Here is a 57671-nt window from a genome sequence, read left to right on the forward strand (position 1 = left end):
TTTGAGGGTGAGGCTGAAGATGCTTTCGCGAGCAGGCTCGCTCCCACTGGGGGCAGTGGTTGGCATGAGGAAGTGGGATGTATGCAAATTCCTTGTGGGAGCGAGCCTGCTCGCGAATGGGAGCAACTCGGTTTTTGAGGGTGAGGCTGAAGATGCTTTCGCGAGCAGGCTCGCTCCCACATGGGGGGCGGTTTTTTGCCAGGTAAAGAGGTAGGGGAGAGCTAGATGAGGATCATCAACATCATCGGGATTTGCACCCTGGCCATGGCCGGGGCGGTGCTGACGCTGAGTGAGATTGCGCTGGCGCAAGCCGGCGCGAGTCAGAAGTTGAACCGCGACGGCGTGGCGGTGGATTTCGATCTCAAGCCATTGGCCGCCGACGGTAATCTGCGTGAAGGCGAGTTTGCCGACGTGCAGTTCCGCGTCACCGACAGCGCATCGGGCCAGCCGTTGTCCGGTGTTGCACCGGGGGCGTGGATCGATGCGCAGGCGCTGGCCGCCGATCAGGCCCAGGGCCGCGACAAGAGTTGCAAATCGCGGGTCGGAGTGTATCTCAAATCGAACATCGGCGCGCGGCCACTACTGGACCTCAACAGCTATTTCCTGCTGGTGATGAACCGCGATGCCAGTGTGGCGGTGGTCGATCCTTCGGTATCGGTCGGCGGGATCACCAGCACCCTGGCGCGCATCGAACTCAAGCAATCGCCGATGGATTGGGTCACGCCCAAAGACAACAAACGTGTGTTCATTTCGATGCCAGCGGCGGGCGAAGTGGCGGTGATCGACAGCGAACAATTCAAGGTCATCGACTCGATCAACGCCGGCAGCCAACCGGTGCGCGTGGCGTTGCAACCGGATGAGCGCCTGTTGTGGGTCGGCAACAATGCCGCCAAACCCGACGAATCCGGCGTCACCGTGATCGATGCGCAAAGCCTGAAACCGCTCAAGCATCTGGCGACCGGCCTCGGTCACCACGAAATAACCTTCAGCAAGGACAGCCGTTTTGCCTTTGTCAGCAACCGCGACGACGGCACCCTGAGCGTGGTCGATGTCGCCAGCCTGAGCATCGTCGAGCAAATCAAGACCGGCTCCGGCCCGCTGTCGGTCGCGTACTCGCCATTGTCCGGCGCGGTGTATGTGGCCGATGGCAAGGACGGCACGGTGACTGTGGTCGACAGTGCCAGCCACCGCGTGCGCCGCGTGATCAAATTGCAGCAAGGCCTCGGCCCGATGGGCTTCAGCGCCGACGGGCGTTTCGGTGTGGTGCTCAACACCGTGGAAAACCGTGCGACGGTGATTGATGCCTCCACCGATGCAGCGATCCATGACCTGGACGTGTCCGCCGAACCCTACCAAGTGGTGTTCACCAAGGCCTACGCCTACGTGCGCGGACTGGCCTCGCCAAAAGTCACCATGATCAACCTGGCCTCCCTCGGTGAGGGCCGCCAGCCGATCAGCCAAGGCTTCGAAGCCGGCCCGCAACCGCCGCGCATGGCCGGGGACTTGCCGCTCGCCTCAAGCCTTGCAGTGTCGCGCGATGACAACGCGGTGTTTGTGGTCAACCCGGTGGACAACACCACCTATTTCTACGCCGAAGGCATGAACGCGCCGATGTCCGGTTATCCCAATCGCGGGCAGATCGCCCGTGCCGCCATGGTCATCGACCGCAGCCTGCGCGAGGTCTCGCCGGGGCTGTACAGCGCGCGAGTGAAACTGCCGGCGACGGGGCGTTTCGACGTGGCATTCCTGATCAATCAACCGAACATCATCCATTGCTTCACCGCGCAGATCGAACCAGACGGTGCGCCGGAAAAACATGTCGGCGCGCCAAAGGTCGAGTTCCTTCTGGACAAGACCGCCGTAGCGCTCAACGACCCTTACGTGGTGCGTTTTCGCATCGTCCAGGGCAAGCAGAAAATCCAGCGCAGCGGCGTCAAGGATGTGCAGTTGCGCTACTTCCTCGCGCCGACTTCACACCCCCGCGAAGTGGCCGCGCAGGAAGTCGCCGATGGCGTGTACGAAGCGCCGGTGACCCTCGACCGCAGCGGCGCCTGGTATCTGCATGTGCGCGCCGCATCGCTCGGTGCCGGGTTCGATGACAAAACATTTGCCAGTGTTCGGGTAACCCCCGGCCAGAATCAGTGAAGAGGACATCGCCATGAAACACATCACTTCCCGTGGCTTGCTCAGCCTGTGTCTGCTGGCCGTCAGCGTCCAGCAAGTCCAGGCGCATTCGGCGGATGAACACGCCGGCCACACCGCGCCCGCCCGCAACACGCAGGAACACGCCCAGGTGAAATTCGCCAACGTGCCACTGCTTGATCAGAACGGCAAAACCGTGCGTCTGGAGCAAGATCTGGTGCAGGACAAAATCGTCGTCATCAGCTTCATCTACACCAGCTGCACCACGGTCTGCCCGGTGGTCTCATCGATTATGGGCAAGGTGCAGAAACAGCTCGGCGCACGGGTTGGCAACGAAGTGCAGTTGGTGTCGATCAGCATCGATCCGCAACGCGACGACCCCAAGCGCTTACAGGATTACGCCCGCGCGTTCCAGAAAGGCCCGGGCTGGAGCTGGCTGACCGGTTCGCCACAATCGATCAATGAAACCCTCAAGGGTTTGGGCAGTTTCAGCGGCGACCTGAAGAACCATCAGCCGCTGATCCTCGTCGGCGACGGCAACAGCCGTCACTGGATGCGCTACTACGGCTTCACCGACCCGACAGTGCTGGCCAAGGAAGTCGAGAAACTCAGCGGCCAGCGCACTCATGCCAAACACACCGCCATCGCCATGGAGCAACAGCCATGAGAATGCTCGACTGGATCTCTCTGACCGTGTGTTTCTGGGTGTTCAGCAATGTCGCGTTCGCCCACGAGGAGCATGCAACCGAGCCACCAGCCGCAGTTGCCGCCGCACCCGCCAAGGGTACCCACGACGCGCAAGCCTGGTTCACCGATACGCCGCTGCAAAATCAGCACGGCGAAACCCTGCGCTTTTACAGTGATGCACTGCAAAACCGCGTGGTGCTGCTCAACGTGATTTTCACCAGTTGCAACGACGCCTGCCCTTTGATCACGCGCAAGCTCAAGGAAGTCCGCGAGCTGCTCGGGGACAAGGCCGACGACATCACCTTCATTTCCCTTACCAGTGATCCGCTGCGCGACACGCCGGCGGTGCTCAAGGCTTACACCTTGAAGCAGGGTTCCGATGACCCTCATTGGCTTTTTCTCACCGGCGACAAGGCGCAGATGGACCTGGTGCTGAGCCGTATCGGCCAGATCGTGCCGACGCCTGAGCAACATTCCACACAGTTGATCGTCGGCGATGTCGCCAACAAACGCTGGAGCAAGATTCGCCCCGATGCTCCGGCCGCCGCCATTGCCCAGCGCCTGCAGTTGCTGACAATGCCCGTGGCCGGTCGCTGAGCCCGCGCCATGAACAGCGCCCATGTCCTCGCCCTGATCCTGCTTGCGAGCGTCAGCCTCGGCGTGGCGGCATTGCCGCTGACGCCGGAGGAGGCGGCCGGCAAGCGCCTGTACCGTGAAGGCCTGTCGGCCAGCGGTGAAGCGATCATGGCGCGGGTCGGCGCGGCGGATATGTTGCTGCCGGCCACCAGTCTGCCGTGCGCCAATTGTCATGGCGCCGATGGCCTCGGCCGGCCCGAAGGCGGAGTGCGTCCGCCTGAGTTGAGTTGGTCGCGGCTGACCAGCACTTACGGCCAGCAACAGGTCAACGGCCGCAACTATCCGGCCTACAACGATGCAAGCCTTGCGACAGTCATTCAGCAGGGCCGCGACCCCGGCAACAACCGCCTCGACCCGAGCATGCCGCGCTTTGTGCTGTCGATGAAGGATCAGCGCAATCTCACTGCCTACCTCAAACGCCTTGCCGATGAACGCGACCCCGGCCTCGATGCCGAGACCTTGCATCTGGGCACTTTGCTGCCCAGCCAGGGGCCCTTGGCCGAGGAGGGCGCGACGGTCGCAGCGGTGCTCAACGGCAGTGTGGCGCGGATCAATGAGGCTGGCGGGATTCATGGCCGGCAATTGCGCCTGACCATCGCCGATCCTGGCGTTGATCGCGCCAGCGCCGAACAAGCGCTTAAACGGCTGATCGACGATGAACAAGTGTTCGCTCTGATCGCGCCGATGGCCCCGGCATTGGGCAGCGAACTGGCCCTGCGGCTGGAACAGGCTGGCGTGCCGCTGATCGGCACGTTGTCGTTGCTCGGAGCGGTGCAGGCCAGCCCACAAATTTTCGAGCCGTTGCCGGGCTTGCGTGAACAGCTGATCGCTCTGGCCGATTACGCGACCGCCAGCCTGCGCGTGTTGCAAGGGCCGACACTCATCGCTTATCCCGACGACCCTGCGCAGGCGCAGACAGCCAAAGTGCTTGGCGAGTATCTGCACAGGAACGGCTGGCAGAACGTCCAGATTCAGACCTACGACCCGACAGGTGACAGGTTGCCGCTGGGCTCGCGCTCGGTGTTCTACCTGGGCAGCGGCGGCGGCTTCAGCCATTTGGCGGCGGGTTTGCAGCGTGCCGGGCAGGTGCCGTATCTGTTCGCGGCGTCGAGCCAGGTGGCCGGGGATCTGCTGCAAGTGCCGGAAGGATTTTCACGGCGGGTGTTTCTCGCCTATCCCTTCGTTCCCAGCGACTGGACCCAGACCGGACGCATGGCCCTGACGCTGCTGCGCGAGCATCAAGGCCTCGGCGCCCAGCATGCGGTGCTGCAAGTCGGTGCTTATGCCTCGATGTTGCTGCTCGGCGAAGGCATGAAGCAGGCCGGCCGTGACGCCAGCCGCGAGAAACTGGTGGCAGCGCTGGAAGGCCTGCACGACTTCGACACCGGCCTGACCCCGCGCATCAGTTTCGGCCCCGGACGACGTCTGGGCTTGAGCGGCGCACATGTGGTCACCGTGGATCTGCCCGATCAGCGTTTCTATCTGGTTGCACCCTACAAACCGATTGTCGCCAGCCCCTGAATGGAGGCTCTGCTCATGAAGCTCAAGATGCTGTTATTAGTGCTGACATGCTGGTTGCCGATGGCGTTCGCCAGTAATGGCCCGGCGGCTGCGCGGGTCAATGGCGAAGAGATTTCCGAGTTTCGTCTTGAGCGATTTTTTGCCGAATACCTCGAGGATCAGGGCCGCGCGGTGGCGAGCATTCGCAGCCCCAGGGCCTATAAACAGCTGCGTCACGCCGCACTCGATGCGCTGATCGACAAGGAACTGCTTTGGCAGGAATCGCGCAAGCGCGGCCTGACAATCGATGACCAAAGGGTGCAGCAGCAAGTCGAGCAAACCCGCCAGGCCATCGGCGGTAACGAGCGATTCGTGCGGCGCTTGCAGGATGCCGGTTTCGATGAAGCCTCGTTCACCGAGTACACCCGCCGTGAGCTGGCCGCGCAGCAAATGTTCGCCCAACTGATCCGCGCCAACACTTTGCAGCCGCGGCACCTGCTGGTTCGGGTCGAGCCGCAAGCGGATGCCGCCACGGATGCGGCGGCGCGTCTACGCTTGATGAAGATGCGCGCTTCCATCATTGATGGCGCGATCTTCGCCAGTGATGCGGTACGTTCGCCATTCGGCTGGCATTTGATCTATGTGGCGAACCACTTGGAGGTGGGCGATGTCCCAGATTTGCAGGGACTTGATTCGGCTCGGGCGCAGCTCGCCCGGCAGCAACAGGCCCAGGCTCGTCGCCAGGTGCTCGCGCAATTACGGGCGCAGAACAGGATTGAACGAATTGACGACGATTGAAGGTTCCCCCCCAATAGTGGGGAATGGCTTCGATGCCCATTCAGGTGCTTCTCCGTTTCTGGGGAACGGGGTACCGGGACGAGCGGGCATTGTCATTAAATTCAAGGACATGAAGACTTAAATTTACCGGCACTCAGCCTGGCATGAACTGTGCGTTAGCCATTGTAAGGCGCACTTCAGCGGGTTCAGTTTTCGGACTTGCAGGTTTCAAGGAGTCGACCTTGGTTAACAAAGTACTGGTTGTCGAAGACGAACAGCTGCTTGCACAGAACCTGCAGGATTATCTGTCGGCGCAAGGGCTGGATGTCCGGATTGCACATGACGGCGCGACGGGTATCGGCCTGGCCGAGACGTTCGCTCCCCAAGTGTTGGTGTTCGATTACCGCTTGCCCGATATGGAAGGCTTTGAGGTGCTCGACGCGGTCCGCCAGAACAGGACGTGCCATTTTGTGCTGATAACGGGTCACCCGACCGCTGAAGTCTGTGAGCGGGCGCGGCAACTGGACGTCAGCCACATCCTGTTCAAACCGTTTCCATTGGCGGAACTGGCCCGAGCTGTCTGCGACCTTCTGGGCATCCAGCGCGAAGCGAAACCCGGTGCGAGCCCTTCGGAGGGCTTCGTCGAACGACGCCAGAGCAGGACCGAGAGCTTCCCGTTGCAGTTGTACGATGGCAGTTGGGTGCTGGCGGATCGCCGAAGAAACAGGTTGGCGACCCTGGCACCGGACGACGATCAAATGCTCACCGGGGAGTAATGGCGCGATAGACGTTCCGGCACTCGCCGCAATTGCCTCCCGCGCCGTCAGGGCCTCAAGCCCCGGGTGTTGGAGAGCAAGCCATGGATCGTCTGTCCGTTGTCGTCGAACCGCAGGTTGTGCAAAGCGTTGCATCCAGTTTTTCAAGTGAACAACTGTCCCAGGCCCGGACGCGGGCCGCCGGTTCCGGCGAACGGGTGCTGGATGCGCTCGGCGTGCTCTGCGAACTGGCGCCAATGCCGTTCATTGCTTGCCTCGGCGCGACCCTGCATTACCCGGTGCTCGACACCGACAGCCTGTTTGCCGCGACACCGGTATTTGACCGGGTCACCCTCGCACAATGCCTCAAGCGTGAATTCATCCTGCTGCGCCACAACGACGAAGTCATCGGTGTGTTCGCCGACCCCTTTGACCCCGCGCGGCTGGCCTGGATTGACGACTGCCTGCACGGCGCGCCGCTGTATCTGGTGCACGCCGACGACCTCAAGGCCTATCTGGCCCGTCATGAAGAAAGCTTCCACGCCGTCGAATCGCTGAACGCCCAGGGCGACACCCATAACGAAATCGACACCCTGCAAAGCCTGTCCCTGACCAGCATCAGCGAAGACGCCAGCAGCGTGGTGAAACTGGTCAACTCGACCCTCTACGACGCGCTGAAAATGCACGCCAGTGACATCCATCTCGGCACCACCGGCCACGGTCTGGTGATCAAATACCGCATCGACGGCGTGCTCAACAACATCAGTAAGGTTCAGGGTGCCGAGTTCGCCGAGCAGGTGATCTCGCGGGTCAAAGTCATGGCCGAACTGGATATTGGCGAGAAGCGCGTACCGCAGGACGGCCGTTTCAAGATCGGCATCAGTGGCCGGCAGATCGACTTTCGCGTGTCGATCATGCCGAGCATCTTTGGCGAAGACGCGGTGTTGCGGGTGCTCGACAAACAGGATCTGGCCGACAAGGTCTGCGGCGTGCAATTGCAGGCGCTGGGCTTTGAAGACGAAACGCTGCGCCAGCTCCGTCGTCTCGCCGCCGAACCCTACGGCATGGTGCTGGTGACCGGCCCCACCGGCAGCGGCAAGACCACCACGCTGTACGCGATGATCACCGAGATCAACCACGGTGTGGACAAGATCATCACCATCGAAGACCCGGTCGAATACCAGTTGCCCGGCGTCCTGCAGATTCCGGTCAACGAGAAAAAAGGCCTGACCTTCGCCCGTGGTCTGCGCTCGATCCTGCGTCACGACCCCGACAAGATCATGGTCGGTGAAATCCGCGACCCGGACACCGCACAGATTGCCGTGCAATCGGCACTCACCGGTCACCTGGTGTTCACCACCATCCACGCCAACAACGTGTTCGACGTGATTGGCCGCTTCACCCAAATGGAAATCGACCCCTACAGCCTGGTCTCGGCGCTCAACGCGATTCTCGCGCAACGCCTGATTCGACTGGTGTGCGCCAGTTGCAGCACGCCGGTCAACCCCAGCGATGAAGAACTGCGCGCTTCTGGCCTTGATCCACAAAAAGTCGATCACTACCACTTCGTCCACGGCAAAGGCTGCGGCCACTGCCGGGGCAGCGGTTACCGCGGGCGCACGGCGATTGCCGAGCTGCTGCACCTGGACGACGAACTGCGCCAGATGATCGTCGAGCGCCAACCGATTACCAAAATCAAAGCCCTGGCGTGTGCCCGTGGTTTGCGCCTGTTGCGCGAATCGGCGCTGGAGCTGGTGGAGCAAGGTCGGACCACGCTGGAGGAGATCAATCGTGTCACTTTTATCGCGTGATCAATTTGTCGCCGTGCTCGGCGCCAGCGGTGTCGGCCTGGGGCAGCGGCGGGGCAGCGACACCCTGTGGCTGGGCAGCGTCGGCTACATCGACGAAGGCTTCCAGAGCTACGCGGTGGCGCTGGATACTCTGGACCGTCTGCTCGGTGAGCATGCCCGCGCCGGTGCCGAGTTGAGCGTGGTGATTTCCAGCCACTTCTGCCGGTTCTGTCTGGTGCCGTGGAGCGCGCATATCAGCAGCCCTGAGGAACTGCGCGGCTTCGCACAACTGTGTTTCGAAGACCTGTTCGGCGCGCCGACGCAAACCTGGGGGTTAGTGCTGTCCGCCGAACCGGCAGGGTGCGACCGCATCGCCAGCGCCTTGCCGCAAGACTTGCTTGATCGCCTGCGGGCCTTGGTCAGCGGTCGGCGTCTGCGCCTGCATTCGGTGCAGCCGTATCTGATGACGGCGTTCAATCGTTTCGACAAAAGCCTTGAGGCTGGCGACTTTTTGTTCGTCGTCGCCGAACCGCAACGCAGCGTCCTGCTGCTGGCGCGGGAAGGGCGCTGGGCCGGCGTGCGTTCGGTGGGCGGCAGCGACAGCGACGCAGCGCTCAATGCCTTGATCGGCCGCGAACGGCAATTGCAGGCGTCGACCAGCGAACGCGTCTTCAACGTTTATCTGCATGCACCGGCGCGCCTTGATGCGCAGCCGCAAGTGGCGGGCGTGCAATTGCGCACCCTTGAAGACAACTCGATGACCGTGCGTGACGGCTTGTACGTCATGTCCCGGGCGGTGGCCTGACATGCGCGCCCTGAATCTCGACTTTCAGCCACGCCCACGTTCCGGCCCGTTGGGCTGGAGCCTGCTCGGCGGCGGTGTGTTGTTGGCGCTGCTGTGTCTGGGCGTGCAACAGCATCTCGATGCACAAGCCGAACTGCAGCAGGGGCACCTGCAAACCACCCAGCGCCAGCTCACCGGCGACAGCGTCGCCAAGACCAGTCTCAGCCCGGCTGAAACCCGCGAGCAAGCACAGAATCTCGCTGAAATGCGCAAGGTTTCGCAGCAGTTGCGCCGCCCTTGGGAGCGTCTGTTTGCGATGCTCGAAAGCATGCCGCGCGACGACATTGCCTTGCTGACCCTGACCCCGGATGCACGCAAGGGGCAAGTGCGGATCAGCGCTGAAGCGCGTGATCTGCCGGCGATGCTGGATTTCCACAAGCGCCTGGAGGCCAGTGACGAGCTGTCCGACGTGTCGTTGCTCAGCCATGAAATCGTCGTCAAGTCGCCGGAACAACCGGTGCAGTTCAACCTGTCGGCGACTTGGGAGATTGGCGATGCGAATCCCTAGACTGATCGTTCACGAGTATCTGCAAGGCCTCGGCCTGCCGGGCCTGGCCGGGCTGGCGCTGGTATTGATCGCATTGGCCTGGGCACTGGGCGGCTTGCTGCCGGGCTGGCAATCGTTGCAGCACCTCAGCCAACAGACGCAGGAAGCCAGTGCCTACCTGGCCAAGGTCGAGGACGGCAGCATCGCGCCGCCGGTGGTGCCGCAACGCCAACTCGATGATTTTCGCAACAAACTGCCGGCGCAGCCCCAGGCCACCGTGGCCATCGACCGCATCTACGCCCTTGCGGCGCAAGAACACATCACCCTGGCGCGCGGTGAGTACGCCCTCGGCATCGATCCGAAAACCCATCTGGCGCGTTATCAGATCCTCTTGCCGGTGCGCGGCAGTTACCCGCAACTGCGCCGCTTCCTGCATGCCTTGCTCGGCCAGTTGCCGGCGGTGGTGGTGGAAGACGTCGAGTTTCAACGCAAGAAGATTGGCGACACCGACCTCAACGGCCGGATCCGTATGACCCTTTATCTGTCGAGGTCGTGATGAATACCAAGCGCGTGACGGGTTGGGTGGCGTTCTTCGGCGTGACGGCCGCGCTGGCCTGGTTGCCGGAATATTTCTCGCCGAGCGACGACGCGGATTCGACTGATATTGCCATGGCCACCCCAGCGAAAACCGCCGCCCGTGGCGCCTTGCCGGCCAGCACCACAAAGGCCAAAACAGCGGCCATCAAAGACCTCACCCCAGCGGGCGATCTGTTCGCCGGGAAATCGTGGAAGGCCGCGCCAACCCTGGCCACGGTCACCGAAACAGCCGTCAACCTTACACCCGTGGTGCAAGCCCCGAGCCTGCCACCGGTGCCGTTTCAGTTCGTTGGCAAGCTGCATGACCGCAGCGACCTGCAGGTGTTTTTGCAGAACGGCGAAAAAATCTACGTCGTGCGCAACGGGGATGTGATCGACGACACCTGGAAGATCACCGGCATTTCCGATCTGGAACTGAGTCTGGTCTACCTGCCTTTGCATTTGTCGCAGACCTTGTCTGTGGGGAGTACGCAATGAACCGATCCCGTTTGCTGATGAGCCTTGGCCTGTGTGCGGGGCTGACCGCGTGCAGCTCCGCGCAAGTGGCCAACAAGGAAGCCGCCGACTTGATTGATCAGGGGCAGTACGAAGCGGGTCTGGCTCGGGTCGAGGAAGGCTTGCGCGAGAACCCGCGGGATACCGAACTGCACCTGCTGCTCAACAGCGGCCGAGCCAAGGCAATCACCGCACTGCTGACCTCGGGCGACACCGACCGCTCACGCCGCGATTTCGTCTCGGCCCGCACGGCTTACAGCCGCGTGCTGACCATCGAGCCGAACAACCGCCGCGCCCAGGATGCGCTGCGTCAGCTCGAGTACCTGCGCAGCATGGACGAGAAGCTCGAACTGGCCCGGGGTGACCTGCGTCGCGGCGACATCTACGGCGCCGACCGCCAGGTCAAACAGATCCTCGAACTCGACCCGAAAAACGACGGCGCGCTGGAGCTGCAAGGCAACATTCGTCTGGTGCAGAGCCGCAACGTGATTGCCTATCCGCAACTGCGCACCAAGCTCGACCGGCCGGTGACCCTGGAATTTCGCGACGCCAACCTCAAGACCATTTTCGAAGTGCTGTCGCAGGTCGCCGGGCTGAATTTCATCTTCGACAAAGACCTGCGTCCCGACATGAAAGCCACAATCTTCGTGCGTGACGTGCGCATCGAAGACGCGGTGACGTTGCTGCTGCAACAAAACCAGTTGCACCAGAAAGTGGTCAACGAAAACACCTTGCTGATCTACCCGGACTCGCCGCAGAAAGTGAAGGATTACCAGGAACTGGTAATGCGCACCTTCTACCTGACCAGCATTGACGCCAACACCGCGCTGAACATGGTCAAGACCATGCTCAAGACCCGCGACGTGTTCATCGACGAACGCCTCAACACCCTGACCATGCGCGATAGCGAAGATGCCGTGCGCATGGCCGAAAAGCTTCTGCAATCACAAGACCAGTCCAACCCCGAAGTGGTGCTCGAAGTGGAGGTGATGGAAGTCGCCACCCAGCGCATTCTCGACCTTGGCCTGCAATGGCCCAACACTTTCGGTGTGGTCAACAGCGACGGCTCGGCGGTGACCTTGCTCGATCAGCTCAAGGGCATCAACTCCAGCCGCATCAGCATCTCGCCATCGCCGCAAGCCAAGATCAACGCGCAGGACAACGACATCAATACCCTGGCAAGCCCGGTGATCCGCGTCAGCAACCGTGAGCAGGCGCGTATCCACATCGGTCAGCGCGTGCCGATCATCAGCGCCACCTCGGTACCCTCGACTCAGGGCCCGGTGATCACCGAAAGCGTCACTTATCTGGATGTCGGTCTCAAGCTTGAAGTACAGCCAACCGTGCACCTGAATAACGAAGTGGCGATCAAGATTGCCCTCGAAGTGAGTAACGCCACGCCGCTGGAACCGACCCGCCAGGGCACGATTCCGGTGCAGGTCGACACCCGCAACGCGCAGACCACGCTGCGACTGCACGACGGCGAAACTCAGATCCTCGCGGGGCTGATGCGCAACGACCACGGCGCGACCGGCAACAAAATTCCGGGTCTGGGTGATATTCCGGGGCTGGGCCGTTTGTTCGGCAGCAACAAGGACACCGTCGGCAAGTCGGAACTGGTGCTATCGATCACCCCACGGATCGTGCGCAACCTGCCATACCAGAGCCCGTCGGACATGGAGTTCTCCACCGGCACCGAAACCAGCATGCACATTCAGGCCCCTGATCGTTCGCAGAGCTACGTGATGCCGTCGCCTGCCGGACAGCCGCGTGCAGTCGGTGAGTCGGCCGTGGCCACCACCCGTGTCACCGTCGAGAAGCCTTGATCATGAACGCCTCCCAGCGCGGTTTCACCCTGATCGAAGTCGTGGTGACGCTGGCCCTGATTGGCTTGCTGGCGAGCATGGCCGCGCCGCTGACCGAGACCCTGGTGCGGCGTGGCAAGGAGCAGGAATTGCGCACCGCGCTGTATCAGATTCGCGACGGTATCGACGCCTACAAACGCGCATTCGATGCCGGTTACATCGAGAAGTCGCTGAACAGCAGCGGCTACCCGCCGAACCTGAAAGTACTGGTCGAAGGCGTGCGCGATGTGCGCAGTGCCAAAGGCGCCAAGTTCTACTTTCTGCGCCGTATCCCGAGTGATCCGCTGGTGCCGGCCAAACGTGATGACGAAGGGGGTTGGGGCATACGTGCCTACAACAGTTCGGCTCAAAATCCGCGCGATGGCGAGGACGTTTTCGACGTCTATTCCCACGCCCGCGGCAAGGGCCTCAACGGCATCGCCTACCGCGAGTGGTGAACCTCATGCGCCGCGAAAAAGGTTTTACCTTGCTGGAGCTGATGGTGGTGATGGCGATTATCGCCACGCTGATGACCATTGCGCTGCCGCGCTACTTCAACAGCCTTGAAGCGTCGAAGGAAACCACGCTGCGCCAAAGCCTGTCGGCGATGCGCGAAGCGCTGGATCACTTCTATGGCGACACCGGTCGCTATCCCGACTCCATCGAGCAATTGATCGAACAACGTTACTTGCGTAACGCACCACTGGATCCGATCACCGAGCGCAAAGACCAGTGGGTGCTGATCGCGCCACCGGACGGTGTGGCGGGCGGCGTGGCCGACATCAAGAGCGGTGCTACCGGGAGGGCGCGTGATGGCAGCCAGTATTCCGAGTGGTAAACACGCGCAGCAGGGCGGATTCACCTACCTGGGCGTGCTGTTTCTGATCGTCGTGATGGGCATGGGCCTGGCGAGTGCCGGCGAATTGTGGTCGACCGCTTCGCGCCGCGATCGCGAGAAGCAATTGCTCTGGGTCGGCACCCAGTACGCCCAGGCGCTGCGCAGCTACTACCGCAGTTCGCCGGGACTGGCGCAGTACCCCAAAGAGCTTGCTGACCTGCTCGACGATCAGCGTTTTCCCGAAGCCCGGCATCATCTGCGTCAGCTCTATCCGGACCCGATCGGCCAGGGCGAATGGGCATTGCAACGCGGTTTTGACGGGCGCATCACCGGTCTCAACAGCCCTTCGACCGAGGTGCCGATGAAGCAATCGGGCTTCCCCACGCAGTGGTCGGATTTCGAAGGCATGCAGCGTTATTCGGACTGGCAGTTCGTCGCTGAAAAAGCCTTCCTCGACGGCACCAGTGGCCCGGCCAAGGGACAGTCGAACCTGCCGCAGGCGTTGCAGCCATGACTCGTCAATGGTGGTACGCGCTGGCCCTCACCGTGGTGGCGTGCTGCGCCCAGGGAAGTGAAGAAGACGAATTGATGGGCTTCATCGTCGACGACACGATCTCGCACATCGGCCACGACTTTTATTACTCGTTCAGTGAACGCCTGCGCGACACCAGCCCGATGGATTTCAACCTGGTGGTGCGCGAGCGCCCCGACGCGCGCTGGGGCAGCCTGGTGACCGTGGAATATCAGCAACGCCTGGTGTATCGGCGCTTCCTGCCACCGAACACCGTGGAACTGAAGGAGGAGGCCTATGCGGCCGCCGACTGGGTTCGACGCCAGGTTGTCCAGCGCAAGCTGGAGGCACTGTTGCAGGACACCACCGACCTTGAGAAGGACGAATTATGAAAACCACAACGTTCTCACGGCGCAGCGGATTCTGGATCTCGGGGTTGTTGGTCGGCCTTGCCAGCGTTGCCGCCGCTCAGGCCACCGAGCTTGTCTACACGCCGGTCAATCCGTCGTTCGGCGGCAATCCGCTCAACGGCACCTGGCTGCTCAACAACGCCCAGGCACAAAACGATTACGACGATCCGGACCTCAAGAGCCGTTCGAGCGTGGCCGGCACTTCGGCGCTGGAGCGCTTCACCAGTCAATTGCAATCGCGACTGCTAGGGCAGTTGCTGGACAACATCTCCACCGGCAACACGGGGAGCCTGTCCACTGACTCTTTTATCGTCAACGTCATCGACGACTCCGGGGCACTGAGCATTGAAGTGACCGATCGAGTGACCGGTGAAATTTCGGAAATTCAGGTGAACGGCCTCAACCCATGACGGGATGACGGTTCCGGGGAGTGCTGGACATGAAAAAAATAATCGCGCTAGGGCTGATGTTGGCGACATTGCAAGGGTGCAGTCTGCGCGAGCCGATGTCGGCCGAGCAGGACACCGAAACCCCGACCCTGACACCACGGGCGTCAACCTACTATGACTTGCTGAAGATGCCGCGGCCCAAGGGTCGCTTGATGGCGGTGGTGTACGGTTTCCGTGATCAGACCGGGCAGTACAAGCCGACGCCTGCCAGTTCTTTTTCCACCAGCGTGACTCAGGGGGCGGCGTCGATGTTGATGGACGCGATGCAGGCCAGTGGCTGGTTTGTGGTGCTGGAGCGTGAAGGGCTGCAGAACCTGCTGACTGAACGCAAGATCATTCGCGCGTCGCAGAAGAAGCCCAATACCCCGGTGAATATTCAGGGTGAGCTGCCACCGTTGCAGGCGGCGAACATGATGCTTGAGGGCGGGATCATCGCTTATGACACGAACGTGCGTAGCGGTGGGGAAGGGGCGCGGTATCTGGGGATCGATATTTCCCGGGAGTATCGGGTGGATCAGGTGACCGTGAATCTGCGCGCGGTGGATGTGCGTAGCGGGCAGGTGTTGTCGAATGTGATGACCAGCAAGACGATTTATTCGGTGGCGCGCAGTGCCGGGGTGTTCAAGTTTATCGAGTTCAAGAAGTTGCTTGAGGCCGAGGTGGGTTACACGACTAACGAGCCGGCGCAGCTTTGTGTGTTGTCGGCGATTGAGGCGGCTGTGGGGCATATGGTGGCCCAGGGGATTGAGCGGCGGTTGTGGCAGGTGGCGGGAGATAGTTCTTCGCCTTCGCAGGATGATGTTTTGAATCGGTATTTGAGTCAGAACAAGGTTGATCCGGAGGCTGAGGCCGAGTGAACGTGGCGGCCTTTGGGCCGACCAGGTTCTTGCAGAGGTTGGCGGGGCAATGTCCCCAAAACCTGTGGGAGCTGGCTTGCCAGCGATGGCGGCCTTATAGCCGACCAATCTCTGGCAGATGTACCCAGTTCCAACTGTGGGAGCGAGCCTGCTCGCGAAGGCTTTTTGTCAGGTGGTGGGGTTCTTTCTGACTGAGTACATATCCATTCCTGCGGCAACGGCTGCCCAGGGTTTCGCCCTTACGGCGACTCACTTTTTTTACAAACGCCTAAAAAAGTAAGCAAAAAAACGCTTGCCCCAACGTTCGGCCCGCTCGCTGGGGCTCGGGGTTCCTTCGTTCCGGGATCCATCCGGGCGCATCGTCTCCGGTTTGCTTCGCTGCACCTCCTCTCGATGTGTTTGGCTTCGCCAAACGGTCGCTGCGCTCCCACCCCCCGGATAAATCCCTCCACTCAGCCTGCCGACGGGGCCGGTGGATCAAGATCAAAAGCTGCAGCCGAGCTAACGCTCATCCTGTTGAGTGGTGAGGAGCGGTAGCGGTGTGCGTTCTGTTTTTGTTTTTCTGTGGGAGCTGGCTTGCCAGCGATGGCGGCCTCAGAGCCGACCAATTTCTTTGGGTTGTACGCATCCCTGTAGGAGCTGCCGCAGGCTGCGATCTTTTGATCTTGCTTTTGAAAAATCAAAAGATCGCAGCCTGCGGCAGCTCCTGCCTTTGCGTATTTCAATTCTGGATGTTTAACGGTGTTTCGAATTCGCGGAAGCTTCCCACAATGTTTTCAGGTTGTCCGTCGGACGTACGGTCTCTAGCCTGTGTTCGTCGCTGCCAAATCAGCGACCGGGATTGGAAACCCCGACGTGAACCGAGCGCATTAGCGCTTTTCATGACGTATGCTTGCGCACCTTTATTGTGTGCACTCCGTTATGGCGGCTGTGCGCGGGAGACCTTCGGGTCAACCGGGTTCTCCGTTCCCCGGGTTTCCAGCCTGCGTACAGCTGCCACCTATTCGTTCGGAAACCGGATGGGCCAGCTCCACTTCAGGATCGGAGATTGACCATGAAAAAACCAACACCCAACCCGCCAGAATCCGAAGCCACCCCCGACACCACTTCCCCCTACGCCTCAGTCGACAGCAAAAAACTCCACGAAGCCGCCGACCGTGCCCTCGATTTCTACCTCAATCCCACCGCCCACATCATGTCCAGCGCCAACGAGCCGGAACCCATGTACCTCGCCAATCCCAGGTACAACACCGAATCCCTGCTCGCCAACGCCAGCGAAACCCTCGGCTCGGCCAGTGAAATGCTCAACAACTTCGCCGCCTCGCTGCCGCCCTCACACCGCAAGACCGCGCTCGGTATCGCACAAGTCGTGATGCTGGGTGAACTGGCGGTGAATCAAGCGCTGGATCACGTCGAGTTGAAGGATGGCTAATTAGATCGTTCCCACGCTCCACTTGGGAATGCAGCTCCTGAGGCTCTGCGTCAAATTCGCAATTTGGAACGTGGAGCGTCCCGAGAGGCATTCCCACGCAGAGCGTGGGAACGATCAAAAAACCGTACCTCCAAGGGAAGCAAGGTTTCTTGTGTTGAGACGAGGATGCGATCTTAACCGGGGTCGCGTCGAGGGTACTCCTGACGCGCATACAAGATGCTCACAATCTCAATTTGCTCCGCCACTTGATAAACGACGAGATAGTTCGGGCTTACCACAATCTCTCGAGTGCCGGGAGAGCGGCCTTTGCGATACAGGTGTGGATGCCAACAAAGCGCAGACGTAGTTTTTACGACGGACTTGTGAAGTGCAGTCGCCGCTACAAAATTTCGCTCGCCAATGTACTTCAGGATTTTCGAGAGTTCGACCCGGGCCTTGGGTCGCCACTTAATCTGCATCAGCGCTTTTGCGCATTGATTCCATCAAGGCATTCATTTCCTCTATCACTTGCTCATGGGGAATACTCGGACGCGGATCATCGAGAGAGGCCTGTACTTCGGCCCGAAACCAACGGTCATAACTCGCAGCCTGCTCCTCGGGATCAAGATCCGAAACAACCGGGCACAGTGGGTCGATCAAGGGCGGGTCGATCATAGAACCTCCGGGTTTGGTACCTCGAAGTCTATTCGTTAATGGTATCGCTGTCGTCGCTGTCTGGATGAATTGCATGTAGGCCAAGCTCCATGAGGATCAAGTTGTCCCGGCAAATCCTAGAGCCTGCAATTCCGACGGCCAACCGCCAGAACTTGTCAGAAAACTCCCCGAATTTCTGAAAACGTTCCGTTTTCCGTAGGACGCAACTCAAACGTCAGCGCAAAAAAACCGCGACCCCCTTCACCAGAGAATCGCGGCTCATCAACACCCAACCCCTACTGCTGCAACACACTCGCCTGGTTAGCCGACCCAAACTGCTGAATATTCGCCGTTTGCGTTACGCCACTCTGATCGACATTGGCAATGTTGCCCATCCCGCCTTGCGTTACATACGCCACGTTCATGGTGTCAGCCTGTTTGACCGTGATCATGTTGTCGCTGCCATACAGCTGCGCGGTGTACGCCTGGTTGCCGGTCCCGGACTGATCGAATTCTGCACTGTTGCCAGTGCCGTTCGACGAGCCCTGGATCAGGTTGGTGGTGCCGCGCTGATCGGAGATCAGGATGTTGTCGCTGCCGTTCTGATCAAAATACAGCTCGTTATAGGAATCAGCCTGTTTGACCGTAGTTTTGTTGCCAGTGCCTGTCTGGCTGGTGGTCATGATCTGGCCGACGCCATCCTGGGTGAAGTTGGCGATGTTGCCAGTGCCGGCCTGGGTGACGGTGGCGCGCTGGTTGCTGCCGAATTGGCCGCCGGATTGCGGGCCTTTCCAGTTGCTGGCGTAGACCTTGTTGTCGTTGCCCACGGAGGTGGCATTGAGCACGTGGCTGTCGCCGTTCTGGTAGGTGAAGTGCACGTTGCCGTTGCCGACTTGATACAGCGCCAGGGTCGAGTTGACTGACTCGAACTGGTCGGCATAGATCGCGTTGGTGTTGCCGATCTGGGTGACGGCGGCGTTGTTGTTTTCGCCGAAGCTTTGGTCGACCACGGTTTCGTTGCTGTCGCCGTATTGGTTGATGGTGGCTTGGCTGGCCAGTTGCGAGTCTTGCCAGACTTCGCTGCCGTTCATGTTGCCCAACTGGTTGACGGTGATGTTGCCGCCAGTGCCGTTGCGCTGGTCGGCGTAGACGTAGTTACTTTCGCCGGCCTGGTTGATGCCGATCTGCCCGCCGTTGTGGAGGACCTGCTCGGCGGTGCCGTAGTTGGCTGTGCCGTATTGGGTGATCACCGAACTGTTGCCACTGCCTTCATAGAGTTGTTCGATGTTGGCTTCGTTGCTGTCGCCGAACTGCAAGGTTTTGCCTTCGCTGCCGTTCTGCGAGTCCTGATAGACGAACGAGAAGTTGCCGGTGCCTTGCTGCTGTTGCAGCGCCTGGTTGCCGGCGCCGAAGCCGAGCGACTGGCTGGCGTGGCTGGTGTTGAACGCGCCGACCTGTTGCTGGTTGATCACACTGTTGTTTTCGAACAGTTGCTCGGCGTAACCGGCGTTGTAGTCACCGGCCGCGTCCTGAGTGATAACACTGGTGGCGGTGTCTTGCACGGCAGCAGCGTCGTTGCCCTGACCGAGTTGGGTCTGGGTAGCGCTGCTGAACGGGGCACCGGTCTGCTTCACATCGGCGATGTTGGCGGTACCGGACTGGTTTTGAGTGGAGAGGCTGTCGTCGGCCATGGCCTGGGCACTGATCATGACCAGGATCGCGGCGGTGAGGGGCGTCAATTTGAACATGATGGAATCTCCAAAGGGTTGCAGTGCTTTAGCGGTATTGCTTGACCGAGACGCTCATGCCGTTGCCTGACTGGGTCACGGCGCTTTGCAGCCCCGCGCCCGCCTGCTCGATGCTGGCGTCGTTGTTGTTGCCGTTTTGCGAAATCTGCGCGCGGTTGTGGTTGCCGTTTTGCGTGATTGAGGCGGCATTGCCGTAACCGTTCTGAGTGATCAAAGCCATCAGGTCGCTGCCTTGTTGCAGGATGTACGCCTCCTGATTGCTGCCCGATTGCACGATCCGCCCGAGCAGCGATTGACCGTTCTGTTGCAGCAGGGCGACGTTGGCCTGGCCGATCTGCTCGATCAGGGCTTGCTGGCCCACGGGGGGGGGCAGTTCGCCGAGGTCGATGCTGGTGGGCGCGAGGTCATCGTTCTCCATTAGATCGTCGGCGCGTACACCCGCACTGGCGCACAAGGCGAGCAGGCAAAGCAGGGCGGCGGTCGGCGTGTTCATGGCGTTGTCCTGTGTGGATGTGGCCGAGCTTTTGCCCCACCCACCCGAAAGTGGGTGGGGCGCATGCCGGTATTAACGGAGCTAGAGCGTGTTCACCGAGACCGTGCGCACGGTGCCCTGGGATGAACGGATGGTCGCCGTCGGGTTAGCCGATGGCACTATCAACGTGTTGGCCAGCGTCAGCCGCCAGCGTCCGGTCACCGGTACCGTGGTCGTGCCCAGCGTTACCAGCCCGGTCGGGGTGGTGACCTGCACGGTGATGGTGTTGCCGGTGGTAACCGATGAGGTGCCGGTGAAGTCCCAGTTGAAGCGACCACCGGACCGCGCCTGCACCGTCGATGCGGTGACCGCGAAGGTCTCTGTCGCTGGTCGTGGCGACACTTGCACGGTGACGGTCGCCGGGGTCGACAGGGCGCCGAAGCTGTCCCGGGCGATGTAGGTGAACGTCGTGGTGAAGGCTGTGGTCACGGTGGCCGGTGGGGTGTAGTTGATCACCGTGCCGTCGGTGTTGACCGTGCCGCGGCCGACAGCCGGTTGGGTCAGGCTGTTGACCGCAAGCGGTACGTTGCCTTCCGGATCGGTGTCGTTGGCCAGCACGTTGATCGGGATCGCTACGCCCAGTGTGGCGACGCTGTCGGCGACGGCGGTCGGTGCCTGGTTTGGCGCGACGGTAATCGTCACGGTCGCCGGGTTGGCCGAAGCCAGGCCTTTGGCGTCCTGCGCTTTGTAGGTGAAGGTTGTGGTCAGTGGCACGTTCACCACGGCTGGCGGGGTGTAGACCACGGCGGCAGAACCGCTGAGGGCGACGGTGCCTTGGCCTGCGGCGGGTTGGGTCAACGCGGTGATACCCAGTGGTGTGTCGCCGTCAGGATCGCTGTCGTTGGTCAACAGGCTGAGGGTAATCGGCACGCCGAAGGTGGTGCTGCCGGTGTCGGCGTTGGTGATCGGCGCCTGGTTTTCACCGGTGTCCGGCGCGGTACCGACGACAACAACCGCCTCGCTATCGCTGCCGCCGGCGGCGGATTTTACCGTCACGGTAGCCGGTGGCTGAGTCAGGTCGGCGACGGTGATCCGTTGCAGGGTGCCGGTTTTCGACAGGCGTCCGTAACCCTGGGCAACCATGTCTGGCACCGCGACTTCATCGGTCGAAGTGGCTTCGATCAGCAGGCTGTGGTTGGCCCAGTTGTAGCGCGCGGTCTGTATTTTCACCACGTCGGTGAGCTTGGCCGATACGGCGGTTGGACGTGTGGTGCCGGTCGGGTTGGTCGCGGTCACGACGATGACTGGCGGCACAGTCCCGCTGCCCAGACGTTGGCCGAAGAACAGTCCATTGTTGTCGCCCAGCATATCGGTCTGGCACGGTGTCTGCGGTGGGCCGGGCAGCAGCGCAACGCTTTCGCGAAAACACAGGGTCGAACTGTTATCCGCCTTGGCGAATACTTCGGCACGCACGCCAGCGGCGGTGCGGCGATAGGTGGCGCGGTCGATTTCGACCTGGGTTTGCTGGCGGTTGTCGAGCACCTTGCCAGACAGGCTGAACACACTGGACTGGATGGTCCCGGCCGGCCCGGTGATGCGCACGAAGTTGGTGTTGAACGGGCTGCCGGTCACCGCTTCATTGAGGTTCGGGTCGCCGACGTAGGTTTCGGTGGCGCCGGTGTCCGGGTTGACCTCGGTGTAAGGGCCGTTGACGCTGCGCAGGAACGGCCCGATCGCGCCGGTGAGTGCACCGCTGAAGTTGCCCGGCGCACCAATGCCGATGTCACGGGTGATGTTGATCGCACGTCGACCGGGTGTGGTGACGTTGACCGTTTCCACGCCATACGGGTGGGTGATGGTGTAGGTACCGGCGCTGGGCACCGAGACCCGAATGCGGATCCGCGCGAAGCTTGCCTGATCACCGTCAATCGGATTCTCCGAGGCAAACGCCGCTTCTATCCCGGCAACGTACGCTTCCAGTTCATAGCCGCTGTTGCCGATCTGCGGGATCGTCGTTTCCGCCAGGAACCAGAATGCTTCCGGCGGCCAGTTGTCAGGGAAAATCATCGGCTGGGCGTCGTCGTAGATGCCCGCCTCGGCCAGCAGAATGCACATGTAGGCCGGTGGGACGCTGGCCGGCACCCTCGAACTGGCGGCGCGCGACTGACAGAGTTCCATCGACAGTTGATTGTTGTCCTGATACCACATCGGGAATTTCCCGGTGGCGAAGGTGTAGGGGCCGGGATCGACGGCGGCGAGTTGCGCGTAGGCACTGCCGGTCAGCGAGAGAGTCAGCCCGAGCGCGTTGAGCGCGAAGCGTGGCCACTTGTTCATGATGCCTCCTGATACGGATCTGGGCATGTGAGCGTTCATTGCACGATGACCACTTCTTCGGTATCGCTGCCGCCGTTGGACGACGTCACCAAAACCTTGGCCGGTGGTATCGGCGAGATCCCGGTGGCCAGGGTTTTCACCGCGCCGTCGCCGCCCAGCGCACCGATGGCGGCGCCACTGCCGGAGGAGGCGGTGAGTACGGGGGGCGAGGTTTCGTCACTGGTCGAGGCCACCACGGTCAGTTGCCCGGAGCTCAGGCTGTACTGGGCGCTCTGGATAATCACCAGATCGGTCAGGACCATCGGCAGGGTGGTCGGCGTGCTGCTGGCGATCGCCAGATGGTTGTCGGCGGTCACTTGCAACGTGGTCGGCAAGGTCGGGTTGACCGAGGACTGCGCGTACCAACTGCCGGTGCTGTTGGCTTCGGTCATGTTCAGCACTGGGGTGCTGCTGGTGATTGCTGCGGTGCCGGGCGCAGGCGGCGCGAGGACGAACACGTCTTGCTGGGCCACAGGCGTGCTTTCACCGGCCTTGCGCGAGTAGGTGCTGCGCTGCGTGATCATTGGCGTTGGTCGCACGACGGTCGACAACTTGCCGGAGACCGCAAACGTGGTCGTGCGCAAATCCAGACCGTTAGGGCCTTCGATCCGTACGTAGTTGGTGTTGAACGGACTGCCGGTGACCGGCTCGCTGAGGTTCGGGTCGCCAATGAATTGTTCGGCGGCGCCGGTCAGCGGATTGGTCTCGGTGTACGGCCCGTTGACGCTGCGCAGGAACGGCCCGATGTCACCCTTGAGGGCGCCGTCGTAGGTTTGAGGGGTGCCGATGCCGATGTCGCGGGTCATGTTGATCGCGCGCCGGCCGGGTGTGTCGATGTTGAACACTTCGACGCCGTAGGGGTGGGTGATCACGTAGGTGCCGGCGGTCGGCACATCGACCCGAATGCGCACGCGCGCGAAGCTGACCTGATCGCCTTCGACCGGCTCTTCGGCGGCAAACGCGGCTTCGATGGCGCTCACGTAACCGAGGTCGATCCCGCGTGCCGCATCGACCAGTGCAGTTTCGCCAGTGAACCAGAACGCTTCATCGGGGAAGTTGGTGGGGAAAACGATTGGCTGCGCGTCGTCGAACACACCGGGGGTCGGCAGCAGCGAGCACATGTACGAAGGCGCGCCAGGTGCGCTGGGCACTCGCGAGCTAAGCGCTTTGGACAGGCACAAATCGAGCGTGCGACCGTGGGAGTCCTGGTACCAACTGGCGAAACCACCGTTGGCCGGGGTGTAGGGGCCGGGGTCAACAGCAAACAACGCGGCCTGGGCGATGCCCTGAGCCAAGGCGCTCACGACCAGGACGGTCGCGGTTTTGGACAGTAAAGGGTGCATGAGTTAAGCCCTCTATCAAAGTACCTGCCCCTTGGGGGTGGGTCAGTTGCAGAGGGCCTGTACACCTTCCATGCCAAAGTCTGGCGAATTGGTTTGAAAGGCCCGGATTAGAGGGGTCTTTCAATAAGCGGTCGGGCGATACAGCATTCGGGGGATAGGGCGTCAGTCCCCAGCATTGGGGCCGGTGGGGCACCCCTGTAGGAGCTGCCGAAGGCTGCGATCTTTTGATTGTGAAGATCAAAGGATCGCAGCCTCGTTTCACTCGACAGCTCCTACAGAAGGTTTTTGGTTGATCGGGAAATTGAGGCCCCCCCGCATTCGGGCAAACACCCAACCGTGGGCTATAACCCTATAGGGAAGTTTCGGGAAGTCGCGCCATGAACATGCAGTCGAAATCACTTCCAGTCGATGAGAGCAGCCTGCGGCCAGGCCCGCGAACGAAGCCGTTCAATCTGTTGCGCTGGTTTTCGTTGATCAGCATGGCGGTGATCGGCACGGTCGCCGTGGCGCTCGGTGCGGTGTCGACACGATTTGTGATTGAGGAAAGCGTGCAGCGCGATGCGTTGCTCACGGCGCAGTTTATTCAGGCCATCGCTTCGGCCGAGGTACGCCACGTTTCGATTCCCAATGTGCGGACCATGGGCGAGCTGCTTGATCCGCTACAGGACAAGGATTTTCCCGACGTCAACCCGCAAGCGCGGGCTGATGCGCGAGGCGAGTTTCTTGATCACATCGAGCATTTGCCTGACGTGATCCTCGCCAATATCTACTCGCTCGACCGGCGAGTGATCTGGTCAACCAACCCCGAGCTGATCGGCACCAGCATTCACGTCGACGAAGACCTCGATCGGGCCTTCAATGAAAAGATTCCGGTGTCGGCCAGCTATCACGGCGTCGAAGAGGACCGCGCCGAGCAGAAATTCGTCGTGCCGCCGCAATACATCTTCATCGAGAACTACATCCCGTTGTTCGACGCCGAAGGCAAGAACGTCACGGCGATGGTCGAGATCTACAAGGAACCCAAAGACCTGATCGCGCGCATGGAGCGCGGCATGGTCCTGATCTGGCTGGCCACGGCCCTTGGCGGCGGACTGATTTACCTGGGCTTGTACTGGATTGTGCGGCGCGCGGCGATATTGTTGGCGGCGCAGCAAAAGCAACTGATTGCCAACGAAACATTTGTTGCGCTGGGCGAGATGTCCTCGGCAGTGGCGCACAGTCTGCGAAACCCCTTGGCGACCATCCGCTCAAGTGCCGAGCTGGCGCTGGAGTTCGATGCCGGGCCGGCGGAGAAAAACATCAAGGACATCATCGGCCAGGTTGACCGCATGTCGAAATGGGTGAGGGAGCTGCTGCAATCCCTGCGGCCACTCAACGATGATCCGGAGCCGGTAAACCTGGTGGCGGCCCTGCATGAAAGTCTGGTCGCCTTCGAGCAACAGATTGCCAAAAACCAGGTACAGGTGGCGTTTCGTCCGCAGAACACGCCGATGGTCCTCAGCCAGCCGGTGCAACTGACGCAGATCCTCAATAGCCTGCTGGCCAATGCCCTGGAAGCGATGGACAAGGGCGGCACGTTGACCATCAGCCTTGAGCCGGTCGACAACCGCAGCGTCAGCGTGGTGCTCAGCGACACGGGCAAAGGCATGAGCGAAGAGCAACGGACCATGGCCTTCCGGCCGTTTTTCACTACCAAACAGGGCGGGCTCGGCGTCGGCCTGGTGCTGGTCAAACGGATCATGGAGCGCTATGGCGGTGGTGTGACCCTCGACAGCCGTGAAGGCGAGGGCACCACCGTGCGTCTGGCCTTTCAACGCGTCCCCTGACGACAACTTTCCCGTAGAGGGGCTGCCTAAGGCTCGGGCCGTGTTCGGCAGCGGCTGCACAGGTTAATAGACGCCGCAAAAATTTATGAACTTCCCCCATCAATGGGTGTCAAGCCCCAGTCGCCGGGGAGTGGGGGATACCCCAGCGCTTCCAAATGCCTGTTACAACTGGAAATAATTTATTGGCGCAGTAGTTGCAAAACATCATCACCCCTTCCCGAATGAGGCGGCTGGTGATGGACAGAACGACGCTCTACCCCGACAAGCTGTTCCTGCTGACGCCGTTGAGCGTCTTCCTGATGTTGACCCTGGGCCATGTCGGCGGACTTGGAGCGAGTCCGATTGATGACGAAAACCAGCCCGAGCCTTCCGACCCTTCGTCTTACTACGACGAGCCTGAAGACCGCGCCGGCGCCCTCAACAATCTGCTGACCCTGCCCGAGGCCAACGAAGACTCCTTCGATCTGCCCGACGGCGTCAAAGGTTCACGGGACACGCCGCGCGCGGAAAACATCCTGCCGCCGACCGTGCAAACCAGTTTCAACTACCCCACCAACGGCAAGCCGAGCCCGCTTTACGGTGCGCAGCCGTTTACTCAGCAACTGATGTTGTTCGAAGAATTCGGCCCGGAAAAACTCGACCCGACCACCCCGGCTGCGCCGCTCGGCTTTCCGCCGGCAGCGATTGGCCCGGCACCGGCGCAGGATCCGAACAACATCGCGCGCAGCGCGCCACCCGGCATCGCACTCGACGGGTTCTTGCGCCAACCGGGGCTGACACCGTTTCCCAGCCAGTTCGCCAACGTGATCGACCGCAATCCGTGGCAGGCGCAGATCGAAGTATTCCTCAACCGCCATATCGGTTCGTCCGCCGAAGGCCGGCCACCGGGCAAAGGCTGGGCGCACCAGCGCTGGAACGAGTTCTACCCGCAAGTCGCCTACAAAACCGTGCAGACCGGTGCGCGCCTCAACGGCGGCCTGCGTGACAGTCGACAAATGCACGGTTACGCCGTGGGCGAATTCGGCCCCGGTGGCCTGTATCACAACGTCGCCGGGGTGCCGCTGACCGATGGCACCGCCAAAGGCGTCGACCCGCGTTTCCACCCGGCCATGCCCGCGCAAAACCACAACTCGGTCTGGACGTTCGACGGCACGCTGCCGCCCAAACTGTTGATGGTGCGTTACGGCCAACCGGTGCTGATGCGTCACTACAACGGCTTGCCGATCGACCCTTCGGCGAACCGTGGTTTTGGTCTGCACACCATCAGCACCCACGAACACAACGGCCATGCACCAGCGGAAAGCGACGGCTATGCCAACGCGTTTTTCTTTCCCGGCCAGTTCTACGACTATCGTTGGCCGATCCAGCTCGCCGGTTACGACAGCATCAACACCAAGGCTGAAGACCCGCGCGCAGCGTTCCCTTGCGCACCGGGCGAAACCCTGTGGGTCAACGACCTGCAACCAGGGAAAAAGACCTGCGACCACGGCACCATCAAGATCCGTGGTGACTGGCGCGAAACCATGAGCACCCACTGGTTCCACGATCACATGCTCGATTTCACCGCGCAGAACGTCTACAAGGGCAACGCGGCGATGATGAACTACTACAGCGCGCTCGATCGCGGCAACGAATCGGTGAACGATGGGGTCAATCTGCGCCTGCCCAGCGGCAGCGCCTTGCCGTGGGGCAACCGCGACTACGACGTCAACCTGGTGTTCGCCGACAAGGCCTGGGATCAGCAAGGTCAGTTGTGGTTCAACCCGTTCAACACTGACGGCTTCATCGGTGATCAGATGCTGGTCAACTGGCAGTGGAAACCGGCCCTCGACGTGCGTGCGCGCAGCTATCGCCTGCGCATCCTCAACGGCTCGGTGTCGCGCTACTTCAAACTCGCGCTGGTGCGCGAAATCAAGGGCACCAGCGGCGAATACCCAGGGCCGAAAAACACCGGTGTTTCCTATAGCCGCGTGCCGTTTCACATGATCGCCAACGACGGCAACATCATGGAGCACAGCGTGCCGTTCGACGGCTCGATGGATCTGGACGCCGATGGCGACAAACAGAACCACAACGCGATTCTGCCGACCCAGGGCATCGCCGAGCGCTTCGACATCATCGTCAACTTCGGCAAAAACGGCATCAAGCCCGGCGACAAGCTATTCTTCGTCAACCTGCAGGCGCACGACGACGGCAAAGGTCCCAAGGAAGTGGTCCCGCTGGCCGACGTGCTCTCCGAGAAATATCTGGCAGTGATCAAGCAGACCAGCAAAGGCCCGCAGTGGGACAAAGGCGATCCGGCGGTGGGCAAAGTCTTGCAGTTCAACGTCAAGGCGTTCACTGGTCAGGATCTGGCCATGGACCCGGCAGCTTACGAACCGGCCAAACCGGGCAAGGCCGAAGGCATGGTGATGATCCCGCTGAAGATCCACCGCGACAACGCGGCCGACAAGGCGCTGCTGGCCAATGCCCGTCACCGCACCTTCACGTTCGGCCGTACCGATGGCACCGATCTGGCGCCGTGGACGGTCAAGACCGATGGCGGTTTCGGCTTCCACATGGACCCGCGCCGACTCAACGCCTCGACCAAACTGGCCAGCGGCCCGACCGATGCCGGTATAGCCGGGTTCGGCACCCTCGAGGTGTGGAACATCAAGGCTGGCGGCAAGGGCTGGAGCCATCCGGTGCACGTGCATTTCGAGGAGGGGATCATCCTCAGTCGGGGCGGTAAAGCCCCGCCGGAATGGGAAAAATGGGCACGCAAGGACGTCTATCGCATCGGTTCGGAAAACGACGGGCTGGACAGCGTGGAGATGGCGATCAACTTCCGCGAATTTGCCGGGACGTACATGGAGCACTGTCACAACACGCAACACGAGGACAACTCGATGCTGCTGCGTTGGGACCTGGAAAAACCCGGTCAACTGCAACTGATGCCGACCCCACTGCCGAGCTGGGATGGCGTGCGCTACGTCAACTCCGCCGCGCTGCCGACCTTCCGTACTGGCGACGGCTTCGGCCCGCAAGTGGTGGTCAAGCCATGAACCGTCGGCACGGTGACAGCCAACCGGTGCATATCCCGCGCTCCCGGGCGCTGGGCATGCACCTGGTGCTGGTGCTGGTGGCCTGCGTGCTCGGCAGCCGCGTGCTGCTCGCGCATCAGGCCAGCGTCGACGCAATGGCCGCGACCAGCGAATCCGCCACCCCATGGGGTGGCGACTATTTCCCCAATACCCTGCTGACCGATCAGGACGGTCAGCAGGTGCATTTTTTCGATGACCTGATCAAAGACAAAGTGGTGGTGATCAATTTTATCTTCACCTCGTGCAGCGACTCCTGCCCACTGGAAACCGCACGTTTGCGCCAAGTGCAGCAACTGCTGGGAGAGCGGGTCGGACAGGACATCTTCTTTTACTCGATCAGCATCGACCCGCTCAGCGATACGCCCGAAGTGCTCAAGGCGTACGCTCAACGGTTCAAGGTCGGGCCTGGCTGGAAGTTTCTCACCGGCGAGTTCACCGATGTCACCCAATTGCGCAAAAAACTCGGGCTGTTCATCGACGGCGTCGACAACGGCCGTGCCAAGGATCACAACCTGAGCCTGATCGTCGGCAACCAGACCACCGGGCGCTGGATGAAAGCCTCGCCCTTTGAAAACCCGTGGATTCTCGCCGATCAACTGGCCAACACCTTGCAGAACTGGAAGCAGGCCAGCGTCGAACAAAGTTACGCCGATGCGCCACAAATTCGCCCGCCGAGCAGCGGCGAAGAACTGTTCCGCACCCGCTGCGCTTCCTGTCATAGCCTCGGCCCACAGGATGGCGAGGGCATCGGCATGCGCAATATCGGCCCGGATCTGCTCGGCGTGACCCGTCAGCGTGACCCGGTCTGGCTCAATCGCTGGATCCGCGAACCGGATCGGATGCTGGCGGAGAAAGACCCGATAGCCCTGCAACTGTTCGAACAATACCAGCGTATTTCGATGCCTAACCTGCGCCTCGACGAGCTGTCGGCGCAGTCGATCATCGATTATCTGGACGACGAAACCGAGCGTCAGCACCCCACCGTTCATCCGATCGCCGACGGTGTGTCAACGCCTGTAAAGCCAGGTTCCTCAGGCGCAACGGTGAGCCGTATGCAATAGCGGCAAATTAGCATCATTGAACCGTGTGTTGCGGTCATTGCCACCTACACTCACACGTACCGGCGGCCGCAACCTATTTGATACAAGCACTCCAGGGCACGTCCATGCAGCGACTGGAATCACAAAAAATATCGACTCCGAGCGCAACGGCAGAGGCCAGCAGAGGCTGGCGCGGGCAGTTCAATTTGCTGCGCTGGTTTTCGCTTGGCAGTTTTCTGATCATCGCGGCCGTAGCGCTGGGGTTGGGCTATATCTCCACGCGTTTCGTGGTCACCGAAAGCGTTGAGCGTGATGCGCTGCTCACCGCGCAATTCGTCCAGGCCATCGGCGCAGCCGAGATGCGTCACGCCAAAATCAATCCGAACCGCACCATGGGCGAAATGCTCGACCCACGCGAAGACAACAGTTACCCCGACGTCAATCCGGGGGTGCACGCTGCGGCGCGCATTGAGTTTCTCGATCATGTCGAACATTTGCCCGACGTTCTGCTGGCCACCGTTTATGCGCTCGATCGCACGATCATCTGGTCAACCAACCCGGAGCTGATCAATGTCAGGATTGAAGACGATGAAGAGCTGGACGAGTCGTTCGAAATGAAAGTCCCGGTAGCCTCCAGCTACCACAAGATCGACGACGAGAAGCCTGAGCAGCGGCTGTCGCGCGAGCCGAAATACCTGTTTATCGAGAACTACATCCCGATGTTCAATGCCGACCAAAGCAAAGTCGTCGCCATGGTCGAGATCTACAAGGAACCGTCGGATCTTGTCGACCGGATCGACCGTGGATTCGCCTCGATCTGGGTGGCGACGCTGCTCGGTGGCGCAGCGATTTATCTCGCGCTGTTCTGGATCGTCCGCCGCACCGCAACGTTGCTGCAAAGCCAGCAGCAGCAACTGATCAGCAATGAAACCTTTGTCGCGCTGGGGGAAATGTCCTCGGCGGTGGCGCACAGCCTGCGCAATCCGCTGGCGACCATTCGCTCCAGCGCCGAACTGGCTCAGGAAATCGCCAGCGACGGCGCCCAGCGCAATATCGGCGACATCATCAGCCAGGTTGATCGCATGTCACGCTGGGTGCGCGAGTTGCTGGTGTCGTTACGGCCGATGAGTGACGACGGTGAAGCGGTGGACTTGCTCGCGACGGTCGAAGACACCCTCGGCGCGTTTGAGGCGCTGATTCGACGCAACGGGGTTGTCGTGCGATTCACCCCGCAAGATTGCCCGCCCATCGTCAGTCAGCAAGTGCTGCTCACGCAAATTCTCAACAGTCTGTTTGCCAACGCCCTCGAGGCGATGCCCAAGGGCGGGGTGTTAACGGTCGAGATCGAAACGCCCCAGCCCCATCAGGTGCGCATGACCCTGAGCGACACAGGCAAAGGCATGAGCGCGCAACAGCAACTGTTGGTGTTCAAACCGTTTTTTACCACCAAGCAGGGCGGACTCGGCGTGGGTCTTGCATTGGTCAGAAGAATCATGGAGCGTTTTCAGGGTTCGGTCGTCTTGACCAGCCGCGAGCAGGAGGGAACCCGCGTCAGTCTCAACTTTAAAGTGGCATCGGGAGGGGAATATGGAACACAGCATTCTGCTGGTCGAGGATGACGAACTGTTGGCCGACAATATTCAGACCTACCTGGAGCGCAAAGACTTCGAGGTGACTGTCTGCCATTCGGCCGAAGACGCGCTGGGGCAACTGGAAACCTTTATGCCCGACATCGTGCTGACCGACAACTCGCTGCCGGGCATGAGTGGGCACGACCTGATCCAGAAGCTGCGCATCAGCGCGCCGGATCTCAAAGTGATCATGATGACCGGCTACGGCAACGTCGAAGATGCCGTGGTGGCAATGAAAGAGGGCGCCTTTCATTACGTCACCAAACCGGTCGCATTGCCCGAACTCAAATTGCTCCTCGACAAGGCCCTGGCCACAGAGCGAATGGAGCGCACGCTGTCGTTTTATCAGGACCGCGAGGCGCAGAAATCCGGGGTGCAGGCGTTGATCGGCGAATCAGCGCCGATGCAGTACCTGAAGAACACCATCGGGCAGTTGCTCGACGCCGAACGCCGCATGGCCAACACCGATCTGCCGCCGGTTTTAGTCGAAGGCGAGACCGGTACCGGCAAAGAATTGGTGGCCCGCGCGCTGCACTTCGACGGCCCGCGCAGCAAAGGCCCGTTCATTGAGTTCAACTGTGCGTCGATCCCGTCGAATCTGGTCGAGTCGGAACTGTTCGGTCACGAGAAAGGCGCGTTCACCGACGCCAAGGATCGGCGGGTCGGTCTGGTGGAAGCGGCGGACGGCGGCACGCTGTTTCTCGATGAAGTCGGCGAAATGGACCTGCTGTTGCAGGCCAAGCTCTTGAAGCTGCTGGAAGATCGCACCATTCGCCGCGTGGGTTCGGTGAAGGAGCGCAAGGTCAATTTGCGGGTGATCAGCGCGACCAACTGCAACCTTGAGCAAATGGTGCAGCAGGGTAAATTCCGGCGGGATCTGTTCTTCCGGTTGCGGATCATTTCGATCAAGGTCCCGCGCCTGCACACTCGTGGCGAAGACATCCTGCTGCTTGCCCGGCACTTCCTCGCCAGCCATGGCAAGCGCTATGGCAAACCGCATCTGCATTTCAGTGATCAGGCCGAAGAATTGCTGCTCAGTTACACCTGGCCGGGCAACGTGCGCGAGTTGCGCAACATGCTTGAGCAAACCGTGCTGCTGGCGCCGAACGACACCATCGCCGCGCATCAGTTGAATGTCTGTATGAGCCTGTGTGACGAGTTGCCGCCGCAGCATCAGCATTACGAACCGGCGCCGCATTACGAGCCGCGTCCGGCCAGCAACATGGAGTCGATGAACCTGCCGGAAGTCGAGCGCGACATGGTGCGCAAAATGCTCGACAAGACCGACTGGAACGTCACCAAGTCCGCCCGCTTGCTGGGCCTGAGCCGCGACATGCTGCGTTATCGCATTGAAAAGTTAGGCCTGGCCCGACCGGACAAACGCCAGTGGTAACCCAGAAACAGCGTATGCCCCTGTGGGAGCGAGCCTGCTCGCGAAGAGGCCATGTCAGACGACATCAATGTTGACTGGTCTACCGCCTTCGCGAGCAGGCTCGCTCCCACAGGGTTATTCGGTGCCAACAGAATAGGCGAGCAACCCGGATCAGTGTTGCTGCCGGCTCAGACACTCCAGCAAACAACCCGGATCAAGCACCTCATCATTCACATAAATCCCGCGCTCGGCATCGTACGTGCGGACAAACACCCGCACCGTCGCATCCGCCACGGTCGGCAGTTGTGAATCACGAAACACGTGGCGATCCGGGATGACCACGAAATCCTGCGGCGCGGTGTCATCAAACGGCCGTGGCGGCTGCGCGGACAACGACGGCGGAGCGGGGTGGGCGAAGGGCTGGTTCGGCCCGTAGTAGATAAAATTGCTGTCCAGCGCGTGCGCCTGTGTGGCAGCGAGCAGACAACCGGTCAACAACAGCCGTTCGAACATTTGCATGGCGGCACCTGCGAGTGCGGTTTTCCCCAAGGCTATTAACTATAGTTGCCCTGCGGCAGGTCCTACAGCGTTGGCTTACAAGTTTGCAACAACCGCAACTGGCGGGCTGATTTAGACTCGGATCCGCTCAATCACGAGCATCGTCCGGAGTGCGCCATGGAAGTGCCAAACAATAAAACCGCCATCGAAAGCAATCGTCAGGCGTGGAACGATTCCGCCCGTCACCATCAGGATTCGCCTGACTGGCAGGCTTTGCTCAGCGAAGTCGCTCAGGCGGACTTCTCCTGTCTTGATGAGACTTTGAGCGGATTGCTGGCGGTCGACGGTAAAGACGTGATTCAACTGGGCTGCAACAACGGCCGCGAAAGCCTGTCGCTATTCGCCCTTGGTGCGCGCAGTGTGGTCGGTGTCGATCAATCGGCGGCGTTCCTCGAACAGGCGCGTGAGCTGAACAAGCGTTCACCGCACAGTGCTGAATTCATCGAAAGCGATATCCATCATTTGCCGACGTCTTTGCACAACCGCTTCGACGTCGCGCTGATCACCATCGGCGTACTGAACTGGATGCCCGACATTGGCGAATTTTTCCGCCACGTCGCGCAGGTTCTGAAACCGGGCGGACAACTGGTGATCTACGAAACCCATCCGTTTCTGGAAATGGTCGACCCTGACGGCGAAGACCCGTATCGCCTCGCGACTTCGTACTTCCGCGCAGAGCCGTTCGTGCAGGAAGAGCCGATCGTCTATGTCGGCAAGGTCGAACAGCAGGCGGCGAAATCCTACTGGTTCGTGCACAACCTCGGCGCGATCTTCAGCGGCGCCATCGGGGCAGGGCTGAACATCGCGCACTTCAAGGAATATGCGCATTCGAATCGGGAAGAGTTGTACGACCAATACCTGAACCAGCAAGCGCAGTTGCCGATGTGTTTCACCCTGGTCGCCACCAAGGCCTGAAGTTTTCCATTGTGACAAATGGCCTCTTCGCGAGCAGGCTCGCTCCCACATTGAATGTGTGCATGACGCACATCCAGTGTGGGAGCGAGCCTGCTCGCGAAGGCGGCCTCATGACTGCCACAATATTTCAGAGCTGAATCAAGCCCCCGCCGCCGCGCTCACGGTCGGCCGCCCCGGGTTGCGCAGTGGGTCAAGCCGTGAGCCCTCATACCGGGTTTCGCGGAAGAATTTCCAGCGGCCGAACAGGCAGTAAACGTGAGTAACGCGTCCCTGCTCGTGATAGCCCATGCGGATGTGCAGCTTCAGCGCCGGGATGTTGTGGGTTTCGCAAACGTCGACCACTTTGTTGCAGCCCTGCGCAGCCATGGCTTCCCAGAGGGCGACTTGCACGTCCACCGACAGGCTGCTGCCGAAATAGGCGCGGATCATTTCGCCACCGAATTCGAAGAACTCGCCGGGTAAGACCTTGAACACGCAGCCGTAATAGTGGCGGTCGTGATAATCGCGAATGCTCCCCCAGATGAAGCTCACCGCATGGCCGTCCGCATCGAGGTACATGTGCCCGGTGTGACCTTCGGCGGCCAGTTCGGCCATGGTTTTCACGCGATCACCAAAGTGCTTGGCGAACGCCCCGGCGTTCTGCGGCGTGATGTCGACCTTGCGCAGGCCTTCATAGGGCCGCAGCTTGTGCGGCGGCACCGGGCTGACCAGGTCGCGCTCCATCCACAACAATTCCCAGTGAAAGAACACGTAACGTTTCCACAACGTGCTGAAGGTGCGCCCGAGGCCTTTTTGCCGGATGCGTTCTTGTAGTTTTTCGATCACGCTCATGATGCCCTCCGAGGCCGGAGCCAGGGTGTTGTGGATGATGCTTGGGTGGGTATAGATCAAGCCTTTCAATTCATTTCAAAGTGCCATTTTCGAAGGATTGCAAGTTATGTAACTCAATCGAGTGCTGCCGTACCGCGTGCAAACTCCTTGTTCAGATCGGCATAGGAAACCCGCGCAATGCCGGTCAACCGATGCTCTAGCACAAGGCTCAGAGACTCCTGGGGGGCGAGATAGGCATCGCCGAAATCAGCCCCGAGTTGTGTGGGATGCGCGACGATCTCCAGCACGCCATCGGTCGGCACGCTGTCGCTGCGCAGATCCACCGGCGTGCAGACGTAATCGGCGGTGATCCCGGCCAGACTGTGCAAGCGCCAATTGAGCAAACCTTTGAACACGCGTTTGGCCAGGTTGAGGTTTTGCCCCAGATTGCGCGCCAGGCGAATCGGTACACCTTGATGCGCGGCGAAGCGGGCGACGATCTCGCCGATTGGCCAGATGTTGTGCACGTGCTGGTGTGAATCGATATGGCTCGGCCGCATGCCGTGGTCGACACAACGTTGCCATTGCGCCTGCAACTCATCGTGCACCGCGTCGCGATCCTCACGACTGAGCCGCAGGCTGTGACGCGCGAGGCTGAGGTCGAACACGCCGTGGCTGTCGCAAAACGTTTGGCGCGTGACAATCCTCTGACTCAGGGGGCGCCCGTAAGTCAGGTTGAAGTGCAAGCCGATCCGGCCCGCCAGCGCGGGATGCCGGGCCATGGCGCAGGCCGCTTCGAACGCCGGCATGTTGGCCATGGCGGTGGCAGAACTGATGATCCCGGCCTGGAACGCCGCGAAGATCACCGCGTTCTCGTTCGCGCTGAGGCCGAAATCGTCAGCGTTGACTATGACTTGGCGAGGCATGTTCGCCCTCCGGGGTGATCGCGGCAGGTTTGACGGTGGGTGCAACGGGTTTGGCCGCGCGTCGGGCTCGCCACTGTTGCACGGTCGGTTTGAGTCGATGCCACAGGCGCAACGCCAGGCCCAGCACCAGGCCACTGGGTCGCCAGGAATAGAAACTCCAGCGCCAGTGCTCCAGTTGCCCGGTCATGCGTTCATGCAGTTGATGGCTGGAGTTTTCCAGGCTCACGCGCGAGGCATCGATCCAGCGCCAATGCTCGTCCAGGCCCCAGCGAATCCATTCCTCCAGCAACACCCGGCCACTGCCCAGATCAGCGTATTGCGGCAGGAAGGCGAGGTTGTAATCGTAGAGCCGGCCCTGTTCGAGCAGGCCGAGGCGATAGCTGATGCAACGCCCGTTCAGCTCCAGCGTGACCAGCCGCACCAGGCCTTGGCCGGCGAGGGCGATGAAGGCGCGCTCGATCAGTTGCCGACTTCGATCACTGGCAAAAATGCCGACACCTTCGTCACCTTTCCAGCTGACCGCTTCAACTTCGCTGATGGCTTGCAGCAATGGGCCCATCGACATCGCGTCCGGAACGATGCGCCGTACCTCGGCGCCACACGCCGCAATCCGCTTGCGCGCCCGCCGCAGTTTATAGCGTGGATCGCCGGAGACTTCCTGATGATCGGCCTCACTGATCAAGTGCACCGGCACTCGACAACTCAGGCGTCGTTCACCCGTGGAGCTGCGGGCCATCCATTCGGTGAGGGCGCTTTCTTCACCGGCAGGTTCGGACAGTTCGTTGAGTTGCAGCAACGCATGGGGCACTCGCTGATGGATCAACGCCAAGGCGTTGCACATGTCCTCACTGCCCAGCAATGACAGCAGCGCCAGTCGATCGGCCAACGGATAGCCCAAATGATGCAGCACCCGAAACGGCACGCCAAAGTAGCGCTCGCGACTCGCCACCAACGGCAGGCACAGCTGCAACTCGTCCGCGTCCCAACCCAGCAGAATGTGCAAGCGCTCACGCTCGCCAAGTGTCTGCTCGGCCGCGCACAACCAACCGAGGTGGTTGAACGGTGTGTGGTCCGTCACCTGCAGGCGCAATGCTTCATACGCCGCTGCCGGAAAATCGGCGGCGCACAACGAAGTGCGCCATTCGAATCGCATCACCATAAGCTCAGGTCACCGTGGCCGTTACGGGTGGGCGGGAAGGTTTGCGCAGTGCTTCCAGGCGCGAGCCGCTGTAGCGGGTCTCGCGGTAGAAGCGCCAGCGGCCGAACAGCATGTACACATTCATGATCCGCTGCTGTTCGGTATAGCCCATGCGCAGGTGCAGCTTGAGCGCCGGGATGTTATGGAATTCGCAGACGTCGGCGACTTTGTCGCAGCCTTGCGCGGCCATGGCTTTCCACAGCGCCAACTGCACATCCACTGACAGTTCGGTGCCCCAGTAGGCACGGGTCAGTTCGCCGCCGAACTCGAAGAACTCGCCGGCATTCACCGGGAACAGGCAGCCGTAATAATGCCGGTCGAAATAGTCCCGCACGGTGCCCCAGATGAACGCCACGGCATCGCCCTGATCGTCCAGGTGCATGTGCCCGGTATGCCCTTCGTTGGCCAGTTCGGCCATGGTGCCGACGCGGTCGCCGAAATAACGGGCGAAGGCGCTGGCGTTGTCTGCCGTGATCTTCACCACCCGCAATGGCGGATAAGGTTTGAGGCTGTGCGGCGGTACCGGGCTGGCCAGATCGCGCTCCATCCACAGCAGTTCCTGGTGGGAAAAGACGTAATGGTTCCAGGCTTTTTTTACGGTGGCAGTGAGTCCTTTCTGCCGTAGATGTTCAGTGAGGTTACGCAGCAGTTTCATGGTATTCACTCCTGATGACGACGCATCGCGCGGCTCAAGGCTCGCGCGGCAGAACATCAAAAGGGCGGTCATGAGGCGCTCCAGTGCAGGGCGAACAGGGTTTGTCCTGGCAACGCGAAGCGCACGCGACCGTCCTCGCAGTGAAACGGTGCGTCGCGGCTGCGGTTGTCGGCGCCGAAGTAACGCAACGCGCCTTTGTTCGACGGGCACCTGGCACCGCTCAGTTCCACACGCTGCAATCGCGTGCCTTTGTTCACCCCAAGCAAGCCACGCTGCTCGCCGTCGGCCATCGCCAGTACATCGACTTCAAAACCATCGTTGTCCAGCTGCAGCACTTGCTGCAGCCAATGCTGCGCGATGAATTGCTGGGCCAGCCCCACCGGTTTCAGTTCGAAATGATCGTCGCCGAGCACTCGCAACATGCCCTTGGGGTACTGCGGCTCATCGGCGGCCTGGAACCAGTTGAGCATTGTCAGCAAACCATCCTGCGAGGCGTTGATCACCACTGATGCCCACCACAGCGAGGCGTAATGGGTGTCCTGATCGTAGGGGCTGAGGCTGGAGCCGCTGGACATATTGGTCTGATCGAGCAGCAAGGCTTTGCGCGGCTGGCCATTGCCATCGAGGCCGACCAGTTCGGCAGCGCGGCGCACGCTGTCGCGGTAGACGCGGGTGGCGAGCAGGTCGCGGATCATCCATTCGTGCCACGCGAGCGCATCGACCTGATCGGCGGACTCACTCAGCAAACGCCGCGCCCAATCGATGCCGCGCTTGTCCGCCGCGTTGTCGGCGAACGGCCCGTTGACCAGCCGTGAACTGGCCGGCATGGCGATGCGCACGCCGGCCCTGGCATTCGCCGGATCACTGCGCACTTGCCGGGCCATGCTGGTGAAAATCGCCTGGTACTGCGCATAGCTCGAATAATTGAGGTTCGGCTCATCGGCGAAACCGATGTAGTGCGTGCCTTTGCCACCCAGTGCCCGAGTGCCGGAAAGCCACGCATCGAGGCCGCTGTTGCTTTGTACGTCGGCGCGCAGATCGGCCTGCCGCTGACTGCCGGCGAGCAGGGTGATGTCCTGTCGGATGCCGAAACGCTCCTGATAGACCTGACGGAACGCGTCTTCGAAATGCGGGTTCTTCGCCGTGACGTCGACGAAGCTGTAGTAACTCGCCGCCGTCGGTTTCAGCGCATCGAGCGCGGCATGACTGGCCGGCGGCGGCATCACATAAGGCAGGGCAATGCCCAGATCGGGCGTTCGGCCGAGGACTTTGTCGTGCAGAATCAGGTGAATCTGGCCGACGTCTTCGCGCAGTGGTTTGAGCTGCTGCGCAGTTTGCGCAAACAGGTTGGCGGTGCCGTCGAGCCAGAACGCCGCTTTGCCGCTCCCTTGCAAACGCAAGCGCCAGACTTGCTCTTGTTGGCTGACCGGCAGTGCGACCTGATCGAACTGCCAATAGGCGCGATAGGGGTTCAGTGCCAGCGTCAGCGTTTGTTTATCGCCGACCCGCTGTGCCTGCAAACCGCTGACGCCGCCATGAAACTTGCCGGCCAGCACCGCGCGCTCGCCGGCGGCTACTTTGAAATACAACTCGTCGCCGTTACGCGTTTCGGCGCTGAAATGCACTTTGGCCGGGGCGAACAGCGCCACGGTTTTTTCGTCATGTTCAATCCGATAACCACGAAAGCTATAGCCGGGGATTTCCAGTCGACTGCTTGCAGCCCCGGGCAGCAAAGTCCAGGTCTGCGAACCACGAGTTTCGCTGGCTTTGATCAGCCGTTCGCCCTGCAATCTGCCCTGACCGTCGAGCAGATACAGATGTTCTTCATTGGCCTCGGCCTGCCATGCCGGCACCCATCGTACTGTCACCTTGTCCGGGCGATCCGCTTGCAGGTACAGACTGCCGTCGCGAATCTCGCCCCAGCGCATCGACGCGGCGAAGGCGTCGAGCGACAGGCTGACGCCGAACAGCAGGGCCAGGCCTTTCATGCGGCCTTCCGTTGCAGGATCTGCAGCATCGGCAGCACGTCACGGGGCAGGATGATCAGGGTGTGCCAGAACGCAACGCCGCTCAAACGGCAATAGAGCACCAGCATCGCCACGGTCACCGCCAGATAGGCAATCGACGATGCCGCTGCGGCGCCGACGATGCCGTAAGCCGGAATCAACACCAGGTTCAGCGCCAGATTGAGCAGGGCGCCGAGGCCCATCAGCAACGACACCGTACCGGGGCGGTCCTTGCCAATCAGATCCAGACGCAGAATGCTCGCGTAGCACAGACCCAGCAGGCCCGGCAGCAAGGCCAGCAGCGCCGGATAGGCCGGTTGATACGCCACGCCGAACAGCGTGATGATCAACCATTCGCCGATCACGGCCATGGTCAGGCAGGCGCCCAGCATCACCGTGGCGGTCAGGCGCAGGGCCAGCGGGGTGACTTTGTCCATGCCTGCGTCCTGTTGCAGCAGGCGCTTCATCAGCGGCGTCGTCACCGCCTCGGGAACGATCAGCAGCAGTTCGGCGGCGGCGCTGGCCATGGCGTAATGGCCGAGCGCGGTGCTGCCCAGCAGGGCGCCGATGAACAGGTAATCCGAGCGCAGAATCACTTGCTGGAACAACAGGTCCGGATGGCTGCGGGCGCTGAAGCGCAGCAGCTCGTTCTGGCTGGCACGGTCCCATTGCAGCTGCATCGGTTGCGCACGTTTGAGCCAGACCCAACCGGCCAGGACCACCAGACTGATCCCGGCCAGCCAACTGATCAGCGCCGCTTCCAGCGCAGCACTTTTCCACATCCAGAACAGCGCAAGAAACAGCAGCAGCGGCACCAGCGATTCGGTCAGGCGCAAGACGTTGAACGCGACCACGCCGCCGGAAGCGTTGTGCAGGGTCAGCAAGCCGCTTTTCAGCACCGTCAACGGCACCGCCAGCAACAACAACCAGGCGAGCAGACCGAGTTGCATCGTGATGTCGAGTTCAGTACCGAACTCACGCACCAGCGCCACCACCAGCAAGGTCAGCAGCCCCGCCAGCAGACAGCCGAACACCAGCACCTGAGCGAGCAGCAAGCCCATCGGCCGTTGCTTGGCGGCTTGATAACCGACCGCCGAATTCAGCCCGCCACTGGTGGCCGCGCTGATCAGGTCGGGCAAGGTACTCAGTAGCGCAAACAAACCGCGCTCACTGGGCCCGAGGATCCGCGCCAGCAACACGTTGCGCAGCAGGCGCAGGGCGATCATCGCCAGTTTGGTGCCCATGCTCAGCGCCAAATGTTTGAGATAGTGATTGCGGCTCATGGCCGTGCCCCGCGATAAATCCGCCACGACAGCAGTTCCGGATTGCGCGCGCTGCGTTGACTGACGCCGAAACGCGGCAGGTTCAGCGGGTCGCCTTCACCGCGATAAATGCCGGTGCCGGTGCCCAGCGCAAACGGGTAATCGTGATCGGCAATCTGTTGGCGCACGCGTTTATCGTTGTCGCCATTGGGGTAGCAATACACCGGTAATGGCCGATTGCAGCCGTTGTACAGGGCATCGCGGCTGCGCTTGATTTCTTCGTCCAGGCGCACATCATCCAGACCCGTAAGGATCGCGTGGCTGGCGCCGTGGGGGCCGAACCGCACCAGCCCCGAAGCTTCGAGTGCGCGCACCTGATGCCAGTCCAGCGCTTGCGGTTGCGAGTCCTGCGGGCATTCGTCGGTCAGGCGATCCAGCTCGTGCGGTGCAAGGCTCTTGAGGCTTTGCAGGTAATGCAGCAGCGCCAGGCTTCGGCGGTCGACATCGATGTCATCGACCAGCACCGGCAAGGGATGACCGCAGACGCGCAGGCATTCAATCAAATGCATTCGCGCCTTGTCGCCATGGCTGCCCCACAGGGTTTCGCCCAGGCTTTCCCACCAGAAGCGCTGGTGGCTGCCGATGAAGTCGGTGGAGAGGAAAATGCTTGCCGGCACCTGATGTTTTTGCAGCAGTGGGAAGGCGTTGACCGCGTTGTCACGCCAGCCGTCGTCGAAGGTCAGCGCCACCCGTGGTCGTTCGGTGCGCAGCGAATTGGGCTGCAGAATCTCCATCAACGGCACGCAATCGAAATGCCTGCGCAGCCACACCAGCAGGTGCTCGAACGCTTTTGGGCCGACACACAATTCGTTGCGGTGCGGCAGGTCGGCGGCGCGGTCATTGGCCAGCACCCGATGCAGCATCAGGATCACCCCGGCGCCGTGCAGCTGATTGCGGCCCACGGACGAATTGAGATAGAGCCAGCCACTGGTGCGTTTGAGTAGTTGTTTGATCGCCATGGCCTCAGTCCTTTTTTATCGATTCTGTTCCGGATTCCACTGGGCATACCGCTGGCCGCGCAGGAACTGCCACAGGCCGAGGCTCATCCCCGCCAGAGTGATCAGCAAAAACGCCGCCAGACGGAAGGGTTTGGGCAAGCGGTGTTGCGAATCGAGCAGGCCGGCGATGGCGATCGTGTAGCCGATCAACTGCGCGATCAGGCTTAAGCGATAAAAGCCGTGTTCTTGCCACAGCCAGAAGTTGCTCAGCAGCAAAGGCAGCAACAGCACGGGCGCCAGTCGGCGGATCAATTTGTGGCTGATCAAGGCGATCGAATACAGGCCATGCTTGAACGGATTGAGCAGCTCGCTGCGTTGCGCCAGGCTCTGCAAGCCGCCGACGGTAACGCGCTGACGCCGGCGAAATTGCTTGCCCGCCTCGTCGACGCCATGGTCGATCACTTGCGCTTCGGGCACGTAGACGATGCGTTTGCGTGCCACCGGAGCGCAGGTGCTGATGAAGAAATCGTCGTTGACCTCCGCTGGTACGTTCTGGAACAACTCGCGGCGCAGGGCGAGCAGGGCGCCATCGGCGGAGACCATGCAACCGGTGCGATTCTCCATACGGCGCAACCAGCCTTCGTAATGCCGATACAGGCTGTCACCGACGCTCAGGCCCCCGCCGGTGACCGGAATCACCATGTGCCCGGCACAGGCGCCAACTTGCGGATCGCTCAACGGCGCGAGCAAGTGGCCGAGGGTGTCGCGTGACCATTGATTGTCGGCATCGGTGAACACCAGAATATCGCCGGTACTCAGCGCGGCGCCGGCATTCAGGGTCGCGGCCTTGCCCTGGCGGGGCAGGTCGAGCACGGTGATGCGCGGGTCGACCACTTTGCGCGCGCAAGCCACGGTGTCATCTGTCGAGCCATCGCTGGCGAGGATGATCTGCAACGTTGCCGGCTGATAATCCTGAGCCAGCAGCGTGCGCAACTTGTGCTCGATGTGCCGCGCCTCGTTGTGCGCGGCGATCACGATGCTGATGTTCAGCGCCGGCGCCGGAGTATGGCGCCAGGCCGGGAACAGCGGCGCCAGCAGCGTCAGCAGCAGCGGATAGCCGAGATAGGCGTAGACCGGCAATAACAGGCACATCCAGAAAATGAACTCAGCCACGGGCAGGCCTCCTTGCGTTCCAATGACACAGACTCAGAATGAATGCGGCACCGGCCAGGTGCAGGCGCATCCAGTGCAAGCCCCACAATTGCAGGGTCAGGCCGATGTTTCGGTGTTTGATGCTCTGGCGAATGCTCAGTACCAGGCCGGGCACCAGGGTCAAGGCGACCATCAGTGTCGCGTGATGCGGGAAGCCGTCGAGCAGTGCCGAAATGGCCAGAAAATCCAGAACCCACACCGCGATCGACAGCAGGGGGAAGCGCAGCAGGCGCAGGCTCAAGCCATGGGTACGCAGCAGTTGCAGATGACTGCCCTGACGCCACATCTCCTTGCCCATCCACTCGCGCCAGTTCATTTCGTAGCCCCAGTGCAACGCGACCTGCTCATTGACCGACAGCAGGCGTGCACCGTGCTCGCGCAGGCGCAAGGTGAATTCCTTGTCTTCGCCGGTACGCAGGCTTTCGTTGAAACCGCCGACCTTGTCGAACCAGTGCTGGCGCATCAACAGGTTGGAACTGGGCAGCCAATCGACGACATGGCTGGCGTGGCTGGTTGGGCGCAACGTGCGGCGCTGCCATGCGGTGGCGTACCACGGCGCGGCGGCGGGCGTGTGCAGATCCAGGCCAAAAACATCGGCCTGGCCGCTGGCTTCGATGTCCAGCAGTGGGGTGAGCCAGTCTTCCGGCATCTCGACGTCTGCGTCGATGAACGCCAGCCATTCACCGCTGGCGATCGCCGTGCCGCGATTGCGCAACGCGCCGATCAACAGGCCCGGCATCACCAGCACCTGAGCGCCGAACTGGCGGGCAATCTGCGGGCCCTGATCGCTTGAACCGTTGTCGACCACGATCAATTCGCACTCGACATTGGCGGCGTGCGCGGCTTTTTGCGCAGCGAGCAGCGTGCGGCCAATGTGCCGAGCCTCGTTGTACATCGGAATGACGATACTGATCCGGCTCATGCGCGGGCCTCCTTCGTCAATGGCGCTTGTTCGGCTTTGAGGCGCAGCACGCTCGTCATGGCGAGCATGATCCACACGTATTTCTGGTTCGGTGCGCTGAGGAACATCAGAAACAGCGTCAGCGACAGAAAGCTCACGCCCAGATGCGTCATCAGATCCGCCTGCTGCCAGTCGCGGCGCAGCATCCAGGCGGCCCGCGCACGGATCAGGTTGTACAACCCAAGGCCCAGCATGCCGACAAACAGCAGTCCGGCAGGGACCCCGAGTTCGCTGAAGATTTCCAGGTAGGTGTTGTGTGCACGGCGGTACAGGTCGCCGATCTTGCGGTTGGCGGAAAACGCCTTGGCGTATCCGGTGGTCGCGTAGTGCAGCGGGAAAGTGCCGGGGCCGGAGCCGAGCAGCGGGTTCTCGCGGATCATCTGGCTGCCGACCACGATGTACGAGGCGCGGCGACCCAGGGATTCGTCGTTGTGGCCCTTGGCGCCCGCGCTCAGCACGCTCAGCGATTGAATGCGCGCGAGGTAACCGGCAGGCATCGCATAGATCGCCAACGGAATCACGATGGCCGCGCCAAGCATGGCAAAACCCAAATGCCGTGGGCGAATCCGCTTCAGTTGCGCGCGGTAGTGCCAGCAGCCGATCAACAGACTCAACGCCAGCACCACCAGCCCGGAACGCGACTCGGTTTTGGTCATGCCGCCCAACAGCAGCAGGCAGCAACCGGCCCAGAACAACCGATGCCACAGGTTCGGGCTGCGGATCACCAGCAGCAGGCCCAGCGGAATGGCGAAGGCAATCAGCAGGGCGAACGCGTTGGGGTCTTCAAGCAGCCCGGCGGCGCGGCCCTGGTCCTGGAATTTGCTTGAGAACATCGCCATGGCGCAGGTGGTGCTGACCGCCAGGGTCACCAATCGGGCGAACAGGTCGAGGTTAAGCTCGCGGCCGATCAGCAGGGTGATGACAAACAGGATCAGACCGACACCGAGTTCGCGCAGGTGCCCCAGCGACAAGCCCATGTCATCGGTGTTGAACAGGCTCAGAAAGTACAGAACCATGAACCAGATCAGGTAGCGCCAGATATTACTGCGCAGGCGCTCCGAGGGAATCTGGTGCAGCGCCAGTTGCAGCATCAGGATCACCGCCAGTGATGCGCCGATCAGCTTGCTTCCGGACAGCATGTTGTCCTTGAAAAAACCTTCGAACGGCACCAGAGCGGCGATGCCGAGCAAGCCCCAGGACGGCTTGCGATACAACACGGCAAACCCTACCAGACCCAGGACTGCCCCCGGCGCCAGATACGGATAAGGGCTGGCCAGCAAAGCAATGCAGACCAGACTGAGCAGACTGACGATCGAGAGCGGGAAAATCATGCGCGTGCCTCCCGTGCCGTGCGGATGTACAGCTGCGACCAGCGCTCGGCGAGAGCCTTGAGGTCGTAGCGATCCAGTTGCGTGCGTTTTGCGTTATCACGCAGTTGCCGCGCCAGTTTCGGCTCGGTCAACAGCGTGTCGAGCTGACGGGCGAGGGCCGCGCTGTCGACGGGTTCGACGAGCAAACCGTTGTGTCGGTGTTCCAGCACATCGGGAATCCCGCCAACGCCAAACGCCACCACCGGCACACCGGCCTGCATCGCCTCCAGCAAAATCATCGGCGTACCCTCGGTGCGCGAGCTGATCACCAGCGCATCGAGTTGCTGCCACCACGGTTGCATGGCGATCTGGTAACCCGGCAGACGAATCCGTTGCTGCAAGCCAGCGGCATCGATTCGCGCCTGCAATACCTCGCGTTCCGGGCCGTCGCCGAGCATCACCGCATCCAGTTGCGCATGTTGATGACACAGCGGGATCAGCGCATCGAGAAACAGATCCGGGCCTTTCTCGCTGCTCAGACGCCCGACATAACCCGCGAGCCAGCGCTGCCGGCCGACGTCATGCACCAGCGCCGCCGCGGCTGGCAAACCATTGGGAATTACCTGCAGCTTCTCCGCCCGTACGCTGGCCTGACGGTGCAGCAGCGCGATGCTTTCCGCGACGCAGACCACCCGATTTACCGAGGCGGTGCGGCACAGTTGCAGGCTCAACCAGGTGTAGAACTTTTGCTTGCGGCTACGCGGGGTGAAGCCGTGTTGGGTGATCACCAGCGGCAGGCGCAACAACGTCGCGCCGACCCAGCCAAACAACAGGCCTTTGAAGTTGTGGGTGTTGATCAGCGGCTGCTCGCTTTGCCGATGCCGCAAATGCCGCAGCAACTCCCCCAGCCCGGCACAGCCCCGGCAGTCCACCCCGGCCTCACGAAACCGCGCGATCAGCTCTGCTGGGGCGTCAAGGAACAGCACCTGATGCTGCCCCGGCGTCGCCAGGCAATGATCCAGCAACATCCGTTCGGCCCCATAGAAACCGCCGCTGCTGAGCAAATGAATGATCGGCAGGGCGGCATTCGGGGCGGGTGCGGTGTTCAATTGCGCACCCAGTGCAGGAAGCTTGGCACCGTCCAGCTCTTGTGCGGATTGCTTGGCAGCACATTCTGGTCGTTGATCACCAACAGCACCGGCAAGCCCAGTTCGTGGCTGATTTGCGCCGGGTGTTTGAAGCGGTGATCGAAGAACTCACGCACGTAGACCAGTGCGATCGCCAACAACAGACCGGTGAGCAGGCCGAACGGGATAATCAGCCCCGGTTTCGGGAAGGCCGCCTCGGTCGGTTCGAACGGCGGGCTGAGTACCCGGGCGTTGGACAGGTCGTCGTTGAGCGAGCGCGTGGTGCTGCTTTCGGCAAAGCGCTGGGCGTAGGTCGAAAAAGCGGCGTGCATCGCATCAATCTCGGTGTCCATCTGCCGCAGCTTGCTCTGGGTTTGCTGCAACTCGTGGATGCGGTTTTTGAACTCGGTGATGCGCGCGGTTTTCTGGTCGATCACCTGCTTGACCACGGCCAGATCGGCGGTGCGTTCCTGGATGCGGTTGCTCACCACTTTGAGGAACTGCTGACGGGTGCGGGCGATTTGCTCACGGGTCAGCAGCATCGGTTCACTGCCAGGCTGGAAGACCGCCAGGTCGTTCATGTAACGGCTGACCTGCGTGGTCAGTTGTTCGCCCATCTGTTTGATTTCCCGGTCCTCGAACGCCACGTTGTCGACGGTGGTGGTGAAGGTGAAGGGAAAAGTGTAATCGTTGAGCTTGCTGCTACTGGCGGCGGCCATAGCGGTTTTCAGGTATTCGAGCCAGCGCTGGCTCTGCAACAGGCGATCCTGATACAGGTTCAGTGCCTGCTCTTCGGTGTTGATCGCGTTCAGGCGGAAGGTAATCTCTTCCTTCGGATCCGAGGCGCCGACACTTTCCAGCAAGGCCTGACGGTTGCCTTCCAGACCATCGAGACGCACTTGATAGAGGTGCTTTTTCGATTCGTAGAAGGACTGCGGCAGGTCGATCGATTGCAGCGCCTGACGGCTGACCAGATAGTTCTGCAGCAGGGCACCGACAAACGTCGTGCCTTGATGCGGGTCCGGGAAGCTGTAGATGATCGAGATCACGTTGGAGCCGGGCAGGGTCTCGATCTTCAGGCTATCGATGGCCTGTTGGGTCAGCGCATCGAGCGTGGTGTCACGCACCGGATCGGTCTCCAGCCCGAGCATGTTGCGCGTCGGGTTGATCACGTATTCGCGCAGCGGCGAACTGACGTAGCGCTTGAACGGCTCGCTCACCAGTTTGCTGAAGATGCCCGGCGAAGGCGTGTATTCGCCCTTGTCGCGCAACTCGCTGATGGTCTGGCGGATCAGCGCTGGCGACCGGAGGATGTTGCTCTCGGTTTCCATGTCCGCCAGCGACGGCGGAATGAACGTGGCGTTGTCCACCGTCAGCGACGTGGTGGCGTCACCCTGGGAGAGTTTTTTCGACTGCACGATCACCTGCGCGGTGATATCGAAGCTCTGTTTGAGCACCAATGGCAGCAGGAGGGCGATGACTGCAAAGATCAGGAAGACCCGTTTCACCAGTTGCTTGTTGGCGAAGAAGATCCTGAAGAACTCGTGCAGGTAGTTTTCCTTTGGGTTCATGTTGGTCACCTGAGAGTTAGTTATCACTGTCTTTGTTGTCGACGCGGTAGCCGAAGCTGAAGCCCACGCCCTGGAACAACACCACGTCCGCCAGTTGCCGAGCCAGTTCACCGGCGCTGGCCAGTTTGGTTTTCGGCACAAAAAGCATGTCGTCGGGTTGCAGATAAGCGATTTGCGAAGCATCGCCGGACAAGGCTTTTTCGACGTCGTAGTGCACTGCCTGCACCTGATTGCCGTTGCGGCGCATGATCACCACCGAGTCCAGCCGCGCCTTGACGTTGGTGCCGCGCGCCAGGGTCAGCGCCTCAAGCACCGAGACGGGTCGACGGATCGGGTAGGAACCCGGTTGGCCGACTTCGCCGAGTACGTAAATCTCATTGCCGGCGGTGGACTTGAGCAGCACGTCCACCGTCATACGGCCCGGCAGTTGCGCGTACTTCTGATTAAGGAAGGTTTCCAGCTGATTGATGGTCATGCCTTGTAGCGGCACGGCGCCGATTTCCGGAAAACTGGCGTAGCCGTCAGTGCCGACGGTGATCTCGCGGCTCATGCCGGTGGCCGGGTGGTTCAGTGCATTTTTCAGGTTCTGTTCGTTGGTCAACGGGCTGATGATCTGCACCGTCAGCTGATTACGGTTGGGCTGGAACAGTTGTTTGCGCTGATAGACCCGCTGGATTTCCTGCCGCGCCTCATCGCTGGTCAGCCCGGCGATTTTCACCGAGGTATTGGCGCCCGGCAGTTCGATGGTGCCGTCGGGCAGCACCAGTTGGTTGCCGTTGAGCTGGCTGGCAGCGGTGAAATTCAGACCGATCTGATCACCCGACTGCACGCGGTAGGCCTCCGAGCCGCTGGTGCTGATGCGGAAGATCACGTCCAGCACATCCTGCGGGCGCAGGGTCTGCTCGATCTTCGGCATATCGGTTGCCTGGGCGTTGGCCGGGGTGGCGGTGAGGATATTCACCGGCATGTTGCGGGTATCGGAATTGCTGGAGCAGCCCGCAAGCGGCAGCAACAGCAAGACAAGCATTTTGGCGTTCATGGCGTCATCCTTTGCGGTTGCTCACAGATTTTTGTAAAGCCACTTGGGCATGTAGTACTTGCGCCGGTTGAACACGCTGCCGACCACTTTCGCCCCGGCCTGGGTAAGGCGTTGCACGGCGGCCTGGGCGACTTCCCAGCGAGTGTCTTCGGCGCGAACCACGAACACCACGCCATCGACCTGAGTGCTGATGACCAGCGTGTCGGCGGCGGAATACACCGCGTCGCCATCGATCACCACGAAGCGGTACCGGCTGCCCAACTGATCGAGCAACGGACTCAGGCGCTCGGCGGTCAGGTGTTCCATGGTGCGGATCGGCCGGCCGTTGGGCAGCACGTCGAATGGCAGGCTCGAAATCTGCACCACACAGTCCTGCAACAGCGGCGGGTTGTCCGGGTTGAACAGCAGGTCGCGCAGGCCGCGCTCCTTGCTCAGGTTCATCTGCTGGGTCAGGTTGCTCGCCGATTGGCTAGCGTCGACCAGCAGCACCTGGCCGCTGCTCATCTGCGCCAGTTGACTGGCCAGTGCCAGCGCGCTGGTGGTGGTGCCGGCGCCGGGGTTGGCGGCGGTCAGGAACAGAATCCGCAGATCCAGATCCAGCACGGTCGAGGTCAGGTTCGATTCGCTGGGGTTGGCGATGCTCAGGCTTTTATTGGTTGAACCGTCCATTAGCTTGCTCCGTGGCCGCTGAATACTTTGAAGGGGGTTTTCAACAGGATCTTCAGATCAAGCAGAAGGCTCTGCTCGGCGATATAGCTGAGGTCCAACTCAACGCGCTGGTCGAAGTCGATGTTGCTGCGTCCGGAGATCTGCCACAGGCCGGTCATTCCGGGATAGATGCTCAAGCGAGCGAGGTGATTGTCCTTGTAGCGGTAAGCATTGAAGGAGGTCGGACGGGGGCCGACCAGACGCATGTCGCCGCTGATCACGTTGATCAGGTTGGGCAGTTCGTCGAGGCTGGTGCGGCGCAGAAAGCCGCCGATGCCGGTGATTCTCGGGTCCTTGTCGATCTTGAAATCAATCGCGTCGGCCCCGTGCTTGTTCAGGTGGCGCAACGACTCCTTGAGGTCTTCGGCGTTGGCAACCATGGTGCGGAATTTGTACATGCCGAATTTGCGCCCGCGATAACCGGTGCGTTTCTGCACGAACATCACCGGCCCCGGGCTGGTGAACTTGACGGCCAGCGCCAGGCCGATCAACAGCGGCGAAAACACCAACAGAATCGCCAGGGCGCCGAGACAAGCCACAATCCGATTGGTCCGCGACACCTGCCATGGCCGGCCACCGTCACGGCCAGTCACCCAACCGCGACCCTGGCGATGAATCGCGGCATCGAGGCGCATGCGGTGCTCGGGGTCTATGCGCTTGTCACGACGCAGTTCCTGCATCGGCATCGCTTTCTCATGTCCAGTCATAACGTTCTCCACTGATGGTCAGCCGCGTGCGGCGCGTGGGCGATAGGCAGTTGGGTAGTAGTCGCGGAACCAGGCGATGAAGCGCCCGAGTCCTTCATTCAGCGCTATCCGGGGCTGAAAACCGGTGGCCTGGGCCAGATCGCTGGCTTCGGCACAAGTGTTGAGGACGTCGCCCGGCTGCAAGGGCAGCAGCTCGACCACAGCTTTTTGACCGAGGTGTTTTTCGATCAGCGCCAGGTAGGTTTTCAGTTCCACCGGGTGCTGGCCGCCGATGTTGAACAGCCGCCACGGCGCCATGCTGCTGGCGGGATCGGGCTGTTCGCGGTTCCATTCAGGGTTGGCTTGTGGCGGTTGCGGGATGAGGCGGGCGATGCTTTCGATGATGTCGTCGATGTAGGTGAAATCGCGCTGATGCTCGCCGTAGTTGAACAGCTTCAGCGGTTGCCCCTCGCTGATCGCCTTGGCGAACTGGATCGGCGACATGTCCGGCCGGCCCCACGGCCCGTACACGGTAAAAAAACGCAGCCCGGTGCAGGGAATGCCAAACAGGTGGCTGTAGCTGTGGGCCATCAGTTCGTTGGCTTTCTTGGTCGCTGCGTACAGCGACAGCGGATGATTGACGCCGTCCTTTACCGAATACGGCGTGGTCTGGTTGGCGCCATACACCGAACTCGACGAGGCGTAGATCAGGTGCTCGACCGGATGCTGCCGGCAGCTCTCCAGAATGTTGAGGAAACCCTGCAGATTGCTGTCCAGGTAGGCCCGCGGATTCTCCAGCGAATAACGCACCCCGGCTTGCGCGGCGAGGTGGATTACCACTTGTGGACATTCCCGGACGAACAGCGCTTCGATGGCCGACGCATCGGCCAGGTCAACCGTAGCGAGCTGGAAATCGCCGACCTGCTCGCGCACCCATTGCACGCGATCGTGCTTGAGCTGCGGATCGTAGTAGGCGTTGAAATTATCCAGACCGACCACTGTGTGTCCATCGCGCATCAGCCGCAAAACGCAATGGGCACCAATGAAGCCGGCCGCGCCGGTGACCAGGATTTTCATGGGCGCAGCCCTTCGGGGGCGATGTGGCGCAGGCCGATGCCGCTGTAATGCAGGCCTGCAGCGGCCAGATGTTCCGGGTTGTAGAGGTTGCGACCGTCAATCACCACCCGCGCCCGCAGCTTGCTGGCCAGCCATTCGAAATCCACCACGCGGAAGTTTTTCCACTCGGTGCAGATCACCAGCGCATCGGCATCTTCCAGCGTGTCGTCACGGGTGGCGCACAGGTGCAAATCGTTGCGGTAGCCATAGAGGCGCCGGCACTCGGACATGGCTTCCGGGTCGTAGGCCTGCACGCTGGCACCTTCGGCCCACAGCGCATCCATCAAGTAACGGCTGGGGGCTTCACGCATGTCGTCGGTATTGGGCTTGAACGCCAGGCCCCAGATCGCGATGGACTTGCCGGCCAGGCCCTGGGGGAACTGCGCTTTCAGTTTGCTGAAAAGGATGTGCCGCTGACTGTCGTTGACGTCAGTGACGCTGCGCAGCAGTTTCAACGGCATGCCGTTGTGTTCGGCGGTGTGCAGCAGGGCGCGCAGATCCTTGGGAAAACACGAGCCGCCGAAGCCGCAGCCCGGATAGATAAAGTGATAACCGATGCGCGGGTCGGAACCGATGCCCTTGCGTACTGATTCGATGTCGGCGCCCAGCAACTCGGTGAGGTTGGCCAGCTCGTTCATGAAGCTGATGCGCGTGGCGAGCATCGCGTTGGCCGCGTATTTGGTCAGCTCGGCGCTGCGGTTATCCATGAACATGAGTTTTTCGTGGTTGCGGCAGAACGGCGCGTACAGCTCGCTCATTTGCTCGCGGGCCTCTTCATCGCGGGTGCCGACGATGATCCGGTCGGGGCGCATGCAATCGGCGAGGGCGCTGCCTTCTTTGAGGAATTCGGGGTTGGAGACCACGCGCACGTTCAAATCGGTCCTGCCGCGGCGCAGCAATTCGCTGTTGGCGGTGGCGAGGACTTGATCGGCGGTACCGACCGGCACCGTGGATTTGATGATCAGGGTACGATCGGCCTCCATTAAACCGGCGATCTGACGGGCAACGTTGAGCACATGGCTGAGGTCCGCGGAGCCGTCTTCATCGGCCGGGGTGCCAACCGCGATGAAAATCAGCTCGGCGTGTTCGACCGCGTCGCTGGCCTGAGTGCTGAACAGAAGGCGCGCAGCCTTGATGTTTTCTTCAAGTGCGCTGGACAGCCCTGGTTCGCTAATGGGCGGCACGGCTTGTTGCAGTTGTTTAATCTTCTTCGGGTCTATGTCAACACATAAAACCCGATGTCCGACATCTGCAAGTGCAGCAGCTTGTATAAGTCCAACATAGCCCGTGCCAAATACGCTCACGTCCATCTGCGCACCCTCGATAGAGCGAAAAGAAGAAGTTTTTAGAAGACCGTAGAAGGGGTATAGCGCAGTGTTTGAAAAGCGTGTCAGCAAAATGACATGTTGCACCTGTATAACACTTGAGGGTTTTTTGGCGATTGGCCATCAAGTCATTGCTGCGATTGGATTTGTTGATTTTTTGCAGATTTGTTCAGATTCAGAATAAGCGATAAACGGTTGTAAGCCTTACATTTCAAGGCTTCTGGCGCTGAAGGTGTGTCAGATTTGAGTCAACGTTTTTTTGACGCTTTACCGGAGAATCAGTCAATTCTTGCGCTTTGATGGCTGGGTGCTAGTGTCAGGTTCTACCCGACAAACCTTTGACTCCCCGCTTTTTTGCACGACCGGTATCGCCATGTTCAGATATGCGAAAGAACTGCTTTTAATTATCTATTTGTTGTTTTACTCCGCTTATTACATTGAGCGGGTAAATGCTATCGGCCTGGGTTTTTCTATACTTCTTTTTGGCGCGATGTTTTTGGCGCTAACTTTGGCGTTATATCTAACGGCGTATATACGTCAGACACTCATTCGACATCTATTCGCATTGGTGATGTTTGGTTCGGCGGTGTTTTTCGACATCTATACCCGTGTCACCGCGGATTACCTGAGCTACAGCAATTTCGTCTCGCTGGTGTATTCCGGCGGCTTTATTCAGGAAGCGGCGTACCAGTACCGGGACGCAATCATCCGTAGCGCGCTCAATGGCTTGCTGCTGTTGTTTGCCATCGGTCTCAAGCCGCGCCATTCGCTCATGGTGCCGAACGCGTTGCGCGTGGCGGCGCCGTTGTGTGGCGTGCTGCTGCTCAGCGCCGTGCTGTTTTTGCGCGCGGGCGAGGGTGCCCGGGGTTTGCCGATCATGTATACGCCGTTGGCCTATCTGAACCTGTTTGCCTATGAAGCGCTGCACAACACCGTCGGCCCGCGTGAGCCGGTCACGCTGGCGCGCAGTTCGCAAGCGGTGGGGCATGACATCGTGCTGATCATCGACGAAAGCATCTCCGGCAATTATCTGGATATCAACGCGCCATTTGGCGTGCACAGCAACCTCAAACAGCCCCACGCAGGCGTCGACATCTTCAATTACGGTTATGCGGCGTCCATCGCCAATTGCAGCGCCGACACCAACATCACCCTGCGCTACGGTGGCACCCGCGCCGACTACATGCGCATCAACAGCACCCTGCCGTCGATCTGGCAGTACGCAAAAAAGGCCGGCCTGCGCACGGTGTACATCGACGCCCAACGTACCGGTGGCAACCTGCAGAACCTGATGAACGACGCCGAGATAAAGGACATCGACGAGTTTGTCCAATTCGACCGCACCAGCGTGCGCGACCGCGATATGGCCGCCGCCGCGAAGCTGATCGAGCTGCTCAACGACGACAAGCCCGAGCTGATCCTGATCAACAAGGTCGGCGCGCATTTTCCGGTGCACGACAAATACCCGGATGCCTTCATGGCCTACCGCCCGACCTTGCCGCGCGGGCAGTTCACGGAAGTCGCCGATACCGGTGAACGGGACGGTTTCAATGGTCAGGTGGATGACTGGGTGCTTTACCGCAACGCCTACAAAAACGCGGTTTTATGGAACGTCGGCGAGTTTTTTGCGCGGGTGTTGGCCAAGGGCAATCTGAACAATGCACTGCTGATCTATACCTCCGATCACGGGCAGGATCTGCACGAACGCGGCAACCCGGGGCTCAATACCCATTGCGGCGGGGACCCGGTGGAGGAGGAGGGCCTGGTGCCGCTGGTGGTGATTCAGGGCCGCGATCTGAAAACCTTCGACTGGTCGGCGCAGTTGGCGGCGAACAAGGATCGCTCCAGTCACTACAACATCTTCCCGACGCTGTTGCAGTTGATGGGTTATGACCTGGCGGGCATCGAATCGGTGTACGGCAAGCCGCTGACGGTGCCGACGGTGGATGAGTTCACCTTCAACTATCGCTTCAATGCGCGGTTGGGGGCCAAGCCGGAGTGGAAACATATTGATCTGGGCAGCATTGTGACGCCGACGCAGGCGCCGGCGAGTGTGGCGGCGGGGCAGTAGGTTTTGTATGGGCAGAACTGGCCTCATCGCTGGCAAGCCAGCTCCCAGAGTAATTGAGGGTGTTCACACTATGGCGTTCACCCTCGCACCCTGTGGGAGCTGGCTTGCCAGCGATGAGGCCGTGTGATTCAACGCAGGATTCAGGTCTGTCACCGTCATCCGCTATTCTTGCCCCACACTGACTCATCAGGTGGCGGCATGCTCCAGATCCAAAACGTTTGCAAAAGTTACCTTACCCCCCAAGGTCCGTTACCCGTGCTGCAAGGCGTCGACCTGACGCTGGAACCCGGGAGCAGTCTGGCGTTGATGGGCGAATCCGGCAGTGGCAAAAGCACCTTGCTGCACTTGATCGCCGGTCTCGACAAGGTCGACAGCGGCAGCATTCGCAGCGGCGAGCAGCGGCTCGAAAGCATGAACGAAGCGCAACTGGCCAACTGGCGGCGCACGGAAATCGGCTTGGTGTTCCAGCAATTCAACCTGATCGGAAGCTTGCGCGTCGAAGACAATCTGGCGTTTCAGGCACGCCTGGCCGGGCGTCACGATCCGCGTTGGCAAGCGCATCTGGTGCAACGTCTGGGCCTGGGCGATTTGCTCAAACGCTATCCCGAGCAGCTCTCGGGCGGCCAGCAGCAGCGTGTCGCGTTGGGCCGGGCGCTGGCCTCGCAGCCGAAACTGCTGTTGGCCGACGAACCGACCGGCAGCCTCGATGAAGCGACCAGTGACGAAGTGCTGCGATTGTTGCTGGAGCTGCTCGACGACACGCCGACGACCTTGCTGATGGTCACTCACAGCCCTCGGGTGGCGGCGCGGTTGGCGCAGCGGGTGGTGCTGTCCAGCGGACGTTTGACGTGATTGTCTTCCGGCAAACCCTGCGTGCGCTGCTCAGCCATTGGCGACGGCACCCGGTGCAGTTTTTCAGTGTGCTGACCGGGTTGTGGCTGGCCACCAGCCTGTTGACTGGTGTTGAGGCGCTGAACAGTCAGGCTCGCGACAGTTACGCTCGCGCCAGCCAATTGATCGGCGGCGAACCGCAAGCCAGCCTCAGTACACCGAGCGGTGCGACGTTCCCCCAACAATGGTTCATCGACCTGCGGCGCCAGGGCTGGCCGGTGTCGCCACTGTTGAATGGACGCTTGAGACTCAAGGATCACGACAATCAACGCCTGCAACTGATGGGCATCGAACCGGTGTCGCTGCCTGCGGATTCCGCTGTGGCCGGGCAGGCGATGCCGATCGAGCGTGTCGTCGAATTCTTCACGCCGCCGGGCAGTACGTGGATTTCCCCGGAAACCCTGCAGGCCCTGAACCTGCGCGAAGGCGCCACGCCGCAAACGGTCAGTGGCCAGACGTTGCCGCCGTTGCTGGCGCAAAAGGACATGGCGCCGGGCGTGTTATTGGTCGACATCGGCGTCGCGCAAACCCTGCTCGAACAACCCGCACAACTCTCGCGTTTGCTGTTGCCCAAGGATTTTCACGGCGAGTTGCCGGCCACGCTCAAAGGCCTGTTGCAGCTCAAAAGCAGTGGCGAGGAAAACAATCTGGCGCGCCTGACCGAGAGCTTTCACCTCAATCTTGATGCTTTGGGTTTTCTGTCGTTTGTTGTCGGCTTATTCATCGTGCATGCGGCCATCGGCCTGGCGCTGGAGCAACGGCGCGGCTTGCTGCGCACATTGCGTGCCTGCGGGGTCAGTGCGCGGATGTTGATGGGTTGCCTGATTTTCGAATTGGGTGTGCTGGCGCTGGTCGGCGGAGTGTTCGGGGTGATCAGCGGTTACTGGCTGGCCAGTGTGTTGCTGCCGGATGTCGCCGCCAGCCTGCGCGGGTTGTACGGCGCAGAAGTGGCGGGGCAGTTGCGTCTGAGCCCTTGGTGGTGGTTCAGCGGGATCGGTTTGAGCTTGCTCGGCGCCTTGCTGGCCGGTGCCAACAGCCTGCTTCGCGCAGCCCGTTTGCCGCTGCTGGCGGTGGCGGATCCGCAAGCCTGGCATGAGCAATACACGCGCTGGTTGCGGCGTCAGGGCTGGCTGGCCCTGGTGTTGGGCGTGATTGCGCTGGTGGCGTTGCTTTGGGGCGACAGCCTGGCCAGCGGGTTTGTGCTGATGGCGGGGTTGCTGCTCGGCGCCGCGCTGGCCTTGCCGGTGCTGTTGAGTGGCGTGTTGAATCAACTGCTCGGGCGCAGTCGTTCGGTGCTCGGGCAATGGTTTCTCGCCGACTGCCGCCAGCAATTGCCGGCACTGAGCCTGGCGCTGATGGCGTTGCTTCTGGCGCTGGCGGCCAACATCGGCGCTGGCAGCATGACTGCCGGTTTTCGCCAGACTTTCAACGACTGGCTCGAACAACGCCTGAGCGCCGAGCTTTACATCAATCCGAGCAGCCCGGCCCAGGCCCGCGAGATGTCCACTTGGCTGAAACAGCAGCCACTGGTGACGGCGGTGCTGCCCAACTGGCAAGTCGCGGTCACCTTGCAAGGCTGGCCGGCGGATGTCTACGGGGTGATTGATCATCCTTACTATCGCCAGCACTGGCCATTGCTCGATGCCAGTGGCGGTGATCCATGGGCGCATCTGGCGACGGATGATGCAGTGATGCTCAGCGAGCAACTCGCCCGCCGCCTGCAGGTGCGCGCCGGTGATCGCCTGACGATTCCT

At 61.0% G+C, this 57671-nt stretch carries 53 protein-coding genes (1 of these 53 running past the window's edge); 28 read left to right on the forward strand and 25 right to left on the reverse strand.

The window, feature by feature from the left end; all coding sequences use genetic code 11:
• Window positions 1–264: 264 nt before the first annotated feature.
• The 18 genes from JJD74_RS24830 to JJD74_RS24915 all read left to right on the forward strand — a co-directional run bounded on the left by JJD74_RS24830 (window position 265) and on the right by JJD74_RS24915 (window position 15619).
• Window positions 265–2145 (forward strand): cytochrome D1 domain-containing protein, encoded by a 1881-nt coding sequence (locus JJD74_RS24830; protein ID WP_442793290.1) that lies wholly within the window; start codon window positions 265–267, stop codon window positions 2143–2145.
• A gap of 13 nt (window positions 2146–2158) precedes the next feature.
• Window positions 2159–2809 carry an SCO family protein gene (locus JJD74_RS24835; RefSeq protein WP_200617019.1) on the forward strand — a complete coding sequence of 217 codons (651 nt, stop codon included), beginning with the start codon at window positions 2159–2161 and terminating at the stop codon, window positions 2807–2809.
• On the forward strand, window positions 2806–3426 hold the full coding sequence (locus JJD74_RS24840) for an SCO family protein (protein ID WP_115146740.1): 621 nt from the start codon (window positions 2806–2808) through the stop codon (window positions 3424–3426). The genes JJD74_RS24835 and JJD74_RS24840 overlap by 4 nt, the downstream gene beginning before the upstream one ends.
• Before the next feature lie 9 nt (window positions 3427–3435).
• Window positions 3436–4986: an ABC transporter substrate-binding protein gene (locus JJD74_RS24845; RefSeq protein ID WP_115146741.1), complete on the forward strand. Its 1551-nt coding sequence runs from the start codon at window positions 3436–3438 to the stop codon at window positions 4984–4986.
• A gap of 15 nt (window positions 4987–5001) precedes the next feature.
• Window positions 5002–5763: a SurA N-terminal domain-containing protein gene (locus tag JJD74_RS24850; protein WP_200617020.1), complete on the forward strand. Its 762-nt coding sequence runs from the start codon at window positions 5002–5004 to the stop codon at window positions 5761–5763.
• Between the two features lie 221 nt (window positions 5764–5984).
• A complete protein-coding gene (locus tag JJD74_RS24855) occupies window positions 5985–6518 on the forward strand; it encodes a response regulator (protein ID WP_042559804.1) in 534 nt (177 codons plus the stop codon).
• An 83-nt stretch (window positions 6519–6601) separates the two neighbouring features.
• On the forward strand, window positions 6602–8308 hold the full coding sequence (locus tag JJD74_RS24860; RefSeq protein WP_115146743.1) for a GspE/PulE family protein: 1707 nt from the start codon (window positions 6602–6604) through the stop codon (window positions 8306–8308).
• Window positions 8289–9092, forward strand: coding sequence for a hypothetical protein (locus tag JJD74_RS24865; RefSeq protein WP_200617021.1), 804 nt, complete (start codon window positions 8289–8291; stop codon window positions 9090–9092). The genes JJD74_RS24860 and JJD74_RS24865 overlap by 20 nt, the downstream gene beginning before the upstream one ends.
• A gap of 1 nt (window position 9093) precedes the next feature.
• On the forward strand, window positions 9094–9639 hold the full coding sequence (locus tag JJD74_RS24870) for a PilN domain-containing protein (protein WP_200617022.1): 546 nt from the start codon (window positions 9094–9096) through the stop codon (window positions 9637–9639).
• Window positions 9626–10174 carry a GspMb/PilO family protein gene (locus tag JJD74_RS24875; protein ID WP_042559800.1) on the forward strand — a complete coding sequence of 183 codons (549 nt, stop codon included), beginning with the start codon at window positions 9626–9628 and terminating at the stop codon, window positions 10172–10174. The genes JJD74_RS24870 and JJD74_RS24875 overlap by 14 nt, the downstream gene beginning before the upstream one ends.
• Entirely contained in the window at window positions 10174–10692 is a 519-nt protein-coding gene (locus JJD74_RS24880; protein ID WP_200617023.1) for a hypothetical protein, read from the forward strand. Before JJD74_RS24875 ends, JJD74_RS24880 begins: the two co-directional genes overlap by 1 nt.
• Window positions 10689–12536: a secretin N-terminal domain-containing protein gene (locus JJD74_RS24885; protein WP_115146747.1), complete on the forward strand. Its 1848-nt coding sequence runs from the start codon at window positions 10689–10691 to the stop codon at window positions 12534–12536. Before JJD74_RS24880 ends, JJD74_RS24885 begins: the two co-directional genes overlap by 4 nt.
• 2 nt (window positions 12537–12538) lie before the next feature.
• Window positions 12539–13012 (forward strand): type II secretion system protein, encoded by a 474-nt coding sequence (locus JJD74_RS24890; RefSeq protein ID WP_200617024.1) that lies wholly within the window; start codon window positions 12539–12541, stop codon window positions 13010–13012.
• A 5-nt stretch (window positions 13013–13017) separates the two neighbouring features.
• Entirely contained in the window at window positions 13018–13392 is a 375-nt protein-coding gene (locus tag JJD74_RS24895) for a type II secretion system protein (protein WP_007919395.1), read from the forward strand.
• Window positions 13367–13906 carry a type II secretion system protein gene (locus tag JJD74_RS24900; protein WP_042559796.1) on the forward strand — a complete coding sequence of 180 codons (540 nt, stop codon included), beginning with the start codon at window positions 13367–13369 and terminating at the stop codon, window positions 13904–13906. Before JJD74_RS24895 ends, JJD74_RS24900 begins: the two co-directional genes overlap by 26 nt.
• On the forward strand, window positions 13903–14295 hold the full coding sequence (csgE, locus tag JJD74_RS24905; RefSeq protein WP_200617025.1) for a curli production assembly/transport protein CsgE: 393 nt from the start codon (window positions 13903–13905) through the stop codon (window positions 14293–14295). Before JJD74_RS24900 ends, csgE begins: the two co-directional genes overlap by 4 nt.
• Window positions 14292–14723 (forward strand): curli assembly protein CsgF, encoded by a 432-nt coding sequence (locus JJD74_RS24910; RefSeq protein WP_042559794.1) that lies wholly within the window; start codon window positions 14292–14294, stop codon window positions 14721–14723. The genes csgE and JJD74_RS24910 overlap by 4 nt, the downstream gene beginning before the upstream one ends.
• Before the next feature lie 29 nt (window positions 14724–14752).
• Complete coding sequence (locus JJD74_RS24915) at window positions 14753–15619, forward strand: CsgG/HfaB family protein (protein WP_200617026.1); 867 nt, start codon at window positions 14753–14755, stop codon at window positions 15617–15619.
• Window positions 15620–16071: 452 nt separating this feature from the next.
• Here the strand turns inward: JJD74_RS24915 and JJD74_RS24920 are convergent, their stop codons facing one another.
• Entirely contained in the window at window positions 16072–16344 is a 273-nt protein-coding gene (locus tag JJD74_RS24920) for a hypothetical protein (protein ID WP_200617027.1), read from the reverse strand.
• A gap of 329 nt (window positions 16345–16673) precedes the next feature.
• Between JJD74_RS24920 and JJD74_RS24925 the strand changes: the two genes are divergently transcribed.
• A complete protein-coding gene (locus JJD74_RS24925) occupies window positions 16674–17051 on the forward strand; it encodes a DUF6124 family protein (RefSeq protein ID WP_115146750.1) in 378 nt (125 codons plus the stop codon).
• 173 nt (window positions 17052–17224) lie between these two features.
• On the opposite strand, the gene JJD74_RS24930 is transcribed toward JJD74_RS24925, so the two are convergent.
• The 6 genes from JJD74_RS24930 to JJD74_RS24955 form a co-directional block, all read right to left on the reverse strand.
• Entirely contained in the window at window positions 17225–17509 is a 285-nt protein-coding gene (locus JJD74_RS24930) for a type II toxin-antitoxin system RelE/ParE family toxin (RefSeq protein ID WP_200617028.1), read from the reverse strand.
• Complete coding sequence (gene relB / locus JJD74_RS24935; RefSeq protein ID WP_200617029.1) at window positions 17499–17705, reverse strand: type II toxin-antitoxin system RelB family antitoxin; 207 nt, start codon at window positions 17703–17705, stop codon at window positions 17499–17501. Before relB ends, JJD74_RS24930 begins: the two co-directional genes overlap by 11 nt.
• 275 nt (window positions 17706–17980) lie before the next feature.
• Window positions 17981–19432 (reverse strand): curlin, encoded by a 1452-nt coding sequence (locus JJD74_RS24940; RefSeq protein WP_042559789.1) that lies wholly within the window; start codon window positions 19430–19432, stop codon window positions 17981–17983.
• A 28-nt stretch (window positions 19433–19460) separates the two neighbouring features.
• Complete coding sequence (locus JJD74_RS24945) at window positions 19461–19925, reverse strand: curlin (RefSeq protein ID WP_042559788.1); 465 nt, start codon at window positions 19923–19925, stop codon at window positions 19461–19463.
• A gap of 81 nt (window positions 19926–20006) precedes the next feature.
• Window positions 20007–22238, reverse strand: coding sequence for an Ig-like domain-containing protein (locus tag JJD74_RS24950; protein ID WP_200617030.1), 2232 nt, complete (start codon window positions 22236–22238; stop codon window positions 20007–20009).
• 35 nt (window positions 22239–22273) lie between these two features.
• Window positions 22274–23620 (reverse strand): hypothetical protein, encoded by a 1347-nt coding sequence (locus JJD74_RS24955; RefSeq protein WP_042559786.1) that lies wholly within the window; start codon window positions 23618–23620, stop codon window positions 22274–22276.
• A 377-nt stretch (window positions 23621–23997) separates the two neighbouring features.
• Between JJD74_RS24955 and JJD74_RS24960 the strand changes: the two genes are divergently transcribed.
• The 5 genes from JJD74_RS24960 (at window position 23998) to JJD74_RS24980 (ending at window position 32593) form a co-directional block, all read left to right on the forward strand.
• Window positions 23998–25446 (forward strand): sensor histidine kinase, encoded by a 1449-nt coding sequence (locus JJD74_RS24960; RefSeq protein WP_200617031.1) that lies wholly within the window; start codon window positions 23998–24000, stop codon window positions 25444–25446.
• A gap of 236 nt (window positions 25447–25682) precedes the next feature.
• The gene (locus JJD74_RS24965) at window positions 25683–28490 is read left to right on the forward strand and encodes a multicopper oxidase domain-containing protein (protein ID WP_200617032.1); all 2808 of its coding nucleotides are present in this window, start codon (window positions 25683–25685) and stop codon (window positions 28488–28490) included.
• Window positions 28487–29590 carry an SCO family protein gene (locus tag JJD74_RS24970; RefSeq protein ID WP_200617033.1) on the forward strand — a complete coding sequence of 368 codons (1104 nt, stop codon included), beginning with the start codon at window positions 28487–28489 and terminating at the stop codon, window positions 29588–29590. Before JJD74_RS24965 ends, JJD74_RS24970 begins: the two co-directional genes overlap by 4 nt.
• 104 nt (window positions 29591–29694) lie before the next feature.
• Window positions 29695–31188 carry a sensor histidine kinase gene (locus JJD74_RS24975; protein WP_200617034.1) on the forward strand — a complete coding sequence of 498 codons (1494 nt, stop codon included), beginning with the start codon at window positions 29695–29697 and terminating at the stop codon, window positions 31186–31188.
• Entirely contained in the window at window positions 31157–32593 is a 1437-nt protein-coding gene (locus tag JJD74_RS24980) for a sigma-54-dependent transcriptional regulator (RefSeq protein ID WP_115146755.1), read from the forward strand. The genes JJD74_RS24975 and JJD74_RS24980 overlap by 32 nt, the downstream gene beginning before the upstream one ends.
• A gap of 150 nt (window positions 32594–32743) precedes the next feature.
• Here JJD74_RS24980 and JJD74_RS24985 read toward each other — a convergent pair whose 3' ends face one another.
• Window positions 32744–33091: a hypothetical protein gene (locus JJD74_RS24985; protein WP_200617035.1), complete on the reverse strand. Its 348-nt coding sequence runs from the start codon at window positions 33089–33091 to the stop codon at window positions 32744–32746.
• 156 nt (window positions 33092–33247) lie between these two features.
• Between JJD74_RS24985 and JJD74_RS24990 the strand changes: the two genes are divergently transcribed.
• Window positions 33248–34045, forward strand: a complete 798-nt coding sequence (locus tag JJD74_RS24990) for a class I SAM-dependent methyltransferase (RefSeq protein WP_047300548.1) — start codon at window positions 33248–33250, stop codon at window positions 34043–34045.
• A 138-nt stretch (window positions 34046–34183) separates the two neighbouring features.
• Here JJD74_RS24990 and JJD74_RS24995 read toward each other — a convergent pair whose 3' ends face one another.
• The 17 genes from JJD74_RS24995 to JJD74_RS25075 form a co-directional block, all read right to left on the reverse strand.
• Window positions 34184–34876 carry a GNAT family N-acetyltransferase gene (locus JJD74_RS24995; protein WP_200617036.1) on the reverse strand — a complete coding sequence of 231 codons (693 nt, stop codon included), beginning with the start codon at window positions 34874–34876 and terminating at the stop codon, window positions 34184–34186.
• 113 nt (window positions 34877–34989) lie between these two features.
• Window positions 34990–35781: a ChbG/HpnK family deacetylase gene (locus JJD74_RS25000; protein WP_200617037.1), complete on the reverse strand. Its 792-nt coding sequence runs from the start codon at window positions 35779–35781 to the stop codon at window positions 34990–34992.
• Window positions 35753–36940: a GNAT family N-acetyltransferase gene (locus JJD74_RS25005; protein WP_200617038.1), complete on the reverse strand. Its 1188-nt coding sequence runs from the start codon at window positions 36938–36940 to the stop codon at window positions 35753–35755. The genes JJD74_RS25000 and JJD74_RS25005 overlap by 29 nt, the downstream gene beginning before the upstream one ends.
• A 4-nt stretch (window positions 36941–36944) precedes the next feature.
• The gene (locus JJD74_RS25010; RefSeq protein ID WP_200617039.1) at window positions 36945–37634 is read right to left on the reverse strand and encodes an N-acetyltransferase; all 690 of its coding nucleotides are present in this window, start codon (window positions 37632–37634) and stop codon (window positions 36945–36947) included.
• 68 nt (window positions 37635–37702) lie between these two features.
• Window positions 37703–39622 carry a hypothetical protein gene (locus tag JJD74_RS25015; RefSeq protein ID WP_200617040.1) on the reverse strand — a complete coding sequence of 640 codons (1920 nt, stop codon included), beginning with the start codon at window positions 39620–39622 and terminating at the stop codon, window positions 37703–37705.
• The gene (locus JJD74_RS25020) at window positions 39619–40923 is read right to left on the reverse strand and encodes a lipopolysaccharide biosynthesis protein (RefSeq protein ID WP_200617041.1); all 1305 of its coding nucleotides are present in this window, start codon (window positions 40921–40923) and stop codon (window positions 39619–39621) included. The genes JJD74_RS25015 and JJD74_RS25020 overlap by 4 nt, the downstream gene beginning before the upstream one ends.
• Window positions 40920–41921, reverse strand: a complete 1002-nt coding sequence (locus JJD74_RS25025) for a polysaccharide deacetylase family protein (RefSeq protein ID WP_115146761.1) — start codon at window positions 41919–41921, stop codon at window positions 40920–40922. Before JJD74_RS25025 ends, JJD74_RS25020 begins: the two co-directional genes overlap by 4 nt.
• 15 nt (window positions 41922–41936) lie before the next feature.
• Complete coding sequence (locus tag JJD74_RS25030) at window positions 41937–43073, reverse strand: glycosyltransferase (RefSeq protein WP_200617042.1); 1137 nt, start codon at window positions 43071–43073, stop codon at window positions 41937–41939.
• Complete coding sequence (locus JJD74_RS25035) at window positions 43066–44034, reverse strand: glycosyltransferase (RefSeq protein WP_200617043.1); 969 nt, start codon at window positions 44032–44034, stop codon at window positions 43066–43068. Before JJD74_RS25035 ends, JJD74_RS25030 begins: the two co-directional genes overlap by 8 nt.
• A complete protein-coding gene (locus JJD74_RS25040; protein WP_200617044.1) occupies window positions 44031–45404 on the reverse strand; it encodes an O-antigen ligase family protein in 1374 nt (457 codons plus the stop codon). The genes JJD74_RS25035 and JJD74_RS25040 overlap by 4 nt, the downstream gene beginning before the upstream one ends.
• Entirely contained in the window at window positions 45401–46492 is a 1092-nt protein-coding gene (locus JJD74_RS25045; protein WP_200617045.1) for a glycosyltransferase family 4 protein, read from the reverse strand. Before JJD74_RS25045 ends, JJD74_RS25040 begins: the two co-directional genes overlap by 4 nt.
• Entirely contained in the window at window positions 46489–48081 is a 1593-nt protein-coding gene (locus JJD74_RS25050; protein ID WP_042559770.1) for a GumC family protein, read from the reverse strand. The genes JJD74_RS25045 and JJD74_RS25050 overlap by 4 nt, the downstream gene beginning before the upstream one ends.
• A 16-nt stretch (window positions 48082–48097) precedes the next feature.
• The gene (locus JJD74_RS25055; RefSeq protein WP_200617046.1) at window positions 48098–49120 is read right to left on the reverse strand and encodes a polysaccharide biosynthesis/export family protein; all 1023 of its coding nucleotides are present in this window, start codon (window positions 49118–49120) and stop codon (window positions 48098–48100) included.
• 21 nt (window positions 49121–49141) lie between these two features.
• Window positions 49142–49789: a CpsD/CapB family tyrosine-protein kinase gene (locus tag JJD74_RS25060; RefSeq protein ID WP_042559768.1), complete on the reverse strand. Its 648-nt coding sequence runs from the start codon at window positions 49787–49789 to the stop codon at window positions 49142–49144.
• On the reverse strand, window positions 49789–50535 hold the full coding sequence (locus JJD74_RS25065) for a sugar transferase (protein WP_042559767.1): 747 nt from the start codon (window positions 50533–50535) through the stop codon (window positions 49789–49791). The genes JJD74_RS25060 and JJD74_RS25065 overlap by 1 nt, the downstream gene beginning before the upstream one ends.
• An 18-nt stretch (window positions 50536–50553) precedes the next feature.
• Window positions 50554–51591, reverse strand: coding sequence for an NAD-dependent epimerase (locus JJD74_RS25070; RefSeq protein ID WP_200617047.1), 1038 nt, complete (start codon window positions 51589–51591; stop codon window positions 50554–50556).
• On the reverse strand, window positions 51588–52940 hold the full coding sequence (locus tag JJD74_RS25075) for a UDP-glucose dehydrogenase family protein (RefSeq protein ID WP_042559765.1): 1353 nt from the start codon (window positions 52938–52940) through the stop codon (window positions 51588–51590). Before JJD74_RS25075 ends, JJD74_RS25070 begins: the two co-directional genes overlap by 4 nt.
• A gap of 388 nt (window positions 52941–53328) precedes the next feature.
• On the opposite strand from JJD74_RS25075, the gene JJD74_RS25080 reads away from it, so the two are divergent.
• From JJD74_RS25080 to JJD74_RS25090, 3 genes are all read left to right on the forward strand, one after another.
• The gene (locus JJD74_RS25080) at window positions 53329–55026 is read left to right on the forward strand and encodes a sulfatase-like hydrolase/transferase (protein ID WP_200617048.1); all 1698 of its coding nucleotides are present in this window, start codon (window positions 53329–53331) and stop codon (window positions 55024–55026) included.
• 198 nt (window positions 55027–55224) lie between these two features.
• On the forward strand, window positions 55225–55878 hold the full coding sequence (locus tag JJD74_RS25085; protein ID WP_047300559.1) for an ABC transporter ATP-binding protein: 654 nt from the start codon (window positions 55225–55227) through the stop codon (window positions 55876–55878).
• A protein-coding gene (locus tag JJD74_RS25090) for an FtsX-like permease family protein (RefSeq protein ID WP_200617049.1) crosses the window boundary here: on the forward strand, window positions 55875–57671 show its 5' portion. Its footprint extends 675 nt past the window's final position; only the first 1797 of its 2472 coding nucleotides appear in the window; the start codon lies at window positions 55875–55877; its stop codon lies beyond the right edge, outside the window. Before JJD74_RS25085 ends, JJD74_RS25090 begins: the two co-directional genes overlap by 4 nt.

Origin of the sequence: Pseudomonas sp. MF6776, assembly GCF_016613125.1 — a bacterium.
Taxonomy (GTDB): Bacteria; Pseudomonadota; Gammaproteobacteria; order Pseudomonadales; family Pseudomonadaceae; genus Aquipseudomonas; species Aquipseudomonas iridis.

Bases quoted from the DNA above. Each gene is read 5' to 3' on its own strand.
- JJD74_RS24830 (WP_442793290.1), top strand. From the start codon at position 265: ATGGCCGGGGCGGTGCTGACGCTGAGTGAGATTGCGCTGGCGCAAGCC.
- JJD74_RS24835 (WP_200617019.1), top strand. From the start codon at position 2,159: ATGAAACACATCACTTCCCGTGGCTTGCTCAGCCTGTGTCTGCTGGCC.
- JJD74_RS24840 (WP_115146740.1), top strand. From the start codon at position 2,806: ATGAGAATGCTCGACTGGATCTCTCTGACCGTGTGTTTCTGGGTGTTC.
- JJD74_RS24845 (WP_115146741.1), top strand. From the start codon at position 3,436: ATGAACAGCGCCCATGTCCTCGCCCTGATCCTGCTTGCGAGCGTCAGC.
- JJD74_RS24850 (WP_200617020.1), top strand. From the start codon at position 5,002: ATGAAGCTCAAGATGCTGTTATTAGTGCTGACATGCTGGTTGCCGATG.
- JJD74_RS24860 (WP_115146743.1), top strand. From the start codon at position 6,602: ATGGATCGTCTGTCCGTTGTCGTCGAACCGCAGGTTGTGCAAAGCGTT.
- JJD74_RS24870 (WP_200617022.1), top strand. From the start codon at position 9,094: ATGCGCGCCCTGAATCTCGACTTTCAGCCACGCCCACGTTCCGGCCCG.
- JJD74_RS24875 (WP_042559800.1), top strand. From the start codon at position 9,626: ATGCGAATCCCTAGACTGATCGTTCACGAGTATCTGCAAGGCCTCGGC.
- JJD74_RS24880 (WP_200617023.1), top strand. From the start codon at position 10,174: ATGAATACCAAGCGCGTGACGGGTTGGGTGGCGTTCTTCGGCGTGACG.
- JJD74_RS24885 (WP_115146747.1), top strand. From the start codon at position 10,689: ATGAACCGATCCCGTTTGCTGATGAGCCTTGGCCTGTGTGCGGGGCTG.
- JJD74_RS24890 (WP_200617024.1), top strand. From the start codon at position 12,539: ATGAACGCCTCCCAGCGCGGTTTCACCCTGATCGAAGTCGTGGTGACG.
- JJD74_RS24895 (WP_007919395.1), top strand. From the start codon at position 13,018: ATGCGCCGCGAAAAAGGTTTTACCTTGCTGGAGCTGATGGTGGTGATG.
- JJD74_RS24900 (WP_042559796.1), top strand. From the start codon at position 13,367: ATGGCAGCCAGTATTCCGAGTGGTAAACACGCGCAGCAGGGCGGATTC.
- csgE (WP_200617025.1), top strand. From the start codon at position 13,903: ATGACTCGTCAATGGTGGTACGCGCTGGCCCTCACCGTGGTGGCGTGC.
- JJD74_RS24910 (WP_042559794.1), top strand. From the start codon at position 14,292: ATGAAAACCACAACGTTCTCACGGCGCAGCGGATTCTGGATCTCGGGG.
- JJD74_RS24915 (WP_200617026.1), top strand. From the start codon at position 14,753: ATGAAAAAAATAATCGCGCTAGGGCTGATGTTGGCGACATTGCAAGGG.
- JJD74_RS24925 (WP_115146750.1), top strand. From the start codon at position 16,674: ATGAAAAAACCAACACCCAACCCGCCAGAATCCGAAGCCACCCCCGAC.
- JJD74_RS24930 (WP_200617028.1), bottom strand. From the start codon at position 17,509: ATGCAGATTAAGTGGCGACCCAAGGCCCGGGTCGAACTCTCGAAAATC.
- relB (WP_200617029.1), bottom strand. From the start codon at position 17,705: ATGATCGACCCGCCCTTGATCGACCCACTGTGCCCGGTTGTTTCGGAT.
- JJD74_RS24940 (WP_042559789.1), bottom strand. From the start codon at position 19,432: ATGTTCAAATTGACGCCCCTCACCGCCGCGATCCTGGTCATGATCAGT.
- JJD74_RS24945 (WP_042559788.1), bottom strand. From the start codon at position 19,925: ATGAACACGCCGACCGCCGCCCTGCTTTGCCTGCTCGCCTTGTGCGCC.
- JJD74_RS24950 (WP_200617030.1), bottom strand. From the start codon at position 22,238: ATGAACAAGTGGCCACGCTTCGCGCTCAACGCGCTCGGGCTGACTCTC.
- JJD74_RS24955 (WP_042559786.1), bottom strand. From the start codon at position 23,620: ATGCACCCTTTACTGTCCAAAACCGCGACCGTCCTGGTCGTGAGCGCC.
- JJD74_RS24960 (WP_200617031.1), top strand. From the start codon at position 23,998: ATGAACATGCAGTCGAAATCACTTCCAGTCGATGAGAGCAGCCTGCGG.
- JJD74_RS24965 (WP_200617032.1), top strand. From the start codon at position 25,683: ATGGACAGAACGACGCTCTACCCCGACAAGCTGTTCCTGCTGACGCCG.
- JJD74_RS24970 (WP_200617033.1), top strand. From the start codon at position 28,487: ATGAACCGTCGGCACGGTGACAGCCAACCGGTGCATATCCCGCGCTCC.
- JJD74_RS24975 (WP_200617034.1), top strand. From the start codon at position 29,695: ATGCAGCGACTGGAATCACAAAAAATATCGACTCCGAGCGCAACGGCA.
- JJD74_RS24980 (WP_115146755.1), top strand. From the start codon at position 31,157: ATGGAACACAGCATTCTGCTGGTCGAGGATGACGAACTGTTGGCCGAC.
- JJD74_RS24985 (WP_200617035.1), bottom strand. From the start codon at position 33,091: ATGCAAATGTTCGAACGGCTGTTGTTGACCGGTTGTCTGCTCGCTGCC.
- JJD74_RS24990 (WP_047300548.1), top strand. From the start codon at position 33,248: ATGGAAGTGCCAAACAATAAAACCGCCATCGAAAGCAATCGTCAGGCG.
- JJD74_RS24995 (WP_200617036.1), bottom strand. From the start codon at position 34,876: ATGAGCGTGATCGAAAAACTACAAGAACGCATCCGGCAAAAAGGCCTC.
- JJD74_RS25000 (WP_200617037.1), bottom strand. From the start codon at position 35,781: ATGCCTCGCCAAGTCATAGTCAACGCTGACGATTTCGGCCTCAGCGCG.
- JJD74_RS25005 (WP_200617038.1), bottom strand. From the start codon at position 36,940: ATGGTGATGCGATTCGAATGGCGCACTTCGTTGTGCGCCGCCGATTTT.
- JJD74_RS25010 (WP_200617039.1), bottom strand. From the start codon at position 37,634: ATGAAACTGCTGCGTAACCTCACTGAACATCTACGGCAGAAAGGACTC.
- JJD74_RS25015 (WP_200617040.1), bottom strand. From the start codon at position 39,622: ATGAAAGGCCTGGCCCTGCTGTTCGGCGTCAGCCTGTCGCTCGACGCC.
- JJD74_RS25020 (WP_200617041.1), bottom strand. From the start codon at position 40,923: ATGAGCCGCAATCACTATCTCAAACATTTGGCGCTGAGCATGGGCACC.
- JJD74_RS25025 (WP_115146761.1), bottom strand. From the start codon at position 41,921: ATGGCGATCAAACAACTACTCAAACGCACCAGTGGCTGGCTCTATCTC.
- JJD74_RS25035 (WP_200617043.1), bottom strand. From the start codon at position 44,034: ATGAGCCGGATCAGTATCGTCATTCCGATGTACAACGAGGCTCGGCAC.
- JJD74_RS25040 (WP_200617044.1), bottom strand. From the start codon at position 45,404: ATGATTTTCCCGCTCTCGATCGTCAGTCTGCTCAGTCTGGTCTGCATT.
- JJD74_RS25050 (WP_042559770.1), bottom strand. From the start codon at position 48,081: ATGAACCCAAAGGAAAACTACCTGCACGAGTTCTTCAGGATCTTCTTC.
- JJD74_RS25055 (WP_200617046.1), bottom strand. From the start codon at position 49,120: ATGAACGCCAAAATGCTTGTCTTGCTGTTGCTGCCGCTTGCGGGCTGC.
- JJD74_RS25060 (WP_042559768.1), bottom strand. From the start codon at position 49,789: ATGGACGGTTCAACCAATAAAAGCCTGAGCATCGCCAACCCCAGCGAA.
- JJD74_RS25065 (WP_042559767.1), bottom strand. From the start codon at position 50,535: ATGACTGGACATGAGAAAGCGATGCCGATGCAGGAACTGCGTCGTGAC.
- JJD74_RS25070 (WP_200617047.1), bottom strand. From the start codon at position 51,591: ATGAAAATCCTGGTCACCGGCGCGGCCGGCTTCATTGGTGCCCATTGC.
- JJD74_RS25075 (WP_042559765.1), bottom strand. From the start codon at position 52,940: ATGGACGTGAGCGTATTTGGCACGGGCTATGTTGGACTTATACAAGCT.
- JJD74_RS25080 (WP_200617048.1), top strand. From the start codon at position 53,329: ATGTTCAGATATGCGAAAGAACTGCTTTTAATTATCTATTTGTTGTTT.
- JJD74_RS25085 (WP_047300559.1), top strand. From the start codon at position 55,225: ATGCTCCAGATCCAAAACGTTTGCAAAAGTTACCTTACCCCCCAAGGT.